We start from the raw sequence: 56566 nt of genomic DNA on the forward strand, positions 1-56566 counted from the left end.
GGAGACATGGGTAACACTTTTGGCCCGAAGGGGTTTTGGAGTGGTTCGAGCCTGCATGTCTCATCATCGAAATATCCCAAATCATAGTCCATGAAGGAAGCCAGCCAGATATGGTCCTCGACCTGTTTGATGCCGACGGTCTGGCCGGCGAAGACGAGGCTGAGATTGATCTTCTTGCGGTCGAAGCAGATGCGTCCGCATGTGGTGACGGTGACGGCCTTGTCGTGAAACGGATAATCGAGGTCAGGCAGGCCAGTGTAGGGGCGCGGTGACGGCTGATAGCGCTCGGCCGGACAGGCCATGTCGAGCGCCTGGTGCGGGCGCTCCGAGTTGAACTCGTCGATGAAGTCATCGAACTTGGCCTGCTGCTGAAGGAAGTTGGCGCCTGCCGGTTTGGTGGCCTCCTTCTTCAAGGTGAGGTGCATGCGCTCATGGCGCCCGTTCTGCTGGGGGCAGCCCGGCTTGATGCGCTCGATGTCGATGCCCAGGCGCAGCCACCAGACCGACAGCTTGCTGAGGTTGAACAGNCTCATGGCGCCCGTTCTGCTGGGGGCAGCCCGGCTTGATGCGCTCGATGTCGATGCCCAGGCGCAGCCACCAGACCGACAGCTTGCTGAGGTTGAACAGCGCATTGGGGCTGGCAAAGGGAACGCCATTGTCGGTCCTGATCGCGTTGGGCAGGCCGAACTCCTTGAATACGCTCTCGAACACGGTGAAGGCATAGGCCTCCTTCGTGGTCGAGAGCGCTTCGCAGGCGATGAGATAACGGCTGGCGAAGTCGGTGATGGTCAGCGGATAGCAATAGCGCCGATCGGCGAGCATGAACTCGCCCTTGTAGTCGGCGCACCACAGNGGCGATGAGATAACGGCTGGCGAAGTCGGTGATGGTCAGCGGATAGCAATAGCGCCGATCGGCGAGCATGAACTCGCCCTTGTAGTCGGCGCACCACAGGGTCCGTTCCGGACACATAGGTTACGGTTCATACCGGAGACATGGTGTAGTGCACCCCTTGGGTGAGACACCAATCAGGGACAGTTCTGCGGCCAAGGGGGCCTGGCGCAATCGCGTTGGGCCGGCTTCGTATTCATCCGGCGCATGACTGACGTTTTGTGATGTCGGCGTTTTCGTGATGTCGGCTTTTGGCCGCGCCACGAGATGTCGCGGATGGAGGTTAGGCCACGCCCCAAAATAAGGCAGCCAGATTGATCATCTACCCAGCAAGTTCTTCTCGACTGTCTTTAGGTGACCAAGCATCGCCGTCTTCGCGCCTTCCGGATCGCGATGGAACAACGCCTCCAAAATCACCTGATGTTCCCGGCAATACACCTGACGTCGCTCTTCCGAAAATGAGCGCTTCTTCATTTCAAACCAGGGTGACTGGTTGCGAATGGCACGCATGAGATTGTGGATCTCTTTCAGGAAGTCATTGCGGCAGCAGGCAAACACTCGGTGATGGAATTCGGCATCCCAATGCTCGAACTCGGGCATCTCCATGGCATCGCATGCGGTCTGGTGTGCTTCGCGGACGGCATTCAGTTCGGTTGCGCTGGCATTGGTCGCGGCAAAGGCAGCCGCTGCCGGTTCGAGTAGCTGCCTGATCTCCATCATGTCGGCGGGGCTAGTGCCTTCCATCCGTGCGACCATCGATGCGATCGATGTCGGATTGGTTGCGGTCAGAAAGGTGCCGCGCCCGACATGCCGCACGACCGTTCCGTCGTTCTCAAGGAAGCCGACGGCCCGGCGCACGGTGTTGCGCGCGACGCCGAATTCGACCGCGAGGTCGCGCTCGGGCGGCATGCGGCCGTCCTCGAGCCACTCGCCGGAGGAAATCCGTTTCTTGAGCATTGTGGCGATATCGTTGGCGACGAGTTTCGGCATTCGTTGAGAACTTTTATCTGATCCAATGTTGAACCAATATTATCAAGCGATTGCCGGCTGGTCCAGTGTTCAGACGAGAAACAGGCGCCGTATGCGCATGTTTTGTTGGATTGTGAGCCGAACCCCACTTGAAGCGTGAACCAATCGGCGATAGCGTGTAGCGAAAGAGCCAGTATTGGTTCATAAAAGGTTCAGGGAGGAATCGGATGCGGGTCGCGACATTTTCGATCGCCGGCGAACGTCGCCTAGGTATTGTCGATCTCGATGCCCAGATCATCGCTCCTTTCGATTTTGCCGTCGATCAGGCCAAGGCCGGCATTCTGGCACTGATCGAGCGCAACGGCGCTGGCGTGCCGCGCACCCTGTCACCGATCCCGCTGGCGCAGGTGGAAATCGAGGCGCCGATTCCGCAGCCGCGCCGCAACATCTTCTGCGTCGGCAAGAACTATCATGAGCACGCGCACGAGTTTGCCCGCAGCGGCTTCGATTCCAGCGCCGGCGCCGGCGCGATCCCTAAACACCCGATTATCTTTTCCAAGGTGCCCGAATCGGTCGTCGCCAACCATGCCAGCGTGCTGATCGATTCCTCGGTCTCGACGGCCATCGACTACGAGGCGGAGCTTGCCGTCATCATCGGCAAGGGCGGGCGCGGCATCGCCAAGGAAAACGCGCTCGATCACGTCTGGGGCTACACGATTGTCAACGACGTCACCGCCCGCGACCTGCAAGGCAAATACAGCCAGTGGTTGATCGGCAAGTCACAGGATACGTTCTGCCCGATGGGCCCCTGGGCTGTGACCAAGGATGAACTCGATCTGGCGACCGCCGGCATCCGCTGTTTCGTCAACGAGGATCTGCGCCAGGACTCCAGGATCTCGCTGCTGATCTTCGACATCCCGACCATCATCGCGACGCTCTCGCAAGGCATCACGCTGAAGCCCGGCGACATCATCGCCACCGGTACGCCGGTCGGCGTCGGAATCGGCTTTGATCCGCCGAAATATCTCAAGGCCGGTGACGTCGTGCGCATCGAGATCGACGGCATTGGCACGCTGGAAAACCGCTTCGTGGAGTATGCGCAATGACGACCGTGACGGTTGGCCAGGTCGTCGCGGAGGTTGTCGGCGAGGGTGCGGCCGTGGTGATGATCCATGGCCTCGGCGGCACGTCCAACATGTTCCAGCCGCAGATGGCGGCACTTTCTAGCTATCGCGTCATCCGGCTCGACCTGCCGGGCTCCGGCCGGTCGCTGCGCCCGATCGAGCCGCTGACCATCGAAGGGATGAGTGAGGCAGTCATCCGCACCATGGCCGGCATGGGGGTCGCATCCGCGCATTTCGTCGGCCATTCGATGGGCACCATCATCTGTCAGCAGATTGCTTCAACGCAGCCCGCGCTGGTCACCTCGCTGACGCTGTTTGGCGCGCTGGCGGAACCGGCCGAGGCGACGAGGCAAGGCCTCGCCAACCGGGCGCGGCTGGCGCGCTCGGGCGGCATTGCCGATATCGCCGACCAGATCGTCGCCAACGCGATCTCGGCGCACACCAGGGAGACTTCGCCGGCCGCCGTCGCCTTCGTGCGGGAATCGATCACCCGCCAGGACCCGGAATCCTATGCCCGCACCTGCGAGGCGCTGGCCAAGGCGACCTCGGTCGATGCGCGGCGGATCTCGGCGCCGACATTGCTCGTCACCGGCGATGCCGACACGGTCAATCCGGCGGGTGTCGGCCAGGCGCTTGCCGACAGGATCAAGGGCGCCGTATTCTCCTCACTGGATCGGTGCGGGCACTGGGCCACGGTGGAAAGCCCGCGCGACAGCAGCCAGAAGCTCGCCGATTTTTTGAGACGGGTTGATAGGTGAGGATTTCAGATCGGGCGTAGAACTGCGCGCTCGGCAAGTTGGGAGGCTTGTGATGGCAGACGACAGCTGGAACGGCAACGGTTCGGGCAGCACGCTGTTCACCAATGTGCGCGTGCTCGACGCGTCAGGTGAATATCCATATACCGGTGAGGTGCTGGTGCAGGGCAACCGCATCAAGCAGATCACCAAGGGCTCGTCGCGCTTCGGCTCGTCTTCGTCCTCATCCTACAGCGGCGGTGCAGCAGGGGGTGTCACGACCATCGACGGCATGGGCGCGACGCTGATGCCGGGCATGATCGACGCGCATCTGCATTTGTCGTGGAACAACGCACCCGGCATCGACCCCATCCAGATGATGGAGATCGAAGAACATATGCTGGTCACCATGGAGATGGCCAAGCTGGTGCTCGACGCCGGCTTCACCGCCGGCCGCGGTGCCGCCGCCGCCAAGCCGCGTCTCGACGTCGTCGCGAAAAAATTCATCAACCAGGGCCGCTTCCCAGGGCCGCGCTATCTTGCGGCGGGGCCGGAAATCACCACGGTCGGCGGTCTCGGCGATTCCTCGCCCTCCCATATCCCGCATGAAGGCCTCAATCTCGGCATCGTCGTCTCCGGCCCCGAGGAAATTCGCCGCACCGTGCGCCAACTGATCAAATACGGCGTCGATTCCATCAAGCTCAACCTGTCAGGCGAGAGCATCACCGGCATGGGCGCCGAGGAAACGCCGATGTCGGAAGAGGAGGTCGCCATGGCGGCTTCCGAGGCGCGCTGCCGCAACAAGGTGCTGTCGGCGCATGCGCGCTCGTCCGGCTCGGTCAAACAGTGCATCCGCCACGGCATCCAGAACATCTACCACGCCTCCTTCGCCGACGAGGAAGCGCTCGATATGCTCGAGGCCGTCAAGGACAAGCATTTCGTCGCCCCCGGCATCGCCTGGCTGATCAACACCGCGCGCCATGCCGAGCAGTGGGGCATCAAGCCCGGCTCGCCGCTTTCGCTCGAATATGAGCGCGAGCTGGAAATGTGCATCGAGACGATGAAGAAGATGCATAGGCGCGGCATCCGCGTCTGCATCGGCGGCGACTACGGCTTTGCATGGACGCCGCAAGGCACCAACGCCAAGGACATCCAGACCTTCGTCGAGATGCTCGGCTTCTCGCCGATGGAGGCCATCCAGGCCGGCACCAAATATGGCGGTCAGATCATGAACATGGGCGACGAGCTCGGCATGATCAAGGAAGGTTACCTCGCCGACCTCCTGCTGATCGACGGCGATCCGATTTCCGACGTGCGCATCCTGCAGGACAAGAACCGCATCCTCGCCATCATGAAGGACGGCAAGTTCCACAAGGCGCCGCGCATGAACGAGCAGCGTCGGCGGCTGACTGCATGAGCCTGCTCGAGCAGCCTTCCTCGTCGTCGCTTTCGGCCGGCGGCATGACACGCCGGCAGGCCTGGGGCCTCGTCGGCCTGGTTGCCGCCGCCGTCATGGTGTGGCTGGTCTTCGCCGTCTGGCCGGATTGGCTGAACGCGATCTTGATCTCGAAGAAGGCCTTCGTCAGCGCAATCCTCAATGGCATCACGCTGGCCGGCCTGTATTTCCTCGTCGCCAGCGGCTTCACGCTGATCTTCGGCCTGATGCGCAACGTCAATCTGGCGCATGGCTCGCTCTATCTGCTCGGCGCCTATATCGGCTACGAGGTCACCAACCACACCGGCTACTGGCTGCTCGGTGTCGCCGCCGGCTTCGCCGTGCTGGCGATCATCGGCGTCGTCATGCAGGTTTTCGTGTTCCGCCGCCTCGAAGGCGATGACCTGCGCCAGACCTTGGTCAGCATCGGTATCTCGATCGTCGCCGCCGACCTGATGTTGGCTGTGTGGGCCGGCGGCACCTACCAGATCACCACGCCGGAATGGCTCGACGGCGCCTTGACCTTGCCAATCATCACCGCGGTGCGCTCAAACGGTGTATCGGTCTTCCTTACCTATCCGCTCTATCGCGTGGTCGTGCTGGCGGCGGCGATCGTCATCGGCGTCGGGCTTTGGCTGATGCTGAACCGGACCCGCGTCGGCATGATGATCCGCGCCGGCGTCGACGATCGCGCCATGCTGCAGGCTTCCGGCGTCAACGTGCATGCGGTGTTCGCCGTCGTCTTTGCTGTCGGCGCCGGCCTTGCCGGCTTCGCCGGTGTCGTCGGCGGTTCGGCGCTGTCCGTCGCACCCGGCGAGGATGTCCGCTACCTCCTGGCGTCGCTGGTCGTGGTCATCGTCGGCGGCATGGGCTCGATCACGGGTGCCGCCATCGGCGCGCTGCTGATTGGCCTCGCCGAGCAGATCGGCCTCGTCTATTTCCCGACCTACGGCATCGTGCTGACCTTCGTCATCATGGTGGTCACGCTGGCGGTCCGGCCACAAGGCATCATGGGGAAGGCCCGATGAGCCTTGCTACTACCGCCAACGTGACGCCGCAGCAGAACTGGCTGGAGAGGCTGGGGGCCGGTCACATCATCCTGGCCATCGCGTTGGTCCTCTATCCATTGGTGGCCTCGGATTTCTTCCTGACGCAGATCGGCGGCTATTCCCTGATCTTCGGCATGTTGGGTCTGTCATTGATGCTGCTCGCCGGCTACGGCGGCATGGTCAGCCTGGCGCAGATCACGGTCGCTGGCATCGCAGCCTATGCCATCGCCATCCTCGGAAACAACAATTCCAACATCCTCGGCTTCGGCTGGCCGTGGTGGCTCGCGGTGCCGTTCGCGGTTCTTGCGGCGGCACTGGCCTCGGCGCTGATCGGCTGGATCTCGGTGCGCACCGAGGGCATCTACACAATCATGATCACGCTGGCGATCGCCACCGCGACCTATTATTTCGCCCAGCAGAACTACGCCATCTTCAACGGGCATTCCGGCTATACGGGCATTCGCGCTCCGGCATTCTGGGGCATCGGCTGGCGTGACGCCCGGCCTTTCTACTACCTTTGCCTTGGTCTGGCGGTGTTGTCCTACGCAGCCGTGCTCTACGGCTCGCGCTCGACCTTCGGCATGACCTTGCAGGCGATCCGCGACAACCCGCGCCGCATGCGTGCGCTCGGATATCACGTCACCGCGCACAAGGTCTTCGCCTGGCTGCTGGCGGGCGTTATCGCCGGACTGGCAGGCGTGCTGCTGGTCTGGTTCAACGGCCGCGTCTCGCCCGGCACCATCGGTGTCGACGCCGCGATCGACGTGCTGATCATTGCCGTCATCGGCGGCCTGCGCCATCCGATCGGGCCATTCCTCGGCGCGGTCGTCGTCGTCCTGATGCAGACTTTCGCCATCGACATCGTCGGCGCCGAGCGTTTCAACACGCTGATCGGCATGGTGTTCCTGGTGATCGTCTTCGTCTCACCGGATGGAATTCTTGGGTTGTGGGGGAGGATCAAGCCACATCTTGCCCAGGAGTCCTTGCGTCCCGGCCAATAGCAACCGGGATGGAATGAACCACTGCAAAACGAAATCAACGGGAGGAAAATCATGAGGATGCATAGACGCACATTGCTGGCCCTGGCGGTGTTCACCGGGCTGACCGCACCGTCGATGGCGCTGGCTGCCGACGACACCATCAAGATCGGCCTGCTTGCGACCTTCGAGGGACCGTTCACGGTGCTCGGCGAGGACGGCGAGCGCGGCGCCATGACCGCGGTTGCCGAGATGAACGGAACGGTCGCCGGCAAGAAGGTCGAGATCGTCAAGGGCTCGTCCGATGCCTCGCCCGACAGCGCCGTTCGCGCCGCGCGCAAGCTGGTCGAACAGGACGGCGTCAAGGTGTTGGTCGGCCCGCTTTCGGGGGACGAAGGCATCGCCGTCAAGGACTACGCCAAGACGCAGCCGAACGTGACCTTCATCAATGGCACCTCGGCCGCGCAGGATACCACGTTGCGCGATCCGGCGGAGAATTTCTTCCGCTTCTCAACTGATGGCGCGCAGTGGATGGCCGGCCTCGGCACCTATGCCTTCAACGACAAGGGCTACAAGAAGGTCGCCACCGTCGCCGAAGACTATTCCTTTCCCTACACGCAGGTGTTCGGCTTCATGGCCGAGTTCTGCAAGGCCGGCGGCCATGTTCCGTCGAAGTCCTGGGTGCCGATCGGCAACAAGGACTTTTCTTCGGTCATCGCTGCCATCCCGGAAGACGTCGATGCGATCTACGTCGCGCTCGGCGGCGCCGACGCCGTCAACTTCCTGACCCAGTACCAGCAGGGTGGCGGCTCCGCACCGCTGATCGGCGGCTCGATCACCGTCGACCAGACGGTGCTGACCTCGAAGGGCAAGCTGCGCGATGTGCTGAAAGGCACGCCGTCGGCCGGGCCGACCGCAGACACCAATGACGCGCCGGCATGGAAGACGTTTGTCGAGGCCTACAAAAAGCAACCGGGGGCCTTTCCCTCGCCGTCACTCTTCGCCCACGGCTACTATGTCGACATGAAGGCGACGCTGCTCGGTCTCGATCAGGTCGGCGGGGATGTCTCCGACGGCGGCAAGAAGCTGCGCGATGCGCTGTCGAAGCTGTCCTTCGACACGCCGACCGGCAAGGTGTCGCTCGACAAGAACCGCAACGCGATTGCCGACATCTTCCTGACTGAGGTCACCGAAGGTGCCGACGGCAATCTCATGAACAAGCTGGTCAAGGTGGTGCCGCAGGTCAACCAGACGCTCGGCATTCCCGAAGACGAGTTCATGAAGCTCGGCGCGGTCAACCGCGACAATCCGAGCTGCCCGTAACAAACGGACTTCGAGTGCAGTCGCCAGTGACCGAAAGCTTCGCAGCAACCCGTCTCCAGAGTTCCGGCGCCTATGCGCTGGAGCTCGATGGCGTGGCGCGGCATTTCGGAGCACTGGTGGCCCTCTCGGGCATCAATATGAGGATCGCGGCCGGGGAACGGCGCGCGGTCCTCGGCTCCAATGGCGCCGGCAAGACGACGCTGTTCAACGCCGTGACCGGCGATTTCCTGCCGACGGCAGGACGCATCCGCTTCTTCGGCGAGGACATCACCGACCTGCCACCGCATGAACGCATCCGGCGCGGGCTGCGGCGCACCTATCAGATTTCGCAATTGTTCAAGGGCCTGTCGGTCCTCGATTCGATCTTTCTCGCTTGCCGCGGCGTCTCGCGCCGCCGGTTTTCGCTGCTGCGTCCCGCCACATCAGACGTCAACATGGTGCAGGCGGAATCGATCCTGAACGCCGTGCATCTCGAAGCCTACCGCGACACGCTGGTGGCGACGCTGAGCCACGGCCAGCAACGCCAACTGGAAATCGCACTCGCATTGGCTGGAGCGCCGCGCTTCATCCTGTTCGACGAGCCGGCGGCCGGTCTTTCGCCGACAGAGCGCCGCGACCTCGTCGCCATCCTCAACGCGCTGCCGAAACACATCGGCTACATCATCATCGAGCATGATCTCGATGTCGCGCTGCGTGTTTCGGAATATGTCTCGATGATGCACAATGGCCGCCTGTTCAAGGAAGGCACCCCGCAAGAGATCGAGGCCGATCCCGAGGTCCAGGAAATCTATCTCGGGGGCAAGCATGGCTGAGCGCCCAATTTCTTCGCGCCAAAGTTCTGGCAAGATAGCCAAGGCAATCCTGCGGATAGAAGACCTGCAGGTCTTCTACGGCGAGAGCCATGCGCTGCAGGGCGTTTCGCTGACGCTGGAAAGCGGCGTGCTTTCCGTGGTCGGCCGCAACGGCATGGGCAAGTCGACGCTGTGCAACACCATCGTCGGGCTGAAGCGCGCGCGTTCCGGTTCCATTCGTATCGACGGCCGCGAGATCTCGGCGCTCGAACCGCACGAGATCCATCGCCTCGGCGTTGGCTATGTGCCGCAGGGCCGTCGCGTCTGGCCGAGCCTGACGGTCGACGAGCATCTGCGGCTTGCCGCCGGCAACAGGCGCGATGCCAGTTGGACCGTCGAGCGTGTCTATCAGACCTTTCCGCGCCTGGCCGAGCGCCGCGGCAATGGCGGCTCGCAGTTGTCGGGTGGCGAACAGCAGATGCTGGCGATCTCGCGCGCGCTGCTCAGCGACCCGAAGCTGCTGGTCATGGACGAACCGACCGAAGGCCTGGCGCCGATCATAGTCGAGCAAGTCGAGCAGATGCTGATCAACCTCGCCGCCGAAGGCGAGATGGCGGTGCTTGTCATCGAGCAGAATATCGGCGTGGCGACCGCGGTGTCGAACCAGGTCGCCATCATGGTCAATGGCCGCATCAACCGACTGATGGATGCAAAGGCGCTCGCCGCCGACCGCGAGTTACAGCAGCGTCTCCTTGGCGTCGGCCGCCATGCCGAGGAAGCGCCGATCACGCCGGCGGACGCGGCGCAGGCCAGGGAACAACTGGCGGAGGTCTATCGCGTTGATCGCACTGGCGCCGGCTCGACCGAGCCAATGCCGCAGAACGGCATGTATCGCCCGGTTACCAACTTGCCCAACCGCTGGAACGTGCCGGTCACTGAGATGCGGCAGGCGGCGGTCGACAAGGCAGCACCTCAGGACGATCTGAAGAAGGTTTTCGCCATCCCCTTTGCCGAGCGCATCGGCCGGACCGTGCTTGTCGCCGGCACCTTCGACACCAAGGGCAAGGAACTGCGCTTCGTCGCCGACCGGCTGAAGTCGCTGGGCATTCCGGTGCGCACCGTTGATCTCTCGACATCGGGAAAACCGACCAGCGCCGATGTGCCCGCCATGCAGGTGGCCGGCATGCACGCGCGCGGTTCGTCCGCCGTCTTCACCAATGATCGCGGCGGCTCGGTCAGTGCCATGGCGGAAGCCTTCGCGCGCTGGATCGAGCGCGAGCCGCGTATCGGCGGCGTCATCTCGGCCGGTGGCTCCGGCGGCACCACGCTGGCAACGGCGGGCATGCGTGTGCTGCCTGTCGGCATACCCAAGCTGATGGTGTCGACGGTGGCGGCCGGCGATGTCGCCAAATATGTCGGCGGCGCCGACATCATGATGTTCCATTCGGTCGCCGATGTGCAGGGGCTGAACTCGATCACCGAACAGGTGCTATCCAACGCCGCGCACGCCATGGCCGGCATGGTCGCGCAACTGCCCAATGCCGAGGCGTGGGAAGCAAGACGCAAGCTGGCGCGGCCGGCTCTGGGCATCACCATGTTCGGCGTCACCACACCGGCGGTGCAGGCGGTGACCAGACGTCTTGAAGCCGACTATGACTGCCTCGTCTTCCATGCCACGGGCATCGGCGGACGGGCCATGGAAAATCTCGGCGACTCTCGCCTGCTGTCGGCCTTCCTCGACCTGACCACCACGGAAGTGGCCGACATGATCGTCGGCGGCATCTTCCCGGCGACCGAGGATCGTTTCGGCGCGGCGATCCGCACCGGGCTGCCTTATGTGGGCTCGACCGGCGCGCTGGACATGGTCAATTTCGGCCCGCGCGACAGCGTGCCGGAGAAATTCCGCAGCCGCAAATTCGTCATCCACAATCCGAACGTCACCCTGATGCGCACCACGCGCGACGAGAACCGCGCCTTTGGCGAATGGATCGGCGCGCGGCTCAACGCCATGAATGGCCCGGTGCGGTTCCTGCTGCCCGAAGGCGGAGTGTCAATGCTCGATGCGCCCGGTCAAGCCTTTCACGATCCTGAAGCTGACAACGTCCTGTTCGAGGCGATCGAGAAAACCGTTCGCCAGACTCCGTTGCGCCATGTCGAGCGGGTGCGGGCGAACATCAACGATACGCCTTTCGTCGATGCGGTAATCAATGCGTTCCACGCGATCACGCCGAAACTGCAGAGGCGGGCATGAAGAATTGGACTTCGCCACCGTGCGGGTGGATGTTTGAAAATACTGCCGGTCGCCCCGTGCCGACCGTATTGTCTTGGGGAGGATAGATCATGGACGCGCAAACCTTTGGCGCATTCCTGTTGTGGCTGATCATTGCCGCGGTCGTCGTGGTGATCGCCGTCTATATCTTGCGCTGGCTCTATCGCCGCTCGACCAAGGAGACGGCGTTTGTCCGCACCGGCTTCATGGGGGAGAAGGTGGTGGTGAATGGCGGCGCCTTCGTCATTCCGGTGCTGCACGAGATCACCCCGGTCAATATGAATGTGTTGCGCATCGAAGTGCGCCGCGAGGACGGTTTTGCGCTGATCACCAAAAACCGCATGCGCGTCGATCTGATCGCCGAGTTCTTCGTCCGCGTCGGCGCCAGCCGCGAGCTGGTCGCCGCTGCCGCGCAGACGCTAGGCCGCCGCACGCTGCAGCCCGACAGTTTGCGCGAACTGCTGGAAGGCAAGTTTGCCGGCGCCCTGCGCACGGTCGCGGCCCAGATGACGCTGGAAGAGATGCACGAACTGCGCGGCGACTACGCCGCCAAAGTGCGCAGCCTTGCTTCGGAATCGCTCGCCGCCAACGGGCTCGAGTTGGAAAGCGTCGCCATCGTCGATCTTGACCAGACCAGCCTCGAATATTTCGACCCGTCCAACGCCTTCGACGCGGAGGGCCTGACGCAGCTGACGGAATCGATCGAGACAAGGCGACGGATGCGCAACGAGATCGAGCAGCGCACGCTGGTCGATATCCGTAACCAGAACCTCGACACCCAGCGCAAGGTGCTGGAGATCGACCGCGACAGCGAATATGCCCGCCTCGAACAGGAACGCGAGGTCGAGATCCGCCGTGCCGCGCAACGTTCGGAGCTCGCCATCGAGCGCGCGCTGCGCGACCAGGAATCCGAACAGGCACAGCTTTCGTCGCGCGAAGCCGTAGAGAAGTCGCGCCTCAACCAGGAGCGCAACATCACCGAGGAGCGCATCAAGAGCGAGGAAGACACGCAGCGTCGCGAGATCGCGCGGCGCCGTTCGCTCGACGAGACCGAGATGAAGATGCGTGAAATGACCGAGCGCGAGCAGATTGCGCTTGAACTGTCGCTGGAAAAGGCTCGCATCGAGCGGGAGGGCACGCAGAGCCAGCTCGAGATCGAGCGCAGGAAACTGCTCGAGGTCGCTGAACTGGAGCGCCAGATCGCTCTGGCTGAAAAGGCGCTGGAAGTGACGAAGGCAGAGGCGGAAAAGCGCCGCGCCGAGATCGTCGAGAACCAGGCAACCGAGACGGCGCGGATCGCGCAGGATCGCGCCATCGACGAGGTCAGGATCGCAAGGGAGCGTCACCTCGAAGCGCTGCAGATCGCCAAGCGTCAGGCTTTCGAGGAAGCCGAGATCTCGGCCGGCGAGGAGGTCGAACGCGCCCGTATCACCACCGAGCGCGGCATCGAGGAGGCCCGGCTGATCAAGGATCGCGATATCAGGCAGCTTGGCGTCGACCGAGACCAGAAGATCGAGATCGCCGAAATCCAGAAGGCAATCGACATCGCCAAGAAGACGCAAGAGCGTTCCTCGGCGATCGCGGCCTCGGAGGCGGTTCGCGCCAAGGCTATCCAGGCCGAAGAACAGGCCTTCACTGCCCGCGAGCGTGAGATTGCCGAACGCCGCAAGCTGACCGACCTGATCGGCGCGCAGCGCGAGGCTGAGCGTGACGCCTTGCGCATCGTCTCAGCCGCCGATGCCGAGATGAAGGCGGCGAAGAGCCTCGCAGAAGCACAGAAGATCGCCGCTGTCGCCTCGGCGGAATCGGAGAAGATCCACGCCCTTGCCGCCGCCCAGCGCTACGAAGTCGACGCCGCCGGCCATCGCCAGCTCAACGAGGCCGAGAACCTGCTCTCGAACGAGGCGCGGGCAGGGCGCTTGCGCGGCAAATTGCTCGACCACATGGAAGGCATCATCCGCGAAAGCGTCAAGCCGATGGAGAAGATCGAGGGCATCAAGATCCTGCATGTCGACGGCATCAATGGTGGCAACGGCGGCAACCGCAATGTCACCGACGAAGTCATTGACTCGGCGCTGCGCTACCGGGTGCAGGCGCCGATGATCGACAATCTGATGAAGGAGATCGGCATTGAGGGCGGCTCGCTCGGCCGCATGACCGATGTGCTGCGCGATGCCAAGGACATTTCGAGCCTGACCCGCGACAAGAAGGGCAAGGGAAAGGCCGCCAAGGACGACGATGACGACCGCGATCATTGAGGTGAGGCCGGTATTTCGTCGCGCTTGGTTGGGCCGTGCGAGACGATGTCTTGCGCCTGATCGCGATGCTGCGTCGGTTCGCGATGGTTGCCAAGTGGTTCCCCCACTCCGTCGCTGCTTCGCAGCGCCACCTCTCCCCCCTCCGGAGGGAGAGGAAGGGAGCCCGCCGTGGATGGTTCGCACCCTTCCTCTCCCCCGTCGATCGGGGGAGCTCGACGGAGTGGGGGTCGATCTGGCGCGGCGCGAGACAATGCATACGCGGACTGCCATGCCCATAGCCGGCCCGCAAGCATGACCAAGGTCTATGTATCCTCGGTCATTCCCGCTCCAGCGGCGGAAGTCTGGAAGCTGGTCCGCAACTTCAATGGCTTGCCGGCTTGGGCGCCTTTCGTTGCCGAAAGCCGCATCGAGCAGAACGCGCAGGCCGATCAGATCGGTTGCATCAGAAGTTTCACGCTGAAGGACGGCGGGCGGATTCGTGAAAGGCTGCTGGCCCTGTCGGACTACGATCTGTCCTGCAGCTACGCGATCCTCGAAAGCCCGATGGCGGTGGAGAACTATGTCGCCACCCTGTCATTGACGCCTATCACCGACGGCAACCTGACGCTTGCCGAATGGCAGGCGGAATTCGACTGTGCGCCGGATCGCGAAGCAGCCCTGATGCACCAGATCGGCACCGGCGTGTTCCAGATCGCCTTGACCGCACTGAAAAACCGGTTCGGGCGCTGACGCGGCGCGATGGTCCAGGTTCGCCAGAGCACGATCATCGATGCACCGATCGACGAGGTCTGGGAAATCCTGCGCGACTTCAACGGCCACGATCGTTGGCACCCGGCAATTTCCTTCAGCGAGATCGAGGGTGGTGAGCCGGTCGACGCGGTCGGCTCGGTCCGCCACTTCAGGCTGAACGACGGCGGCGAGTTGCGTGAACAATTGCTGGCGCTGTCCGACAAGGACCGGCGGCTCAGCTATTGCCTGCTCGAAGCGCCGCTTCCCTTGATGGGCTATGTCGCCTCGGTGCGGCTGAAACCGGTGACCGACGGCAATGCGACCTTCTGGGAATGGCGCTCGGAGTTCAATCCGCCGGCGCATCGGCGCGACGAACTGGTCAAGCTGGTCGCCGAAGGCATCTATCAGGCCGGCTTCGCGGCCGTGCGCAATCTTCTGCGAGGCCGAAGCGCAGGCTCGCCGATCGATGTGAGGCCTTCCCGGGCGGTTGCCGCTCCTGCCCCATCGGCAAGCGTGCCGCGCGTCGCGCCGACGGTCACACCAGGTCAGGCCGCGACAACCAGGGCGATCGTTGTCGAGCGCTATGGCGGACCGGAAGAGCTGCAGCTCAGGGAAATCGGACTGCCGAAGCCGGCGCCGAACGAAGTGCAGATCCGCCATACGGTGATCGGCGTCAATTTCATCGATGTCTATTGCCGCACCGGCTATTTCGACCTTCTGCAGCCGCCTGGCGTGCCGGGCATGGAGGCGGCCGGCGTCATCGAGGCGGTTGGGTCCGCGGTGTCGGGCTTCTCTGTCGGCGGCCGTGTCGCCTATGCGTGTCCGCCGGTCGGCGCCTATTGCGAGCGGCGCAACATGGTGCCTGATCTTTTGGTCCATCTTCCTGATGATATCTCCGATGACATTGCCGCCGCTGGGCTGCTCAAAGGCATCGCCGCGAGTTTTCTGCTGCACGAAGTTCATGTTGTCCGTCCTGGCGAGGTCGTCCTGATCCATGCCGCCGCTGGCGGCGTCGGCCAATTGTTGGTGCAGTGGGCCCGCCATCTCGGAGCGACGGTCATTGCGACGGTGTCGAGCGACGATAAGGCGCGGATCGTCGAACGGCTCGGCGCTGATCACGTCATCGTCTATTCGCGAGAGAATTTCGCCGAGGCCGTCATGCGATTGACTGGCGGCGCCGGCGCGGATGTCGCCTATGACGCTGTCGGCAACGATACCTTCGGTGGGTCGCTGGCGGCGCTCGGAGTACGAGGCCATCTCGTCAGTTTCGGCCAGGCTTCCGGCCCAGTCGGCAATTGGGATATCGGTCGGCTCTCTTCGAAGTCCGTCACGATTTCCCGGCCGAACTACGCCCACTATACCGACACACCGCAGAAGCTTGCTCCGCAATTGAACCGGTTCTTTGCCGCGCTGCGACAGGGGACTATCAAGGTCGAGCCTCCGAGGCACTACGATCTGGCAGCGGCGTCGGAGGCCCATCGCGATCTGGAGTCGCGACGAACGACCGGCGCGCTGGTGCTAAAGGTGTGAGACGAGTTGCCACAATCGAAGCCGCCTGGCGGCGTCAGACGAAGCTTTCGGTCGCTATGGTCACTATCCATTTCGAGACCTTTGGGAATGGCCGCTGTCGGCGTACCCTCGACCTGCCGCTTGCGCTCGCAAGGTCCGCCCCCACGTTCCTTGACATCGGGTATTTATCCGAAATTATGTAGGAAAGAAGGATCGCAAAGCATGACGGGAATCGCGCTGTCGGGCGTATCAAAGCACTTTGGCGCAGTCGAAGTGATCCGCGACGTGAGCCTGGACATTAAGCCAGGAGAGCTGGTCGTGTTTCTCGGCCCGTCCGGTTCTGGCAAGACGACGCTGCTCCGGATGATCGCCGGCCTCGAAAGCATTGACGAGGGCACGCTGACGATCGACGGGGTGCGCTCGGAGAACCTTGCGCCGGGCAGGCGCAACGTTGCGATGGTCTTCCAGAACTATGCGCTTTACCCACATATGACAGTCGCGGAGAACATGGCCTTTGGGCTGAGGAACATTCGGGTCGCGCCGGATGTTATACGCCAACGGATCGCTGAGGCTGCGCGCATCTTGGAGATTGAAGCGCTGCTCCACCGGCGGCCGTCGCAGCTCTCCGGCGGGCAGCGCCAGCGCGTGGCTATCGGGCGTGCGATCGTCAAGGAGCCCAAGGCATTCCTGTTCGACGAGCCACTCTCCAATCTGGACGCGGCGCTTCGAGCCCGTACACGCGTCGAGCTTGCCGAGCTGCATCAGCGTTTGAAGTCGACGATGATCTACGTCACCCACGACCAGGTGGAAGCGATGACCCTCGCCGACCGTATTGTGATCCTCAATGATTGCCGGATAGAGCAGATGGGAAGACCCGACGAGGTCTATGCACGTCCGGCATCGCGATTCGTCGCGACCTTCGTCGGATCTCCGGCGATGAACATTCTGCCTGTTACGGTTTCGGGCTCAGGCGACAGGCTCAATGCGCGCTTGACGGATGGATCGCTCGTCGGGCTTCCTGGCGCGCCGGCCAACATGGATTGGCGCGAACTGGGAGTGCGGCCGGAATCGCTGATTGTCGTCTCCGAGGGCAATGAAGCATCCGCCACGGCCACCGTTGTCGAGCGCCTTGGTGAGCGAACGCTCGTCTATGCGCGGCTCGCCGATGGGACGCAGGTTACGGCACAAGATCGCGGGCTCTCGAGCGTCAAACCGGGCGATGCCGTTCGGCTGATGTTCGACACCGCCGCCCTGCATCTCTTCGCCGCGGACGGATCGACCTGGCACGCGCGCTGACGGGCCTGAATCCGCCGAGCGGGGTCCTGCCCTCTGGCATCGCGGTTCGCTCGCGGGCCGAGGCTAGCCCTTGATACCTGCCGAGAGCGTTATCGCTTCGGTCACTCGTCGTTGGAAAAAGAGGTAGGCTAGCGCCACCGGAAGGCCGGCCAGTACAGCTGCCGACAGCTGGCGCGCGTAGTAGACACCGAAGGCGTCATTGACCTGCGTGATGCCGACGGTGATCGTCATCATCTCGGTGCGGGTCACCGAGAGGAACGGCCACAAAAACGCGTTCCACGTCCAGATGAAGCAGACGATCGACAGCGCCGTCGTCACCCCCCAGTTCATCGGCATGTAGATCTTGAAGAGGATCCCGAATTCAGATGCATTGTCCATGACCGCGGCCTCGCGGAAGTCCTTCGGGACCTGATCGAAGAACTGCTTGTACACGATGATGATGACGGGGTGGATAAGCTGCGGCAACATGATTCCAGCCCAGCTGTTGAGCAGGCCAAGGTTGGCCACCAGCACGAAATGATTGATGATCAGCGCCGAAGTTGGCACCATGAAGGAGGCGAGTATCAGCCACCATAGCGCGATCCGCCCCGGGAACCGCAACTGCGAAATCGCGTAGCCGCACAGCATCGAGGTGAAGATGGTGATGACCGTTACGCCGACCGCGACCGCCACCGAATTGACGTACCAGGTGCCGATCTGTGTGGTGGTCAGGGCGTCAATGTAGTTCTCCAGCGTCGGCGTCTCGGGCCAGAGTTCGATGTATGGCCGGACGACTTCGTCGTCCGGTTTGAGCGATGAGATCACACCCCAATAGAGCGGGAACGCCCATAGGATGGCCCAGACGAGCGTCAGTGCCGTGATGATCCCGCCCCAAAAGTTCCAGCGCTGCGCAGCCATGGCGTTCATCGGCGCCGCCTTTCGGCGAACCGGAGCAGTTGGAATTGCAGGACCGAGACGACGACCACAAGCACGAAGAGGGTGACGGCGACAGCCGCCGCCCTACCTCCCTGGTTCTGCTGGAAAGCCTTCTGGAAGACGTAGTAGACGAGCACCATATTGTCGTTCGGCCGGCCGCCGATCGAGAACAGATAGACCTGATCGAAGATCTTGAGCTGCAGGATGAGTTGGATGGTTAATACCAGCGAAGTGACCGGCCATAGCAGTGGCCAGGTGATACGCCGGAACGTGGTCCATCGCGTCGAGTTGTCGAGCGCCGCGGCTTCATGGATCTCCGCGGGTATGGACCGCAGTCCGGCGAGGAAGAGGAGGATCGAGAAACCCGCGGTCCACCAGATCGTCACCCCGGCCACCGCCGGCAAGAACCAGACGCGCGACTTAAAGACCGGTACGCGCGGGATTCCCAGCCAGTCCAGCACATGCATCGCGATCCCGAACTGGAAATTCAGCGTCCAGTCCCAGATCAGATAGACCACGGACACCGGCAGGATGTACGGCAGGAAGAACAACGCCAGCACGATCGCCTGGAACCGGCCCTTGAGGCGTGACACGCCAAGCGCGATCAACAGGGCGATGAGTGTCCCGGGGACGACCGTCATCAGCACGAAGTAAGCGGTGTTCCAGACCGCGCGCCGGAACATCGGGTCGTTGTCGAGCCGCAGGTAGTTGTCGAGGCCAACCCACCGACCCTCGCCGATCAGCGGCGCATCGGTGAAAGAGATGCGGAACATCTGAACCGTCGGATAGACGAACGCCAGCAAGTAGATCGCCAGGAAGGGAGCGACCAGCACCAGTGCGACAAGACGTTCAGTGCGGGAGTTGCGAAGCATGGCTCTTCCTCAAATATGGTTGGGACCGTCCCGGGCAGGGCGGTCCCAGCCTTTGAGCCCTACATGCTGTTCAGCTCTTCCTTGATGGATTTCACCGCCTCGCCCGGGTCCATCTCTCCGTTGAGGGTCGGCACGAAATAATTCGACATGATGTCGAAGATCGGCCCGGCGACACCAGCCTTGGGCGACTTCGGATCGAAGATCATGTTGGCCGTCAGGGTCGAGTAGGTCGCATTGGGCTCCATTGCCTTGTATTCCGCCGTCTCGGTGACTGGCTTGTAGGCAGGGATGTGGCCTGCCGTGGCCCAGAAAAGCGAGTGCTTGTCCATCCATGAGATCACCTCGAGAACGGTGGCACGCTTTTCCGGGGTGATCTCCTTGCCCTTGTTCTTCGGGATCGCGAACGAGTGGCTGTCCGCATAGGTGCATGGCTTGTCGAAGATCACCGGGATCTCGACGGCGCCCCAGTCGAACAGCTTGCCTTGCTTGGCGAGGTCCGTCATCGTGGGAACTTCCCAGACGCCGTTGATCATCATTGCTGCCTTGCCCGAGGTGAATAGGGCGACGGTTGCGGGATAGTCCGTATAGGTCGACTGCAGCCCGGCTTTCGTCCACCCTTGCAGAACCGCCAACGCTTTCGCCAGCTTTTCAGCATTGTCGCCGGCGAGGAACTCGTTGCCCGTCAGAAGCTCGCCGCCTTGCTGGCACACCAGCGAGTAAATGGTGCGGTACATGAAGTTGCCGTCGGCGGTCACGCTGCCCAGCGGGAACTCGATGCCGGCATCCTTCAACTTCTGCAGTGTCGCGGTGAATTCCTCCCTGTTACCCATGCCCACGGGACGGCCGTCGTCGCCGAGCACGCCTGCCTTCTTCAGAAGGACGCGGTTGTAGTACAGGACGATTGGATGGGTATCGAGCGGCACTGCGTATTGCTTGCCGTCGACAGTCACGGCGCCCATCGTCGTCTGGGCGAAGTCCGAGGCCGAGAGGCCCATCTTGCTCATGTCGTCGGCGGTGATTTCTTCGAGAATATCCTGGCTCACCGCCAAGGGGATGCGGCTGGCATGATAGGTCATGACGTCTGGCGCCTCTCCGACCGCGGCCGAGGTCTGCACCTTCGCGTAGAAGGGCGTGCCCCACTCCAGCGTCGTGGCGTCGATCTTGATCTTGCCGGCGTGGGCGGTGTTGAAGTCGGTGATCATCTGCTTCATGCGCACACCGTCACCGCCGCCGAGGAAATCCCACCATATGACGGTTTCTTCGGCCTGGGCCGCGACGGCCCAAAATCCTCCGGCCGCAACCACCGCTATGGCCATCATCCTGCGAAAGTTCATCTCAGCTTCCTCCCGAGTACGGCGATTAGATCCGCCTTGAACGTTTCAATGCTACACCAAACCAAACCGCCTGCAACGGATTTCAGGGTATATATCTGATGGTCGGATATTAACTCAGAGCGTCACACGCACCATCGAGTAAGAGTGCGGCGGCAAGTTCAGCGTCATTCCCTTGCTGCTGAGCGCTGCCCCGTTGCCTTTGACCGGTGATACGTTGTCCGGCGCGTCCTTCGTGTTGCAGGCCTCGAGATCGTCATGACGGATGATCGTATGCTCGATAGACTTGGCTGCGAACCGCTCGAGGGCGACGTCTGCCTCTATCGTCTCGGATCCATGCCGGTTGATTGCGAAGAAGGTCAGCGTGCCGGCTTTCGAATCATGTACGCCTGCAATGTCGAGCCATGGCACCTTGTCGGCCGCGGCCGCGTCATAGGTAGGCACCTCGACCGCGAGCTGCAGCGCGGTGCCGCGGCCATGCTTGGAGGCCAGCATAAAAGGCCAGTAGATCGTCTGCCGCCAGGCGCCGCCGCCGGGATCGGTCATGATCGGCGCGATAACGTTCACCAGCTGCGCAATGCAGGCGATGCGAACAATATCCGACCGGCGGATGAAGGTGTTGATGATGCAACCGACTTGCAGCACGTCCTCGAAATTGTAGATGTCTTCCAAAAGCCTGGGCGCTTCCGGCCAGTCCCAGCCGCGCATGCGCTCGGCGTCCCGCTTGCGCTGATGGTACCAGACGTTCCACTCGTCGAAGGAGATCTTCACGTCCCGTTTCGAGCGGGTCTTGGCCTTCACGTAGTCGATGATGCCCGCGACCGTGCCAATGTAGCGGTCGAGCTTGGCCGGAAGAGCGAGATATTCGGCCGTATTCTTCTCGTAGTTCTCGAAATACATGTGGAGAGAGATGTAGTCGACCTGCTCGTAGGTCGCTTCCAACACGGTCGCTTCCCACTGCGGATAGGTCGGCATATTGGAGTGCGACGAACCGCAGACGACCAGTTCCACCGTTGGGTCGAGGCCGCGCAGCGCCTTGGCGGTCTCGTTGGCGAGATGGCCGTATTCGCTCGCCGACTTGTGGCCGACCTGCCAGGGACCGTCCATTTCATTGCCGAGACACCAGAGGCGGCAGTTCCAGGGTTGCGTGCGTCCGTTCTTGGCCCTGAGGTCGGACCAGTAGCTGCCGCTCGGGTGGTTGACGTATTCAACGAAGGCCCGCGCCTCGTCGAGGCCGCGGGAGCCGAGATTGACCGCAAGCATCATCTCGGTGCCGGCCTTTTCAGCCCAGTCGGCGAATTCGTGGATTCCAACCAGGTTCGGCTCCGTGGTGCGCCACGCAAGATCGAGCCGCCGCGGGCGATTCTCCTTTGGGCCTATGCCGTCTTCCCAATTGTAGGCGGACACGAAGTTGCCACCTGGGTAACGGCAGATCGGAGTGTCGAGCGCACGCACCAGCTCGATCACATCCTTGCGCATCCCCTCTGCGTCCGCTTGCGGATGTCCGGGCTCGTAGATGCCCGTATAGACCGCTCGGCCAAGATGCTCGAGAAACGAGCCGTAAAGACGTTTGTCGATATCCGCGACGGTATAGGCCGCGTTCGCGGTGACTCTGGCCTTCATGATCCCTCCCACTGCGGACTATCAATCCGACTTTCCGGTCTATATCCGGGTTGCGGGTCAATTAAGGGCGGAGGTCGTTCGCCCGTCAAGGGCCTAGTATGCTCTCAAGCCTTCAGCAGGCGCAGAACGATGTCGTTGCTGTAATTGCCGAAGCCGCTGCCGAAGATGTTTATGCCGCCGGGGTGACGCGCATCTTCCTTCACGCCGATTCGTATCCGGATCGAGCGGTGCCGCTCGAGCTCCAGATCAGCCAGCGAGCATTTGGAAACCTTGTCATTGTTGCGATAGGTACCGTTATTCGTGACGCGCCAGTGTGCGAGATCGCCATACTGCGATCCGGCCAACTTCCACCAGCCGGGCGTATGCTTGCCGCGCTTGTCGCCATAGTCGGCCGGCGCCGTCCAGGTATCTATCTCGTGTCCGTTGATCGCGATCGTGATGTCCGATGGCCAATCCTTCGATGTGCCCGGCACCTCGGACGAAAGCTCCATCGCCAGCTCCAACCCGCCGACTTTGGCATTGGCAAGCGTCGCATTGTTGGGAAACTGGTATTCGACGAAGCCGCGTGTGAACCACAGCAGCCCGGCCCGCATGCGGTCAGGATCGAGGAAAGTGTCTGGCACATCGAGAAGTCCGATGACGCCGTCCTTTGAACACAGGCCGCAGGGGGCGGAAACTTCGCATCTTGTGTAGAGTCCAAGCGGCATCGCCACTTCTATGACGCCGAGATCCTGCGCCGGGGTGCGGTCCTTGAAGACGACAACCAACTCGGAGAAAGTCGAATAGCAGACCTTCTGGCTTCCCTTGCGCGCCTTCTGTGATTTCGTCTCGATCAAACCGACATCGGCAAGAACCTGGATGTTTGCGGAAATTGTCGATTGCGGAAGACCCAGTTCTTCGGCCACTTGATTGACGTTTTTCGGCCCCTTGCGGTGCAGCAGATCGAGAATCCGGACCCGGACCTCGCTCGCGAGGCTCTTCAACAAGTCGAGCCGCTCAAGCGGATCGACAACCATGATTTCATTCGACATATGGCCCGCACTCGTCACACGGGTTATGTATCAGCAGATCAGATACAAATAAAGCCGGTGGCGTTATAAATTGAACCGCCTAGCCAGCCAGATATGATCCTCGGCTTGTTTGATGCCGACGGTCTGGCTCGTCGATGAAGTCATCGAACCTGGTTGCTGAAGAAAGTTGGCGCCTGCGGGTTTGGTGGTCTCCTTCTTCAAGGTGAGATGCATGCGCTCATGCCGCCCGTTCTGCTGCGGGCAGCCCGGCTTGATGCGTTCGATGTCAATCCCAGCCGCAGCCACCAGACCGACAGCTTGCTGAGGTTGAACAGCGCGTTGGGGCTGGCGAACGGAACGCCATTGTCGGTCTTGATCGCGGCAGGCAGGCAGGCAGGCAGGCTGGCGAAAGCGATCGGCGACAAGGTGCGGGTGGAGGAAGTCATGCCAAAGGCGAAGCACCAGGGATTAGTGGCACCTACCGGGTCGGCCATTTGGTTATCCGCAATGTCGCGTGTTGTGACGTCTTAGAAACGATCGTTCACCGCCGTGAACCGGGCATGTACGAACAGGGGGGATGGGTTGCGTTCCAGCCGTACGAGCGTGGGAGGCTTTATGTGAGTCCTCTGGCCTTCCGCGAAGGCTAAGGCAAAAGATTCCAGCGCGAACGAGTAAGTGCGCTCTTCATCATGTTCGATAACGCGCACCAACCACTCGCCGTCGGCTTCAAGGACTTCAACTCGGGTTACCAAGAGCCCGCCGTAGCCGGTCAGATATCCGCGAACATTGCGCTGTGGACCACCCACCATTTTGCTCCCATTTAGCGAAAATATGCAACTATGCTAATGAAGATACCTGCGTGGCTGCCATAAACTATGAGATAGCTCACACAGCTATCCCATGGACGTTGATGCATGCCCACAACGCCGGGCAGGTGGCGCGCATTCAGTGCGGCTAAGATGCGGATCGAAGAGGTCACGCCGAAGTGAAGCGCTGACGGAGCGGATTTTACCGGGGCGGCCCAGCGACTTAAGGTCGTAGTGGGGACTAACAGCGGCGGCCGCTGGGCCTGACCAGTATGGCTCGAGGAAGCGCTGTGCTGGCTGACCGGAAGCATGCGCTCACTCCAATGTAAGAGCCAGAGCGCATCCGCAGGAAGGGCCACCGCCGAAAGTTGTACCCACAGCGACAATGGGAGGTAGACGCGAACCTTCCCAACGCGGCGCGGCGTGCGGATGAGCAGCGCACTACCGGTGTCCACCAGATCGATCCGCGCATCTCTGGCCGACATTCCGTTTAAGCCGAGGCAGACGCCAGGGCATCGACCGTCGCCTCCGGTCCGGCGGGCCAGCAGCATGTGACTCGCAGACCTTCGCGGGAAGATGGCCGGCGCCCGTTGGGTGGGGGGCGTTGGGGAAAGGCGCCGGCCTTTGGCGGGTTGGGGTCCGCCATCAACATTAATAGCAGAGTCAGAGACGGGTTCGTATAGCGTTTTCGCGGTAGCCTAACCGTCATCTGCTTGCGCCATTCCCACGGCCTGTCGAACGATCCGGCCCACGTACCGCGCTTTGCTGCCTTGGCCTCATTTCTGAGTCCGAGAGCAAACCCGTCGCTATATTTCGATTTCGGGAAGTCAAGCGCATAGTCATGCCTGACCATCCATTCTCCAACATCGACGTCCCCGGCATTGCCAAGCCGAAGCAGAAATCTCAAACAACCCGGTATTGTGTTGCTTGCCGGCAACCATCGGCTCATCTGCCCCTGTCGGCGCCGATTGCATCGTATTAATTCGTGACTCATCCATTTCGGAACCTTTCCCGCGCACGGCGCGTTTCGGCGCCTGTATTCGCAAAGCCTCATACAAAAAGCGGATCGGTGGGAGGCAAACACGGGTGGGGAGGAGTGTTGCAATGTCGAACCGAGAAATAGGAATATCCTCCGCCCTGGATCGGCGCATCGCCGATCTCAAGGCCAGGATGCAGGACGCCCGGATCACGGAATTCGAAATGAAGACCTTTCAGAAAGTGGCTTCCATCATGGGAGGCGGCGAAGGCTCCCTCCGCCTTGATGCCGACGACCTGATCGCGGCCTCCTTTGTCATCGACGCGCTGGGTGAACCAACGCTAAACTGACGGCGGGCGGTCTGGCTTCGAGCACCGCTTGCTCTGCCAGCTGCTTGGTCCAAGCCTTCAAGCCGGGAACCAGGATGGCCGCTTTTTCGGCGGCCGTCCTGCGGCGTCCGTACGCAAGCATCTGTCGCGGGCGGCGGTGCCTGCGCTCCGCGCTATGCCGATATCGAATTGGAGGGAAAGTCTTATCAATTTGTTTGCGTTGGTGCGTCATAGTAGCGGCGGCTAACGGAGTTGAACGCGATGAAGCTCGATCTGTCACCGACGAGCTGGGGCAGGGTGATCGCTGTCACCATAGTCGGTACGGCATTCTTCATTGCCGTGGCGTTCTTCGTCGATTCCTTCAACTTCCCCTATCTCTCGCCCGAAGCAGTGTGGCGGGCGCAGATGACCGACCTGATGCTGCCTTTGGTGCTGGGCGGCTCGTTTCTGTTTTTCCTCATGTGGAAGATCAGGCAGCTGGCCATCGCCCAGCGCGACCTCAGCGTCATAGCCGCGACCGACAGCCTGACAGCGGTGCTGAACCGTGGTGCCTTCTCGATGCTGGTCGAGGCCTATCTCGAGCAGACCCGCAAGCAGGAGCAGACCCGTTCGGGGGCGCTGCTGATCATCGACGCCGACCACTTCAAATCGATCAATGACCGCCTGGGCCATGACTGCGGCGACCAGGCGCTCAAGCTGATCGCGCAGGCGATCAAAGGGCAACTGCGTGGCGGCGATCTTGTCGGCCGCATCGGCGGCGAAGAATTCGGCGTGTTTCTTCCCGGCGTGGATCCGTCGCAATCCTGGGTGGTTGCCGAAAGCATCCGCCGGCGTATCAGGGAGATGGACTTTTCGCCCGGTGGCAGGCCTTGCCCGCTTTCCGTCAGCATCGGCGGCACGAGCTTTACCGGCCCGATCACCTATGAGGAGATCTTCTCCGCCGCCGACAGACGGCTTTACACGGCCAAGTCGAACGGACGCGATCAAGTCAGCTTCGATCCGGCGGGCGTCTCGCCGCCTCTGCCCAGCGTCGCCACCGTGCATTGAAAGCAGTCTGATCAAGGGCGGCCATGGCAACCTTGAACCGTCGCTGCCTGCCTTGGATAATCGGACAGCACGCCGATCTGTGCAGGCTGTCGCGCTGACGGCGCTTTCGCTTTGCCGACATCACGCTAAGGAGATAGTCTTCTCCCGCCTGAGACGGCAGATGTCGAAAATCTGCCGACCTATGCGCCTCGTTTCGACTACGATCTTTTCGGTCGGGCTCCTCTTTGGAGCAGAATTTGCCCTAGGTTTCATCAGCCGCTCCTCGTTAAGAAGGCTGTTCAACCGGAACGCCTTCTCGCACACAAGATCATTTTGCACGCACAGCGCTGGCAAGAGCTGGTATATGGTTTTGCTTGACGACGACGGAAGCGACGGATCGAAGACAACGTGATCTGCGGGCGCATCGAGACTTCGACTGATCAGATCGCGCGCTGCTTGCTTCGAAAGGATATAGCCGGCCGTTCCGATGTGGAGCCCATATAGTCTAGCTACCGAAAACGCACGGCCCACGGAAGTGCGCTTCATCGCGATGACCGTCTTCTTTAGGTATGTTTCCAGCTTGACGATATCTGCGTCGGCCGGAATCCATCCATAGTGGGAAAGCATCGGGCCAGCCGCTTCGGAGAACAGGATGTCATCTTCGAAGATCGCACCAAAGGCATCATCGCCATTCGCGATGATTTTCCAGCAAACCTTGTGGCTCATGAGGCAGGCCACTTCCGTGGGGGTTAGACCGGACGAAGTCTCGGCAAATTCCGAGCGGTGCAACGCGTCTATGGCAGGAACCCGGTCGAACAAAACGCCAATCCTAGCGAATTCAGCCGTGACGTGGGCAAGTCGATCGGGAGACCGATCAAGGTTGATGACCATACATTTCATTGATGCCCCCAAAGGCTATGCAGATCAACAATCGAAGTCTGTCGCAAAATATCGACCACTTTCTTTATAACTATATTGGCAATTCCGACTTCCCCGCCCGCTCAGGGAAGAATTTTTGCTGTAGGTAGTGTCACCCATACTGAGCCTATAGCGTTGCCGATTTCCCATGGCAAGTGGAGCCATGTCTACCCTTCCCGATCACTGATGCACGGCTCCGCAAATTTGAGGCAGAGCTTGCCTTTCGGCGAGCGCGATCGACGAGGAAGCGAGACAGAACGCGCAGGAAAGCGGCTTGTGCTGCCGGTGATGTATTTGAGCAACAGATTGATTACTTGGCAATCATCAAATGCTCCCTAGTTGACTCGATTCGCGCAATAGACGACCAACAGTTCTTGGGCGGCTAGTGTTGTTTGAAGGGGGTGTTTGTCGCAGCAGCGTTAGCTCTGCTCTGCGTCAAATACCGCCCTCGATCACCCGGGTGGGCAGTACGACAACGGCCAGGTTTCGCCAACGGCAAGAAACCGGCCAGGCAGGCCCAGCGATCATGCTCCATCTGTTCAATGGTTTTCAGGATCCTTTTGGCGGCAGTGACCTCGAAGCCCTGGAACTATACCGGCTGTTGAGCGTCGACTCCGAGGTGCGTCTGTGGGCAACCTCCTCCAGAGTGTCCGGCGAGTTGATGCGGCATTTCCCGATTCGCCGCATCTCACTGCCAAAGTGGCATGTGCCGGACGGCGGTATTTACGTCTTCCTTGGCGCGCATTGGCGCAACAAAATATGGCCTTACCTGATCCCGCGGCCGCGCCGGCTGATCTACGTCTTCAATACCTTTCACCCGAAAGTCATCGCGCTGACGACACGCATGCCACGCATGCTGAACTGGCCCAACACCGAACTGGTGCTGATTTCCGATTTTCAAAAACGCATGCTGGGGGTCGATGGCATCGTGCATCCGTCGCCAATCGACATCGAACGTTTCTCGCAACGGCGGGCGAGGCCGGATGGTCCGTTCACGGTGGGTCGGCTGAGCCGCGATGCGCCAGACAAGCATCATGCTGACGATGTGCCGCTCTACGAGGCATTGCTGGCGGACGGCGCCGCGGTGCGGATTCAGGGCGGGATGCCGCTCAAGGACAGGCTCGCGCCGCATTCGCGACTGGAACTCCTGCCGCAGGGGCAGTTTGCGGCTGAAGAGTTCCTGCAGACGCTCGACGCGTTCTACTATCGCACCGGCTCGAATGTGGTGGAGACGTTCGGCCGGGTGGTGTTCGAGGCGATGGCCTGCGGCTTGCCCGTGGTCTGCCATTCGCAGGGCGGCTATGCCGACCATATCAGGCATGGCGAAAACGGTTTCCTGTTCGAAACGACTGACCAAGCGGCACGGATTCTGGCCGCACTCAAAGCCGACCCAGCGTTAAGGGCGACGGTTGGCCTCAAGGCACGGCAGACGGTCGAGCAACTGTATTCGCCGCAGGCGCTACGACAGCGGCTGGATTTCTATCTGCGTTAGCGGCACATCATCCCCTGGGCCGAGCGGACACCCGCGGCGCAACAACATGCCAGGCGTGTTTGTCATCGATCCCGACATCGCGCTAGAGCTGGCATGCAAACGAACCAACGGGGCGGACGGGCAGCGGCGCGCCACGGACCGAGCAGGACTCCTTGACGATGACATTGATGGGCGCGGCGGCACTGCTGATCCTGATCCTGACTTACGCCGGTGTCGCCATTGGCCGCATACCGGGCCTGCGCCTCGACCGGGCGGGGATCGCACTGCTCGGGGGCGCCGCCATGATCGCCGTCGGCGCGCTCAGCATGGAGGATGCCTACCGGGCAATCAATTTCGATACCATCACGCTGCTGCTCGGCATGATGATCGTGGTGGCGCATCTGAAAGTGTCAGGCGCCTTTCGCGGCCTGGGCGCCATGGCCATCGAGCACGCGCACGCGCCCTTCATGCTTTTGGTGATGGTGACGCTGCTGACCGGCGTGCTGTCGGCCTTCCTCGTCAATGACGCCATCTGCCTTGTCATGGCGCCGATCGTCGTCCACGTCACCCGAATCATCAAGCGCAACCCGATCCCTTATCTGATCGCCACCGCCACCGCGTCGAATTGCGGCAGCGTCGCCACCATCACCGGCAATCCGCAAAACATGGTCATCGGCGCGCTGTCGGGCATTTCCTATCCGGCCTTTTCGGCGGCGCTCGCTCCGGTCGCTCTGTTCGGCCTCGTCGCGGTCGTTGTCATCATCCGCGTCGTCTACCGGGCCGAATTCGCCCGCACGGTCCAACTGACGCCCGAGGTCTCGCGTGGCCGCATGCATAAGGGGCAGGTGCTGAAGGCGGTGGTGGTCTGCATCGGACTGGCAATCGCCTTCTTCGCCGGCGTGCCCGTTGCCAAGGCCGCACTCATCGGCGGCGCCATCCTCCTGCTCACCCGCGCCATCAAGCCGGAGCGCATCTACCGCGAGATCGACGGCCCACTGCTGTTCATGTTCGCCGGTCTGTTCGTGGTCGTCGCCGGCGCCGAAAAGACGCTGCTGACATCAGACATGATCGCCTCGGCAAAGAACCTCGGGCTGGACGATGTCTGGCGGCTGTCCGGCTTCACCGCGGTGCTCTCCAACATCATGAGCAATGTCCCAGCCGTGCTGGCGCTCCGGCCTTTCATACCCGGCCTTGAAAACCCCGAGCGCGCCTGGCTGGTCGTCGCCATGAGCTCGACGCTGGCCGGCAATTTCACGCTGCTGGGTTCGGTCGCCAACCTGATCGTCGCCGAACAGGCACGGGCCGCCGGCACGCCGCTGTCATTCGGCGCCTTCTTCAAGGTCGGCCTGCCGTTGACGCTGATAACGCTGGCGGCCGGCACGGCATGGCTGGCGTTTGGGTTCTAGGACGCGGACTCAATAAGGCGCAGCCATAGCCTGATTGACGCGAGCTGAACGAAGGCAAGGTAGTTGGCGGCGAGCCTGTCGTAGCGCGTCGCCACCCGACGACATTGTTTAATCCTGTTGAAGAACCGCTCGACCTGGTTGCGAGCGCGGTAGAGATAGGGGCTGAAGCAGATCGGATCGCTGCGATTGCTTTTCGGCGGGATGTTGGCCCAAGCGCCTTTCTTCATGGCAAGCTCTCTGATCCAGTCGGCGTCATAGCCACGGTCGGCAGCAGCATTGAACCGACTTTCAGACGAGACAGCAGTTTTCCCGCTAGCCGCACGTCGTGGGCCTCACCGGGGCTCAGCGCCAGCCGCACCGGCAGACCATTGCTATCGACCACCGCATGAATTTTGCTCGTCAAGCCGCCGCGTGACCTTCCCATCGATTGGCGCTGGTTTCGTGTGATGCAGGCTCCATGCTGATGCACGCGGACAATGGATGTGTCGATCATCTGGACAGCGGCATCGTGGGTGGCAGCAAGTGCGTCGACGATGCGGCCCCAGACACCAGCCCGCCGCCAGCGGACGAAACGGTTATAGCAGGTCGTGTAAGGGCCAAAGTGATCCGGCAGATCACGCCAGGGTGCTCCTGATCGCAGGACCCAGAAGATACCATTGAGGACTCGTCGGTCGTTTACCCGAGGAACGCCACGCGGCTTGTTCGGCAGCATCGGCTTGATGGCAAGCCATTCATAGTCGGCGAGTTCGTAGCGCATGATTCGACCCCCAGTTTTGGGAATTTGAATCATGGGGGTCGGTCCAAGCGCAACGCTTCTGGCCCGCCTCCGGTCGGCGCTTTCGGGGCAAAGCGGACGTCAACCAGCCGACAACCCCCGCTGAATCCGTCGAAAATGACCCGCAACGGGCATCAATGGCCTTGACCCGGTGCGGCCTACCTCTGGTTTGATAGGGTTCTCTCAGGGGCGAGTCATTTGCGTCCAGCAACGACCTCTGGCGGTCGATCCGACGCGAGGCTAAAAATGGTGACGGTCCTATTGGAACTCCCCCCTTCGCGATAGGCAAGGCATCAGGCAACAAAAGAGAGGACCGAACCGTATGATCAGCCTAATAAATGTCTTCACGGTAGATCCCGCCAACCAGGACCGGCTCCTCGATTTGCTTGCGCGCGCGACCGATGAATTCGTCAGCCGGGCACCTGGCTTTGTTTCCTCGACCCTTCATCGGAGCCTCGACGGCACGAAAGTGACCATGTATGCGCAGTGGCGCAGCGTGGAAGACTATGAGTCCATGCGCCAGGATCCTGGACCGCTACCCTTTCTCGAAGAGGCGCTCACGATCGCGAAATTTGAGCCGGGCATGTATGAGGTCGTGTGCACATTCTCGCCTATTGATAGGTAGGCCTCGCCCCCGCGCGCGAATCCGGACTTCCGCTGTTGGCCCATCGCGACATATTGCGCTGCCGCACGAACTCGGCCGCTATAGGGGTAAAGCGGACATTGCGTTCGTCGCATCACGTCGCTGGGTTTATGGGTACACGGCCTAATGCATGTCGCCCAAAAGTGGCCCCGGTTTTGGGGCGACGACATGCATAAAAACCAAAGACTTTTAGACTTGGCTGCCTGAGGTCCGCGCCCGCACAAGCGTTGCGGCGGCGTGTCCTGCCGCCCCGATATAGTCGGGGTTGTGGTGGATCAGCATGCTCGAGAAGGCGCCGTCCATGAGCAGCACGATCTCGCGCGCCAGCATATGCGGCGCCGTGACGCCGCGGGCCGACAGTTCGGCGGCGAGCCATTTTTCGAAATTTGTCTTGTGCCGCGATCCGGCCATGACTGCCGGGTGTCCAGGCATCGAGGCAAGCTCCGCAGCCGTGCGCAGAAACCCGCATCCTTTCCATTTGGGATGGCGGGCGACACGCGCCAGATTGGTGAAAATCGCTTCGACCTTGCGGTCGGCACCACCTTCAGCGGCATCGAACCAGCCGGCCATCTGCTTCAGATTGGGCTGGTCACGGCCATCGAGATAGGCAGCGATCAGATCGTCCTTGCTCTTGAAGTGATAGTACAGCGTCCGCTTGGTCAGCCCGGCTTTTTCGGCGATGGCATCGACGCTGACGCGGCCAATCCCTTCGGCATAGAAGAGCTTCGTCGCGGCATCGACGATGCGTTTGCGGGTGGGGCTGGATGCTTCAGGCATGGCACCAAGTATACCGACTAGTGAATATACAAGCAATCGAAAACCTGATCCTTTCCGGTCAATGCACGTTGGAAAGGAAGCCAAATGACCGATCTTGTCCTTAACGAGACCAGCGATGGGATTGCCATTCTCACCCTCAACCGGCCGGAGAAACTCAATGCGCTGAACTATGCCCTGATCGATCGCCTGCTTTCGGCCCTCGACGACATCGAAGTCGATGGAAGCGTCCGGGCGGTCATTCTTACCGGAGCAGGGGAGCGGGCGTTTTCGGCCGGTGGCGACATCCATGAATTCTCAGCCAGCGTGGCGCTTGGCGTCGATGTCGCGATGCGTGACTTCGTCATGCGCGGGCAGCGGCTGACGGCGAGGCTGGAGGCGTTTCGCAAACCCGTCATCGCCGCCGTCAACGGCATTGCCTTTGGTGGCGGCTGCGAAATCACCGAGGCCGTGCCGCTGGCCATCGCCAGCGACCGTGCTTTGTTCGCCAAGCCGGAAATCAATCTTGCAATGCCGCCGACCTTTGGCGGAACGCAGCGCTTGCCCAGGCTGGCGGGGCGCAAGCGGGCGCTGGAACTGCTTTTGACCGGCGACTGGTTTCCGCCGCCGCGGGCACTTGAGCTGGGTCTGGTCAACCAGGTGGTGCCGCATGGCGATTTGATGCCGGCCGCGATGGGCCTGGCCAGGCGTATCCTGCGGCACTCCGATCTGGCGATTGCCAGCATCCTCACGGCAGTGGCGCGCGGCCTCAACCAGAGCATCGCCGAAGGCTTGCTGGTCGAGGCCGAGCAGTTCGCCCGCATGGCCCCGACCGCCGATCTGCGCGAAGGGCTGGATGCCTGGATCGCACGCCGCGAGCCGGGCTATGACGGCTCATGGACGCATATCGCGCGTCCTGACGAGGCCAGGCGGGCCTCGTTGGCGCTGGATCAGGGCGCCACCACCAAACGGCCTTTCATGTTGGGGTGGAATCGGCAGAAATAGTCGACCGGTCCAGCGGCCTTCAATGTGAGGCTTGCGGATTGCTTCGGCGGGATCATTACCTCCCAGCCACCTTTCACGGTGGCCGTGTGGGCGAACACATCCTTGTTCACCCACTCGATCGTGTCTCCGACCTTCGCCTCGACGGTAACTGGCGAGAACACCAGCCTGTCGATGGTGACCTGGATGGTTTCGGCCTGCGCCGGAACGATGCCGACGGCCAGCATAAAGGCAATCCAAAGATGGCGTTTCGGCATGCTTCCGGTCCTTACTTCAGCATGCCGGCTACGTGTTCGGCATGCTGCTCATGGCCCTGGAATATCTTCAGGCCGGTTTCCAGCAGGCTCTTCAGTTCGGCATTCTGCGCCGACGGGATGAGCAGCGTCTCGAGCGCGCCGTTGACCTGCTTGTGGTAGGCCACCTCGTTGTCGACATAGGCCTTGTCGAAGGCAGCGCCGTCGAGCTTGGCAAGCTTGGCTCTCTCCCCGGCGGCGGCCTTGCTCAGCGCCTGGCTGGTGGCATTGTCTTCCGGTGTGACCTTGAGTTTCTTGACCAGGTCGAGCGCCTGCACGTTCACGGCCTCGTGGTCGCGCACCATGTCCTTGGCGAAATCCACGACCTCCTTGGTCTTCGATTTCTCGATCGCCAGCTTGGCCGTTTCAACGTCGATGACCCCGGCCGTATAGGCGATGTGGGCGATCTGCGGATCGGTCGGCTTGTCGGCGGCCTGTGCGAACGGGGCAGTGCCAAGCAGCAGCAGGGCGGCCAGGGCAGCAGTGTGTCGGATAGACATGGCATCTCCTTCGTCCGGACGCTGAAATCGTTCCGGACAGTGTTTTTCGGTTGACGGTCATTGGATGCTGGTCGGCGGCAAACGTTCCCGTCAAAATCAACTGAATCCGTTGAGGGTCAGCTTTCCAGCCCGAGCCGCCGCATCACGGCGCTGGTCAGCCTTTCGCAACGTCGGCCGGCGAAGGGGAAGGCATCGAGCAGAACCGGCCCGATCTGGTCGTCCAGTGCCTTGCGCACCAGGGCGCGGGCGCGGTGCAGCCTCGTCTTGACGGTTTGCGGCCGCACGCCGAGAAGATCGGCGGTCTCTTCGATGCTCAGCCCCTCGATCACCCGCGCCACGAACACCGTCCGGTAGACATCGGGAAGGCTGTCGGTGGCCCGTTCGACCAGCTGGAGGATCTGCCGTTGCGCCATCGTCCGCTCCGGATCGTCGCTGGGGTTGAGAGGGAACCGGATGATCTCGGCTTGCGGATTTTCCGGCAGTGCCACCGTTCTGCGCCTTTTGCGCAGCCGGCCGAGCGCCTCGTTGATGACGATGCGCGACAGCCACGTGGCGAGCGAGGAGTCGCCGCGAAACGCATCGAGATGGGCGAAGGCCTTGACATAGGCCTCCTGGACGATGTCTTCGGCCTCGCTGTCATTGCGCACGACGCCGCGCGCGATCCGGTAGAGTCGCTGATTGTGTGTCTTGATGATGGTGCGGAAGGCATCGCCGTCGCGCGCCAGCGCCCGCCGCACGAGCTGCGTGTCGTCTGACGCGGCAGAAGGCAGGACCGTCAACACAACAGGCATGGCCAGTTTCCTCAACCCGATCTGCGAATCGGAACCTCGATTGAGAGATTGGACGCCGTTGCCGGCAAAAGGTTCCCGAAGATTTTTCGCCGGTCCGGCGGCGGCTACCCTACCGCGCCGAGCGAGGCCCTGTCAGCAGCCTGCAGGCGCGCCGTGGCCGCCAGGAGATCGGTCTGGGTGATCAGCCCGAGAATCCGCTTGTCGTCGTCGACGATGATCACCGCATGGTTGCGGCCGTCGGTGAGCACGGGCAGCAGGCCCATGGCGGTGAAACCGGCGGCGGCTGTCGCCGCGGGCGATATCACGGATCCAACCGTGCCGAAGGCCTGGGTCAGTTCCCGCAATCCGACGGTACCTGCCAGCCTTGCCTCGGCGTTGACGACCGGCAAGGTACGGATGTTGTGGTCAAGCAGCAATTGGCGCGCCGCATCAGTGGAGGTGCGGGTGTCGACCGAGATCACATCGCGCGACATGATGTCCTCGCACAGAAGGGTCTTGTGCGCGCGCAACATCGCCTGCAATTCGACTTGCCGCAGCAGTCGGTCGAGATCGTTGCGATCGATATCGAATGTCTCATCGAGTGCGCCAAGTGCTGCATCGATGTCTTCGGACTGAAAGCCGACGCGCGACTGTGCCGGCGGATCGACGGTGCCGTGGCTGTTCGCCGGTGCTGCAACCGGCACATGCGGATAGTTGCGCCGGGCCAGTCTATGGAAACCGTAGCCAAGCGCCACCAGCAGGATCGAGTTCAGCGCCACCGGCACGAATGGAAACAGGAAGCCGGCGCTGATGACCGCAGGCCCACCCAACACCGCGGTCAAGGCGGCGGCCCCGCCCGGCGGATGCAGGCAGCGCGTGAACGACATGGCGGCGATGGCCAGTGCCACCGCGATGCCGGTGGCAAGCGCGGTTTCTTGTATGAAATGCGCGACGATCACCCCGACCAGTGCCGATATCGTGTTGCCGCCGATGATCGACCATGGCTGCGCCAGCGGGCTGGCCGGCACGGCGAACAGGAGCACCGCCGACGCCCCCATCGGCGCCACCAGCAACGGCACGTGCGGGCCGTTGCCGAGCACCAGACCGCCGATCACGCCGGTCAACGCGATGCCGATCGTCGCGCCGATGCAGGCGATGATGCGCTCGCGCAGCGTCGCGCCGGCAAGAATGGGAACAAAAAGGCGGAAAGCCATGACGTCGAAAACTCTGCCGGTAGTCAGGGGAAGTAGAAACCGCGATGATCGCACCGCAATGGCGCGACCTCGTGGAATTTGAAAGCCAAATTGATCCGCGAGGCCGCGGTTTGTGGGAATAGAATTCCGCTATGTTGCGGCTGCATCCTCGCGGCGGCATGCGGGTTCCGTATCGCGATGCACGTGTTTCACCAGTCTTTCGAGATGCTTGCGCCGGTCAGCTGAATCAGTTTGGCGGGTGGTCTGATCCTTCAGGCAGCCGCCGCGGCGGTCAGGCCGCGCGAAATGTCGGCCTTCAGGTCGTCGACATCCTCGAGGCCAATCTGCAGGCGGATCAACGGTCCCTCATAGGGCGCTTTTGCAACAACGCGGTCGCCAAGCCAGACGGGTACGGCAAGGCTCTCATAACCACCCCAGGAATAGCCGAGGCCGAAGATCCGCAGCGCGTCGAGGAAGGCGTGCTGCTGCTTCTGGCCGCCGCCGGCAAGCACGATTGAAAAGATGCCGCTCGAGCCGGAGAAGTCGCGCTTCCACAGATCGTGGTCCGGGTGGCTGGGAAGGGCAGGGTGGAGCACGCGCGCCACGCCTTTCTGGCCCTCGAGCCAGGAGGCGATGGCAAGCGTGCTGCGCTGGTGGTGCTCCAGGCGCACGCCCATGCTGCGCAAGCCGCGCAGCACCTGGTAGACGTCGTCTGGTCCGGCGCAGCAGCCAAGCGTGCAGAAGCTTTCGTAAAGATGCTTCCAGCAGCTCTCATTGGCCGACACCGTGCCAAGCAGCACGTCGGAATGGCCGGCCGGATACTTCGTCGCCGCATGGATCGAGATGTCGACACCGTGGTCGAGCGGACGGAAATAAAGCGGCGTCGCCCAGGTATTGTCCATCATGACGATGGCGCCCGCGGCGTGCGCCGCCTTGACGATGGCCGGGATGTCCTGCACCTCGAATGTGTTGGACGCTGGCGATTCCGTGAACACCACCTTGGTGTTGGGCTTGATCAACGCGGCAATACCGGCACCGAGATCGGGGGCGTAGTACTCGACCTCGACACCCAGCCGCTTCAGCATCGTGTCTGCGAAGTTGCGGGTCGGATGATAGACGGTATCGACGATCAGCAGATGGTCGCCGGCCGAGACGAAGGCGAGCAGCGGCACCGTCACCGCCGCAAGACCCGACGGCACCAGGATCGTGCCGGCCGAGCCTTCCAGCACGTCTATGGCGTCGGCAAGGGCATCGGTCGTCGGTGTGCCGCGCGTGCCGTAAGTGTATTTCTGGCTGCGTGCCGCCATCGACGCCGCGTCACGATAAAGCACGGTCGAGGCATGCACCACCGGCGGATTGACGAAGCCGAAATAGTCATGCGGATTGTTGCCCGAATGGGCGAGCCGCGTGTTGATGCCCATCCCGCCGCTAAAGTGCTCGCTGCCGTCTTTCGCCATTCTGCGTCGCCTTGTTTGACAAGCCGCTAGCCATAGTGCGGCGCCATGGACCGTGCAACAGCCACCGTCCGCCAGGAGATGGACTTCGAATATGCCAATTCGTCGCGGTAAAAGGCGGCCATGCGGCTGCGGCATGACCCCCGCGGTGCAGTGTCGGCGCTGCGCCAGTCTCCGCCGATCGGCCTATTGTAGGCGGCGGGGAAAGGTATATGGTTTATGGCTAATATTAATCGCCGGATTGCTTCGATCAGATGCTGCCGGATGGTTGTTGCCGGTTGACCTTCTGGTCCTCCACGATCCGGATGGCGCTCACGAAGCGTGAGCGCGGCAAGGGGAGGAATGCCATGCCCGACGTCAAATGGACAATGAAGGCGCGCGAATTCACCAACTGCAACTGCGCCTATGGCTGCCCGTGCCAGTTCAACGCCATGCCGACATACGGATTCTGCCAGGCGGTCGCTGGCATGGAAATCGAGAGCGGCCATCACGGCGACACCAAGCTCGACGGATTGCGGTTCGTCGGGATTTTCCGTTGGCCCGGCGCGATACACCAGGGCAAGGGCGAAGCCGCGGTGGTTATCGACGAGAGGGCGACCGAAGCCCAGCGTGGAGCACTGCTTCGCATATTGGGCGGTCTGGACACCGAACCAGGTGCAACGATATTCCAGGTCTTTTCGACCACGCTGGAGAAATTCCACGATCCGATCTTTGCCCCGATCGAATTGAAGGTCGACGTCGACGCGCGAACCGGGAGGCTGCACATCAAGGGCGTAACCGACGGCCATGGCGAGCCGATCAAGAATCCGGTCACCGGCGCCGAGCACCGGGCGCGCATCGACCTGCCGCACGGCTTCGAATACGCGATCGCCGAAGTCGGACGTGGCTGGACCAAGGCGACGGGCCCGATCAAGTTCGAGTTGGCCGATACGCACAGCCATTTCGCCAATCTGCATCTCACGCAGAGCGGCATCGTGCATTGACCTGATTCAATGGGCGACACGGCCCTCGAGGCGTTGCTGCGGCGCGACCGCGCGGTCGTAACGGCCGCGCTCGTCGTGATTGCCGCGCTCGCCTGGGCCTATGTGCTGTGGCTCACCGCCGACATGGTCATGCCTGGTTCTCCCGTACCGGACAGCACAGGCGGCGACATGGCCGGAATGGACATGGGCGCCACCGTGGCGCCTGGTTTCCGGTCCTGGTCATCGGCCGATTTCGCTTTCATCTTCACAATGTGGACGGTGATGATGGTCGGGATGATGACGCCCTCGGTCGCGCCGATGTTGCTGCTCTATGCCGGCGTCGGTCGCAAGGCGCGGGCGGATGGCCGGCCCATCGCTTCGACGGGATGGTTTTTTGCCGGCTATCTCGCCGTCTGGGTCGTCTTCAGCGTCCTGGCGACCGGTGCTCAATGGCTGCTCGCCCGTCTCGCCTTGCTCGATCCTTCGATGGCGACCGGAAGCGCGATCCTCGGTGGCCTCGTCCTGATCGCCGCCGGTCTCTATCAATGGACGCCGATGAAGGGAGTCTGCCTGCGCCAATGTCAGTCGCCGATCGCGTTCCTGGTGAGCCATGGCGGGTTCCGCTCCGCTCCGCTCGGCGCGCTTCGGCTCGGCATCGATCACGGCGCCTATTGTCTGGGTTGCTGCTGGGCGCTGATGGCTCTGCTGTTCGTCGGCGGCGTCATGAACGTGCTGTGGATCGCCGGCATCGCCATCCTTGTTCTCCTGGAGAAGACAGTCCCGACCGGACAGTTGATTCCGCGCGTCTCCGGCGCGTTGATGGCTGCGATCGGCGCCTGGCTCGTCCTTCGAGCTCTTTGAGAACAGTCCTTGTCTCCGGGCGGTATTGGCCTGCAACCACCCGGCAACCAACAGATGACAGTCTTTGGACATGGCAATTCATTGCCCATTGAGGTCAATAACGCCGAGGTGTTGCCTGGGATGGATTTCGCTGCCGCGGCCCTCATTTGTGTTGAACGAGCATTGCCGCCTTTATTTGCGCTCCTGACCAAATCGCGGGCGCGTTTGTCTGTAAATCAGGCATTTACGGCAATCGGTTTTCAAACTCTTTCGGTTTCGGTCATTTCCCTTGACCTCACGGGAATTATCGCCTTCGATGACATTTGTGAATGGGAGGCAGCGCGTCGGTTACGATGCGGGGGTTCCGGGAATGGGCCGGAATGGGAGCTGCGTTCACATGGGAAAAAGATCGGGGTTTGCCCTGAAAAACAGAGAAAAGGGTCTGTGGGTCATGAAACATATTGCTATCGGCATTCTTGGCGCCGCCACGCTTGGGTTGGTGGCGTCGGCCGCGTCGGCAGGCACGCTTGACACCGTCAAGGCGAAGGGCTTCATCCAGTGCGGCGTCTCGACCGGCCTGGCCGGCTTCTCGGCGCCGGACGACAAGGGTGACTGGCAAGGCATCGATGCGGATTTCTGCCGCGCTGTCGCGGCCGCCGTCTTTGGCGACGGTACCAAGGTCAAGTTCACGCCGCTCAGCGCCAAGGAGCGTTTCACCGCGCTGCAGTCCGGCGAGGTCGACATCCTGTCGCGCAACACCACCTGGACGATCAACCGCGACACGGCACTTGGCCTGAACTTCATCGGCGTCACCTACTATGACGGCCAGGGTTTCATGATCAACGCCAAGAAGCTGCCGGGCGTCAATTCCGCGCTGCAGCTTTCCGGCGCCGCCGTCTGCGTGCAGAGCGGCACGACGACCGAGCTAAACCTCGCCGACTACTTCAAGGCCAACAAGATGGAGTACAATCCGGTCGTCTTCGAAAAGCTGGAAGAGGTCAACGCCGCCTATGACGCCGGCCGCTGCGACGTCTACACCACCGATCAGTCGGGTCTCTACGGCATCCGCCTGACGCTGGGATCGCCGGCCGACCACGTCGTGCTGCCCGAGATCATCTCCAAGGAGCCGCTCGGACCGGCCGTTCGCCAGGGCGACGACCAGTGGTACCACATCGTCAAGTGGACCTATTTCGCGCTGCTCGACGCTGAGGAACTCGGCATCACCAAGGCCAATGTCGACGAAATGAAGAACTCCGCCAGCCCGGAAATCAAGCGCGTGCTCGGCCAGGAAGCCGATACCAAGATCGGCACCGATCTCGGCGTCTCCAATGACTGGGTGGTCAACATCGTCAAGGCCGTCGGCAATTACGGAGAAATGTTCGAGCGCAATGTCGGTTCGGGCAGCCCCCTGAAGATCGCGCGTGGCATCAACGCGCTGTGGACCAAGGGCGGCCTGCAATACGGTGCGCCGATCCGCTGATCGAAATGTGATCCGGGAGGCAGATCGTCTGCCTCCCGGTTTCTCTTTCCAGGGGACGGTCGAATGGCATCGCAGGAAGTTCTTCGCGAGGAGCCCAGCCGCGGTTCCTTCATCAACGATCCGAAGGTCCGGGGTATATTTTTCCAGGCGTTGGTCGTCGTCGTGCTGGTGGCGGGCGTCTGGTGGATTGCCCACAACGTCATTGCCAACCTGACGCGCCTGCACATCGCTTCGGGCTTCGGCTTCCTCAAGGGCCGCGCTGGCTTCGACATCAGCGAGAGCGCCATCGCCTATTCGTCGGATTCGACCTATGGCCGCGCCATCTTGGTCGGCTTCCTCAATACTGTCATCGTCGCCATCGTCGGCATCATCACCGCGACAATCATCGGCTTCATTGTCGGCATTGGCCGGCTTTCGCAGAACTGGCTGATCAGGAAGATCTGCACGGTCTATGTCGAGGTGTTCCGCAACATCCCGCCGCTGCTGGTCATCTTCTTCTGGTATTCCGGCGTGCTGGCCGTGCTGCCGGCGCCACGCGACAGCATCAACCTGCCGTTCGGCTCCTTCCTCAACCAGCGCGGCTTCTATTTTCCACGCGCCGTGTGGGGCGACGGCTCCTGGCTGATCTTCGTCGCTCTGCTTGTCGGCATCGCCATGGCGTGGTTCGTCGCGCGCAAAGCGCGGCAACGGCAGATGGCGACCGGCCAGCAATTTCCCGTGTTCTGGACGTCCGCCGCGCTGATCGTCGGGCTGCCGTTGCTCGCCTATGCGCTGAGCGGCTTTCCCCTGACTTTCGACTACCCGAAGCAATCGACGTTCAATCTGACCGGCGGCTTCCAGGTCAGGCCGGAGTTCCTGTCGCTGTATCTGGCGCTGTCCTGCTATACCGCCGCCTTCATTGCCGAGATCGTACGCGCCGGCATCAGGGGCGTCAGCAAGGGCCAGACGGAAGCTGCCGGTGCGTTGGGGTTGCGGCCCGGATCGATCCTGCGGCTGGTCGTCGTGCCGCAGGCCATGCGCATCGTCATTCCGCCGCTGACCAGCCAATATCTCAACCTGACCAAGAACTCGTCGCTCGCCATCGCCATCGGCTATCCGGACCTTACGGCGACCGCCGGTACGGTGCTGAACCAGACCGGTCAGGCTGTCGAGGGCGTGGTGATCATGATGGTGATTTATCTGGCCATCAGCCTGCTGACCTCGCTTGTGATGAACTGGTTCAACGCCAAAATGGCGCTGGTGGAGAGGTAAGGACATGCAAGAACATGATATGTCCTGGGTGCGTACCGAAATGGCGCTGGCGCAGCCGGCGCCAGCCGGCGTCACGGGTCTCGGTGCGTGGGTGCGCAAGAACCTGATCGCTTCCGCCGGCGACACCATTTTGACCATCGCCGGCATCGCGCTGGTGGCGATGATCCTGCCGCAAATCATCAACTGGGCGTTCATCAACGCTGTGTGGACGGGAGCGGACCGGACCGTATGCGCCACCGTGGCGCAAGGCGGAATCCAGCCGGATGGCTGGACCGGTGCCTGCTGGGCCTTCGTCAACGCCAAATTCGGTCAGTTCATGGTCGGGCGCTATCCGATCGAGGAGCGCTGGCGGCCGATCCTGGTCGCCATCCTGTTCGTGGCGCTGCTGGTGCCGATGCTCATCCCGAAGGTGCCGCGCAAAGGGCTGAATGCCGTTCTGCTGTTCTTTGCGCTGCCGATCGTCGCCTTCGTCCTCTTGGTCGGCGGCATGTTCGGCCTGCCACATGTCGAGACCTCGCTGTGGGGCGGGCTGCTGGTAACGCTCAGCCTGTCCTTCGTCGGTATTGCCGTGTCGCTGCCGCTGGGCATAGTGCTGGCGCTTGGCCGGCGTTCCAAGATGCCGATCATCAAGACGCTGTGCGTCGTTTTCATCGAGACGGTGCGCGGCATCCCGCTGATCACCGTGTTGTTCTTTGCCAGCGTCATGCTGCCGCTGTTCCTGCCCGAGGGAGTAAGCTTCGACAAGTTCCTGCGCGCGCTGATCGGCGTGTCGCTGTTTTCCGCCGCCTACATGGCTGAAGTGGTGCGCGGCGGCCTGCAGGCGATCCCCAAGGGCCAGTATGAAGGTGCCGATTCGCTCGGTCTCGGCTATTGGCAGAAGATGTATTTCATCGTCATGCCGCAGGCACTGAAATTGGTCATTCCGGGCATCGTCAACACCTTCATCGGCATGTTCAAGGACACCAGCCTGGTCATCATCATTTCGATGTTCGACCTGCTCGGCATCGTGAAGCAGAACTTCTCCGACCCAAACTGGGCAACAGCGCAGACGGCCAGATCCGGCCTGATCTTCGCGGCCTTCGTCTTCTGGCTGTTCTGTTTCGGCATGTCGCGCTATTCAATGTTCACCGAACGCCGGCTCGACACCGGCCACAAACGCTAAACAAAAGAACAAGGGGATCCCGTCATGGCCACCGAAAACGCCGTCAGCGCGGAAGAGATCAAGGTCAACGCCGCCAAGATGCAGATTTCCACCACCGATGTCGCCATCGACATCATCGCCATGCACAAATGGTATGGCGAATTCCATGTGCTCAAGGACATCAATCTGAAAGTGATGCGCGGCGAGCGGATCGTCATCTGCGGCCCGTCAGGCTCCGGCAAATCGACAATGATCCGCTGCATCAATCGCCTGGAAGAGCACCAGAAGGGCAAGATCATTGTCGACGGCAAGGAGCTGACCAACGATCTCAAGAAGATCGACGAGGTGCGCCGCGAGGTGGGCATGGTGTTCCAGCACTTCAACCTGTTCCCGCATCTGACCATCCTGGAGAATTGCACGCTGGCGCCGATCTGGGTGCGCAAGACGCCGAAGAAGCAGGCCGAGGAAATCGCCATGCATTTCCTCAAGCGCGTCAAGATCCCGGAACAGGCCCACAAATATCCCGGTCAGCTGTCCGGCGGCCAGCAGCAGCGCGTGGCGATCGCCCGTTCGCTGTGCATGAACCCGCGCATCATGCTGTTCGACGAGCCGACCTCGGCGCTCGATCCGGAAATGATCAAGGAAGTGCTGGAGACGATGGTTGGCCTTGCCGAAGAAGGCATGACCATGCTGTGCGTCACCCACGAGATGGGCTTTGCCCGCAAGGTCGCCAACCGCGTGATCTTCATGGATCAGGGCCAGATCGTCGAGCAGAACACGCCGGCCGAGTTCTTCGACCACCCGCGCCACGAGCGCACAAAGCTGTTCCTGTCGCAGATCCTGCACTAGGCCTTCGACGGCCACGGGGAGCCCGGCTGAAACAGTGCCGGGCTCTTTTGCGTATGGATGAGCAGGAGGGGGGCGGTTTGTGTTGCGCCGGGGCGCGTTTGCAGGGCCGTCATTCATGAAAAAGCTGGGACGTTTTCTTGGCCTGCTGTTGATCGTCGTTGCGCTCGCTGCGACGATGGGCGCTCTCGTGCCGCGGCCGCTGTGGCGGTCGGCCGCCGCCACGCCCGCCGCGGCGCGCCACATCCTGGTGCTGAAGAACCCGATCCACACGGACATCGCCATTCCGGTCGACGATGCCGTGCGCCAGCGCTTCCGCTTCCTGGTCGACGCCGGCATACCAGCCGACAGTCCGGAGGTGCGCTACATCGTCTTCGGCTGGGGCGGCCGCGCTTTCTACCTGGAGACGCCGACATGGTCTGAGTTGAAGGCGGTGCCGGTGATGAAGGCGCTGACCATCGATGCTTCGGTCATGCATGTCGATGTCGCCGGTGATATCGCAGAATCGCGCCCGGACGTCGCGGGTTTCGACATCGGCGAGGAGCATTTTACGGCGCTGCTCGATTTTATCGATGCGAGTTTCCAGCAGGGGCCGAAGGGTCCGATCCTTGTTCCGGATGCGGCCTATTCCAGGTTCGACGGCTTCTACGAAGCCAAGGGCCATTTCAACGCGCTGGTCGGCTGCAACATCTGGACGGCGGCCGCCTTGCGCACCGCCGGCCTGCGCACCGGCTGGTGGAACCCGCTGCCTGTATCGCTTGGCCTGTCGATGCGGCTGTATAACTAGCCGTGTTCAATGTGCTGGTATTCAAGCTTCAGCGTCGGATGATTTTCTGCGGCTGCCAGCCATAAAGCCAATCCAGATCGGCGGCGAGCCTGTCCGACGAACGCATTCTCAGGAACAGATTGCGCGCGATAGCCACTGGGCCTGTGGCATGCCAGGCAAGGCGGTTGACGGCGCCGCGACGCGCGACCCTGGCGACGCGCGGCCGCCGCAGGTTCTCCCAGATTTGAAGACTTTGTGCCGGATCGGCGGGGAAGTCGGCGATGATATCGGCAAGCATCGCCGCATCCTCGATCGCCATGGCCGCACCTTGCGCCGCGAACGGGGTCATCGCATGCGCGGCGTCGCCGATCAGCGCGATGCCGTCCGGCCTCGTCCAAGGCTGGTTCTGTTCGACAGTATGAAGCGGCCAGGTCAGCCACGCACCAACCATTTCCACCAGTTCTGTAAGACCAGGCGCGGTGCCGCGCATTGCGCTGGCGAGGATCCCGGGATCGGCATGGCCGGACCAGCCCTCGGCAATACGCTCGCCTCTGGTGAAGGCGACGAGGTTGAAGGCGTCGCCCTTGCTGACGGGGTAGGCCACCATATGGAAGCCCGGATACAGGAAGGTGGTGACGCAGTCCGGAGTGCCGATCGCCGCGAAAGCCTGCCCTGCGGCACTCTGCGCGGCAATGGTCGCGCGCCAAGCCAGTTCGCCGGAAAACCGGCTTCTTGGCGAGGTCGCCCTTTTGGCCGAATCGACAAGGGCGCGCACTGACGACCAGACGCCATCGGCGCCAACCAGCAGGAAGCCCTCGGCCGCGATGGTCTTGCCGTCGAACTCCGCCGTCGCGGTGATGCCATGCGTGCCGGTGGCAACGCTGCCGATACGGACGCCGGTGGTGAGACGGATATCCGGCATCTCGGCGACGCGCGCGGTCAGTGCGCTCTGCAGATCGGCCCTGTGAGCGACGAGATAGGGCGCTTGCCAGCGTGTTTCAGCGGCTTGTCCCAGCGGCACCCGCGCCAGTTCGCGCAACGTCGCTGCGTCCTTCAAGACCACCGCTTCCGGCCGCACCGCTGCCGGCAGCAGCCGGTCGAGCACGCCAAGCTGGCGAAGGATGCGTGTCGCGTTAGGAGAAAGCTGGAGGCCAGCACCGGCTGCTTCCAGACGCCGCGCCTGTTCGAACACCCGTACCGAGTAGCCGCGTTCGGCGAACGCAAGGGCTGCGGTCAGCCCGGCGACGCCCGCCCCGGCGATGACGACTTGCCGGGAACGCGTGTCATTCATCGGGCTTGTCGCGACTCAGGCGGCCTGGTCGATATAGATGCAGCCGGCCGGCAGCGTTTCCGTCGCCTTCAGCTTTGGCGAATAGCGGTAAAGCGTCGAGCAATAGGGGCAGACTTTTTCATCGTCGCTACCCATGTCGAGAAACACATGCGGGTGGTCGAAAGGCGGATTGGCACCAGTGCACATGAATTCCTTGACGCCGATGTCGATTGCCGGGTGGCCCGCATCGTTCTGAAAATGGGGAATGGAACCGCCTGCCATCGTCGTCTCCTTAACGCAGTCTCCTCTGCATCTGGATCATAACAGGCCTCTTTGCAAGATCGATGAAATCAAACTGTCGCAAAAGCCTGTCAGAGGATAAGTTAAGCCGGTTAACCGGCTGACGGTGTGGGAAGAGCAGGAACCATGAACGAACTGAAGCCGGTCCAGAGCGAATTCGTGAACGTCGAGGTGGCTCGTCCGGAGGGCGGCAACCCGGATCGCTTCGTCAACCGGGAGTTTTCCTGGCTGCAGTTCAACCGGCGCGTTCTCGAGGAATCGCTGAACCTCAATCATCCGCTGCTGGAGCGCGTCCGTTTCCTGTCGATCTCGGCCGCCAATCTCGACGAATTCTTCATGGTCCGCGTCGCCGGCCTCGCCGGCCAGGTGCGCGAGGGCATCACGCTGAAGAGCCCTGACGGCCGCACCCCCGAACAGCAGCTCGAACAGCTGCTGCGTGAGGTCGAGCGGCTGCAGGAAGACCAGCAGAAGAGCCTTTCGGCGCTCACCGTGCTGCTCAACAAGGAAGGCATCGAGAGCATCACCCGCGATGCGCTGACCAAGGAGGAAAAGGTCTGGCTGGAAGACCATTTCCAGGGGCAGGTGTTCCCGGTGCTCACCCCGCTGTCGATCGACCCGGCGCATCCGTTCCCGTTCATTCCCAATCTCGGCTTCTCGATGGCGCTGCAACTGCGCCACCGCAAGAACGGCGAAGAGATGAGCGCGCTGCTGCGTCTGCCGGTTGCGCTGAAGCGCTTCATCCGCCTGCCGGACCGCAAGCATCATGTCCGCTTCATCCCGCTGGAAGAGGCTGTCGGCCTGTACATCGGCAAGCTGTTTCCCGGCTACGAGGTCAAGGGCTCCGGCACGTTCCGCATCATTCGTGACAGCGATATCGAGGTCGAGGAGGAGTCCGAGGATCTGGTGCGTCTGTTCGAAACGGCGCTGAAGCGGCGGCGGCGCGGGTCGGTGATCCGCATCGAATTCGACAGACTGATGCCTTCCGAATTGCGCGACTTCGTGGCAGGCGAGCTTGGAGTGTCGTCGAGCCGCATCAGCGTCCTGACCGGACCGCTGGCGCTCAGCCAGATCTCCGAGATCGTCGCCGTCCCACGTGACGATCTGAAATTCACGCCCTACAATCCGCGTTTTCCCGAGCGCATCCGCGAGCATGGCGGCGACTGTTTCGCCGCCATCCGCGAGAAGGACATCGTCGTCCATCACCCCTACGAATCCTTCGACGTCGTCGTGCAGTTCCTGCGCCAGGCGATGGCCGACCCGGAAGTGGTGGCAATCAAGCAGACGCTTTACCGCACCTCCAATGACAGCCCGATCGTGCGCGCGCTGGTCGACGCGGCCGAGGCCGGCAAGTCGGTGACAGCGCTGGTCGAGCTCAAGGCGCGCTTCGACGAAGAAGCCAATATCCGCTGGGCGCGCGATCTGGAGCGTGCCGGCGTGCAGGTCGTGTTCGGCTTCCTCGAACTGAAAACGCATGCGAAAATGTCGCTGGTGGTGCGGCGCGAGGACGGCAAGCTGCGCAACTATGTGCATCTTGGCACCGGCAACTACCATCCGGTCACAGCGCGCATCTATACCGACCTGTCCTTCTTCACCACCGATCCGACGATCGCCCGCGATGTCGCCCAGCTCTTCAATTTCATCACCGGCTACGCCGAGCCGACGGATGAAATGCGGTTGGCGATCTCGCCGTTCACGCTGAGAAGCCGTATCCTGAAGCACATTGCGGACGAGATCGCCTATGCGGTGGAGGGGAAACCGGCGCGCATCTGGATGAAGATGAACGCGCTCGTCGATCCGATCATCATCGACGCGCTCTATGATGCCAGCCGAGCCGGCGTCGAGATCGACCTTGTCGTGCGCGGCATCTGCTGCTTGCGGCCACAGGTTCCAGGCCTGTCGGAAAACATCCGTGTAAAATCCATTGTCGGCCGTTTTCTCGAGCACAGCCGCATCTATTGCTTCGGCAACGGTCACGGCCTGCCGTCGGACGAGGCTATCGTCTACATCTCTTCGGCCGATCTCATGCCGCGCAATCTCGACCGCCGCGTCGAGACCATGGTGCCGATCACCAATCCAACTGTGCATGAACAGATCCTTGGCCAGATCATGCTGGGCAACATCATGGACAATCAGCAAAGTTTCGACGTATTGGCTGATGGAACCTCCCGGCGCGTGGTGCTGGAGGAGGGCGAGGAACCGTTCAACGCGCAGGAATATTTCATGACCAATCCGAGCCTGTCGGGACGGGGTGACGCGCTGAAGTCGCATGCGCCCAAGCGCATTGCGCAGTTCAAGCGTCGCAAGAAGAACGCCGCAGCGTCCGGCTGATGCTGTCTTATTCCCAGGGCCGGCTGCAGGACCGCCGACCGCTGTCCATCATCGACATCGGATCGAACTCGATCCGTCTCGTCGTCTATGAGGGGCTGGCGCGCTCGCCGACCATGCTGTTCAATGAAAAGATGCTGGCCGGTCTCGGCCGTGGCATTGTTTCGACAGGCAAGCTCGATCCCGAGGCGGTGACCCGCTCGATGGAAGAGTTCCGCCGCTTTCGCGCGCTCTCCGACCAAGCCGGCGCCGAGCATATGTATGTGCTGGCGACCGCCGCCGCCCGCGAGGCGGTCAACGGTCCCGATTTCATCCACCGCGCCGAGGACGTGCTGAAGACGGAGATCCGTGTCATCAGCGGCCGTCAGGAAGCCTATTATTCGGCGCTCGGCGTCATTTCCGGCTTTCACCCGGCCGATGGCATCGCCGGCGATCTGGGCGGCGGCAGCCTCGAGCTGGTCGACGTCAACGGCGAAGCGATCGGTGACGGCATAACGCTGCCGCTGGGTGGCCTGCGCCTGCAGGACATGGCGAAAAACTCGCTGACCCAGGCAGCCAAGATCACGCGCGACGAACTGGCGAAGGCGAAGCTGTTGAAGGGCGGGCAGGGCAGGCCCTTCTATGCCGTCGGCGGCACCTGGCGAAATCTCGCCCGGCTGCACATGGAAATGACCAACTATCCGCTCGGCGTCATGCACCATTACGAGATATCGGCTGAAAGCGCGGCGAACTTCCTCAAGCAGGTGGCCAAAGCGGAGATCGAGAAGGTCAAGGGGATCGAAGGCGTTTCCAAGAACCGCCGTTCGCTGCTGCCTTATGGCGCTATCGTGCTGCAGGAGATCATGGCGGCGATGCAGCCGTCGAAGATCATCGTTTCGGCGCTCGGCGTGCGCGAAGGCTTCCTCTATTCGCTGCTCGACGCGGCCGAGCAGAAGGCCGATCCGCTGATTTCGGCCTCGGAAGAACTCGCACGCCTGCGCTCACGCTCCGTCACCCATGCGCATGAACTTGTCGACTGGACCGCCAGGACCTTTGCCGCCTTCGGCATCGACGAGACCGAGGACGAGGCGCGCTACCGCCATGCGGCCGCGTTGCTGGCCGACATCGGCTGGCGCGCGCACCCCGAATATCGCGGCAAGCAATCGCTCAACATCATCGCGCACGCATCCTTCTTCGGCGTCGACCATCCCGGCCGCGCCTTTCTGGCGCTGGCCAACGCCTATCGTCACGACGGCATCTTCAACGAAGCCATCGCACCCGAGATCAAGGCGCTGGCGACGCCACGCTATCTGGAGCGGGCACGGGTGCTGGCGGCGATGATGCGCGTCGTCTACCTGCTGACGGCGTCGATGCCCGGCATCATGCCCAGGCTGAAATGGGAACAGCGCGGCAATGGCGTGCTGGCGCTGGTCTTGCCGGCATCGCTGGCCGATCTCTATGGCGAACGGCCGGCCGGGCGCCTGGCGCAACTGGCTAGGATAACCAACCGCCGGCTGGTGCTGGCCGTCGAGGGCGGCCCGAGCGTGTCGGTGAAATAGGGCGTCTCGGTCAAATAAAGCGTGTCGGTGAAGTAGGCCTTACGCCAAACCACGCCCGTCGACCGACCATGCGCCGGCACCGGCCATCGCCAATGCCAGGAAGCCGCCCGATATGGCGATGTCCTTCATCAGCATCTGCTGGTGCAGGAAGGCGAGCATCGCGTCGCCGCCACCTTGGCCGTAATGGCCGATGAAACCGGCGGCGATGCAGAAGGCGGCAAGCAGCAGCCCTGTGATCCGGGTCTGGAAACCGACCAGGATGAGCAGCCCGGCGATCAGTTCGAACAGTCCCGTGCCCCAGGCGGCAAGCGTCGGCAGCGGCAGGCCGAGGCCGGCGAAATAGCCTGTGGTGCCGGCAATATCGCTCAACGCTTGGAAACCGGAGGGCACGAACAGGGCGGCGAGCAGCAGCCGGGAAAGCAGGAGCAGCACGTTGCGGGGCATGCGTTCACCTCCGTTGTCGGCCGCGGGTGGCCTCGTCCCCGATCCTAGCAGAAATTCCGGCTGATCGGCGGGCATACACGGACAACGAAAAAGCGGCGCGGAAAATTCCGCACCGCTTTCATCTCAAGTCTGGGGAGGGAAACTTAGCCGCGCTTGGCGTCGACCGAGTAGGCGCCGGCGCCGAGCACTGCCAAGAGTAGGAAGCCACCGGTGAGGCCGAGATTCTTCTGCAGCATCAGAAGCTGCATCTGGTCGGCGAAGTTGAGGTGCGCGACAGCCGTGGCGCCCAGCGTGAAGATTGCGAGCGCGATCGCCACAAGGCGGGTCTGGAAGCCGACGAATATGGCGAGGCCGCCGAAGAATTCGAGCAGGCCCGAACCGACCGCGGCGACCGTCGGCAGCGGCAGGCCGATGCTGCCGAACCACTGCGCGGTGGCGGAAATCGCTGTTAGCTTGGCAAAGCCCGACAGGATGAACAGGATCGACAACAGGATGCGGCCGACGAGGATCACGGTTGATGCATTGGATGTCGTGCCGGTGCTGGCGACGGAAGTGTTGGTGGACATGGCTGGTCTCCGAATGGGTTGAATGGCCATCAGATAGACGATATCGACTGTTCACCAAAGCTTCCGATCTGGCAACACATTGTTCACGGATAGTGCATTTCCGTCGGACAAACCGTGCAAAATTCGGGTCGGGTCAGGTCGCGACGGGAGTAAATTCTCCTGTCGCGAGATGTCTTACCCCGGATGCGTCATATCCTCCGGCCGCACCAGCCGGTCATAATCGGCTTCGCTGATCAGCCCGGTGGCGAGCGCTTCCTCGCGCAGCGTGGTGCCGTTCTTGTGCGCGGACTTGGCGATCTTGGCGGCATTGTCGTAGCCGATGGTCGGCGCCAGCGCCGTCACCAGCATCAGTGAGCGGTCGAGTGCCGCCTTGATGTTGTCTTCCCGCGCCTCGATGCCGACGACGCAATTGTCGGTGAAGGAGACCGAGGCGTCGGAGAGCAGTTGCACCGACTGCAGGAAGTTGTAAGCCATCAGCGGGTTGTAGACGTTGAGCTCGAAATGGCCCTGGCTGCCGGCGAAGGTGAGGGCAGCATTGTTGCCGAACACCTGCACGCAGACCTGGGTCATCGCCTCGCACTGGGTCGGGTTGACCTTGCCCGGCATGATCGACGAGCCCGGCTCGTTTTCCGGCAGCGACAGTTCGCCGAGGCCCGAACGCGGGCCGGAACCGAGGAAGCGGATGTCGTTGGCGATCTTGAACAGTGCGGCGGCCGCCGCGTTGATGGCGCCGTGCGAAAACACCATGGAATCATGGGCTGCCAGCGCCTCGAACTTGTTCGGCGCCGTGACGAAGGCGATGCCGGTGATGGCGGCGATGCGATCCGCCACCCGTTCGGCAAAGCCGACCGGCGCGTTGAGGCCGGTGCCGACGGCGGTGCCGCCCTGCGCCAGTTCCTGCAGGCCGGGCAGCGTCAGCGCGATGCGCTTGATAGATGAGGCGACCTGCGCGGCATAGCCCGAAAATTCCTGGCCAAGCGTGAGGGGGGTGGCATCCTGCGTGTGCGTGCGGCCGATCTTGATGATGTGATTGAAGGCCCGGCTCTTGGCGTCCAGCGCCTTGTGCAGGTGCTTCAGCGCTGGCAAGAGATCGTGCACGATGCGCTCGGCGCAGGCGATGTGCATGGCCGTCGGATAGGTATCGTTCGACGACTGGCTCATATTGACGTGGTCGTTGGGATGCACCGGCTTCTTGGAACCCATGACGCCGCCCAGCATCTCGATCGCCCGGTTGGAGATCACCTCATTGGCGTTCATGTTGGACTGCGTGCCCGAGCCGGTCTGCCAGACCACCAGCGGGAAATGGTCGTTGAGCTTGCCGTCGATGACCTCTTGCGCCGCCTCGACAATCGTCTTGCCGATCGCCGGGTCGAGCCGCTTCAATTCCATGTTCGCTTCGGCCGCCGCGCGCTTGACGATGCCCAGCGCGCGCACGATCGATGCCGGCTGCTTCTCCCAGCCGATTTTGAAATTGCCAAGGGAACGCTGCGCCTGCGCGCCCCAATAGCGATCGGCGGCGACTTCGATCGGGCCGAACGTGTCGGTTTCGGTTCTGGTCTTTGCAGCGGTCACGGGTCTCTCCTTGTCGAAGTCGGCAACGGCGTATCGCGTTGCACAAACGGCTTCAAGCAGAGAATGCGGGCGGCAAGGATGCAAATCGGTTGAAGGCGCGGCGCTTCTCTCCTTCTCCCACAAGGGAAGAAGGAAGGGCTGCGCAGTTTCGGCCTCTCACCCCAGCGGCGGGCCGACAATGTCGATGCCGTTCTTTGCACAGAGCTGCACCAGTGCCGCGATGATTTCCGGTGTCGGTTCCATCTGCGGCGGCAGTTCGGGCTGCTCGGCGGGACGGCTCGCCTGACGCAGCATCGTCTCAAAATCCGAACCTCGCGTGACGGTGAGGGTGCGCGCACCTTGCGGGGATTCGACCCGGTAGGTGTGCGGCAGGCCTTTCGGCGCGATGATGGTTTCGCCGGCGTCCGCAATGCGTTCGTAGCCGTCGATCTGAAAGCGCAATCTCCCCTCCAGTATGTGAAACACTTCGTCTTCCCTGCGATGCACATGCAGCGGCGGAGAGTCGCCATAGGGCATGCGATGCTCGACGACGCAGGTACCGTCCTCTCCTGCCGCCGACGAGACGTGGATCGCGACGAGCGTGTTGTTGAACCAGAAGAGTTCCTTGCCTGTGATCGTGCCGGGGGTCATTGTCATGGCTGTCTGATCCTTCTGTTGCCTGTGCCTGCTTCGCCTATGACGACCTAGCCAGGGATATGCCGACAACGGAAATCGAATGATCGTATGGGGCGAATTGATGCGATGAATTTGAATGCGCTCGACCTCAATCTCGTCAGGGTGTTCGACGCCCTTCTTCAGGAGAGAAGCGTTACGCGTGCCGGCGAGCAGATCGGCCTCAGCCAGCCTGCCGTCAGCGCAGCGCTCAACCGCTTGCGGCATCTCCTCAACGACCAGCTGTTCGTGCGACGGGGCAATGACATGATGCCGACGCCGCGCGCCGAGAGCATGGCCGAGCCGTTGCGCCTGGCGCTTCGCGAGATCGAACGCGTCTTCCATTCGGCCAAGGCGTTCGATCCGGCGGAGCTGGAGCGAACCTTCACGTTCATGGGGGCGGATTTCTTTTCCATGATGCTGATGCCAACCTTGGCGGCACGCATCGCGGGTGCCGCGTCGCGCGCGTCGCTAAGGTTTCTCGACAGTGCGCGCGGCGACGTCTCGCGGCTGCTCCAGGACGATGAAATCGACGTAGCGCTCGAGCGTCCGCTGGAGGTCTCCGACCGGGTCTCAAGCACGCCTCTGTTCCATTCACCTTTCGCCATCATCGCCGCGCACGACAACGCTGCGATCAGGCAGGCGGGGGTCACGCAAGGCGAGCCCCTGCCGATCGGGCTTTTCTGCGAACTGCCCCATGTTCTTCGCTCTATCGACGGCTCGATGTCGGGCTCCACCGACGAGGCGCTCCGCAAGATCGGACGAACGCGCCGTGTGAGTCTGACACTGCCGCACTTTCAGGCTGTCGCATTGGCAGTGGCAAACGGAAACCACCTCGCGGCGGTTCCCAGGCAGTTCGCGGTTTGGGCGGCCAAGACCCTGCCGCTCGTCATCTTCGAACCGCCACTTCCCATTGCGGTTCCTGAAGTCAGGATGTACTGGCACGCGCGCCACGACGACGAGCCACCTCATCGCTGGGTTCGCGATCAGATCATGGAGGCGGTAGGCGCACTCGGATTTGTGGAAAGCGGTGCCGCGGAAAATGCCGGCGCCTGGTCTGGCGGCCGGACGGATCAGCCAGCCGTATAGCCACCGTCGACGGAGAAGATGCCGCCGCTGGTCCAGGCGGCCTCTTCGCAGGCCAGATAGACCGCGATGCCGGCCAGATCGCCGGGGCGGCCGATTCTGCCGAGCGGATAGCTGCGCTCGACATAGGCCTTCAGCTCCGCTTTTGCCTCGGCCGGCAAATTGTCGACGGTCTTGCGCCGCATGGCGGTGTCGACCGTACCGGGCGCGATGGCGTTGACACGGATGCCGCGCGGGCCGAGTTCGAAGGCCAGCGATTTGGTCAGCGAGTTCAACGCGCCCTTCGACAGGGAATAGAGGCTCGACGGCCGCTTCGGGATCATCTTGTTGGCGAAGTAGGACGAGATGTTGATCACCGATGCGCCGGCCGAGAGATGCGGCAGCAGGCCCTGGGTGAGGAAGAACACCGCCGTCACATTGAGCGCGAAGGACTGCTGGACTGCTCCTCGCTGACGATCTCGAACGGCACCAGGAAAGCCACCCCGGCATTGTTGACCAGGGTATCGAGCGGCCTGCCGGATTTTTTCACATGCTCGACGACGGCTGCGATGCCTGCCGATGTGGCAAGATCGGCCGACAGCGTCTCGATAGTACCGCCAAGGTGCTTGCGGGCGGCGTCGAGCTTTTTGGTGTCGCGGCCGACGATCAGCACGTCCGCGCCCTCGCGCGAAAAAGCCTCGGCGATCGCCAGACCGATACCGTCCGAGCCACCAGTGACCAGCGCGCGCCTGTTGTGAAGTCTCATTCGACGCTCCGAGATTTCTGCCTCGTCGAGAGCACCGTACATTGGCGGCCGCGGTCAAGCCGCCGGCCTATCCCCGGGTATGAACTTCGACCGCTGCCGGCGCAGGCCAGCCGAGGCCGGTTTACGCGTCGCCGGTCGCAAGCTCCCGCAGGGCCAGCCGGCCCGCGACATAATTCTTGACCTGGCGGACCGCCTGTTCGCGCGAGACGCTGCCCGGCTGCAGGCCGAGCCGCAGCCAAAGCCCGTCGATCAGCGCGGTAACGCCAAGTGCGATGTCGTCGGCATCCGCCGGCGAGGCGAGGCCGCGCAGGCCCGACAACAGGTTCGAGCGCATGCGCGCATGGATCACTCTCTGGATACGGGCCATCTTCTCGTCGCGCGGCACCTCGGCGCAGAGCGACAGCCAGGCATGGCACAGGGGAGGCTGGAACAGATGCTCCTCGAAATTGCCCTCGATCACCGCATCCATGCGCTCCATCGGGGTATGCGCCCGGCGAAGCCGCGCGATCACGGCCTGGCACAGGACGGCGTTGGCCTCGCGCATCGCGTGCTCGAACAATTCCTGCTTGTTGCGGAAATAGTGCAGCACGATGCCCTTGGAGGCGCCGGCCTGGGCCGCCACCTTCTCCAGTGTCGCGCCGGCAATGCCCTCGCGCTCCAGCACCGCGAAGGCCGCCTGCCGCAGTTCCTTGCGGCGAATCTCACTGAGACGCTTGAGTTTCACGGGCTCGGTCCATGCATTGCGAATCCACGTTGACATTTTCGCCCGCTCAGATCAAGAATTGACCCATGGGACAATAAAACGACCAATAGGTCAATCTGATTACAATGAGGAGAACCGAATGTTCCGCATCCTTGCAAACGGCGTCTGTCTTGCTGCCCTCATGTTGGCCTCTCATGCGGCACAGGCGGCCGAGGCCGAGCAATGCAGGGCTGTGCGCATGGCCGAGCCCGGCTGGAACGACCTTGCCTTCACCACGGGCGTCGCCAATGTGCTGTTGCAGGCGCTCGGCTATCAGCCGCAGAGCCAGGTTCTTGGCATCAACGTCATCTACGAGGGCATGAAGAATAGGGATCTCGACCTGTTCCTGGGCTACTGGGATCCGGCCATGGTCACCTATTACGAGCCGTACAAGAAGGACGGCTCTGTCGAGAATGTGCGCGTCAATCTCGAAGGCGCCAAATACACCTTCGCCGTGCCGACCTATGTCTGGGAGGCTGGCGTCAAGGACATCGCCGACCTGCACAAACTCGCCGACAGGTTCGGCAAGAAAATGTACGGCATCGAGCCCGGCTCCAACCAATTGATGATGGACGCGATCGCCGATCCCGCCTTTGGCCTGGACGGCTGGCAGGTGGTCGAGT

The 56566-nt window shown here is 62.2% G+C and carries 53 protein-coding genes and 2 pseudogenes (1 of these 55 cut by a window edge); 29 read left to right on the plus strand and 26 right to left on the minus strand.

The window, feature by feature from the left end:
- The 3 genes and pseudogenes from ASD12_RS34450 to ASD12_RS26295 all read right to left on the minus strand — a co-directional run.
- A partial coding sequence (locus tag ASD12_RS34450) for an integrase core domain-containing protein (protein WP_156398669.1) occupies positions 1–527 on the minus strand: 527 nt, incomplete at both ends.
- A 1-nt stretch (position 528) separates the two neighbouring features.
- Positions 529–852: pseudogene (locus ASD12_RS34455) on the minus strand (DDE-type integrase/transposase/recombinase); the annotation flags it as partial.
- Positions 853–1207: 355 nt separating this feature from the next.
- Positions 1208–1879 (minus strand): FCD domain-containing protein, encoded by a 672-nt coding sequence (locus ASD12_RS26295; RefSeq protein ID WP_056593484.1) that lies wholly within the window; start codon positions 1877–1879, stop codon positions 1208–1210.
- A gap of 206 nt (positions 1880–2085) precedes the next feature.
- Between ASD12_RS26295 and ASD12_RS26300 the strand changes: the two genes are divergently transcribed.
- The 12 genes from ASD12_RS26300 to ASD12_RS26355 all read left to right on the plus strand — a co-directional run bounded on the left by ASD12_RS26300 (position 2086) and on the right by ASD12_RS26355 (position 17352).
- Positions 2086–2964, plus strand: a complete 879-nt coding sequence (locus ASD12_RS26300; protein WP_056593486.1) for a fumarylacetoacetate hydrolase family protein — start codon at positions 2086–2088, stop codon at positions 2962–2964.
- A complete protein-coding gene (locus ASD12_RS26305; RefSeq protein WP_056593488.1) occupies positions 2961–3740 on the plus strand; it encodes an alpha/beta fold hydrolase in 780 nt (259 codons plus the stop codon). Before ASD12_RS26300 ends, ASD12_RS26305 begins: the two co-directional genes overlap by 4 nt.
- 52 nt (positions 3741–3792) lie before the next feature.
- Positions 3793–5133, plus strand: coding sequence for an amidohydrolase family protein (locus ASD12_RS26310; RefSeq protein WP_056593490.1), 1341 nt, complete (start codon positions 3793–3795; stop codon positions 5131–5133).
- Between the two features lie 44 nt (positions 5134–5177).
- Entirely contained in the window at positions 5178–6179 is a 1002-nt protein-coding gene (locus ASD12_RS26315) for a branched-chain amino acid ABC transporter permease (RefSeq protein WP_056594477.1), read from the plus strand.
- A complete protein-coding gene (locus ASD12_RS26320) occupies positions 6176–7201 on the plus strand; it encodes a branched-chain amino acid ABC transporter permease (RefSeq protein ID WP_056593492.1) in 1026 nt (341 codons plus the stop codon). The genes ASD12_RS26315 and ASD12_RS26320 overlap by 4 nt, the downstream gene beginning before the upstream one ends.
- A gap of 51 nt (positions 7202–7252) precedes the next feature.
- Positions 7253–8500 (plus strand): ABC transporter substrate-binding protein, encoded by a 1248-nt coding sequence (locus ASD12_RS26325; RefSeq protein WP_056593494.1) that lies wholly within the window; start codon positions 7253–7255, stop codon positions 8498–8500.
- A 26-nt stretch (positions 8501–8526) separates the two neighbouring features.
- Positions 8527–9312, plus strand: coding sequence for an ABC transporter ATP-binding protein (locus ASD12_RS26330; protein ID WP_056593495.1), 786 nt, complete (start codon positions 8527–8529; stop codon positions 9310–9312).
- Entirely contained in the window at positions 9305–11542 is a 2238-nt protein-coding gene (locus ASD12_RS26335) for an ABC transporter permease (protein ID WP_056593496.1), read from the plus strand. The genes ASD12_RS26330 and ASD12_RS26335 overlap by 8 nt, the downstream gene beginning before the upstream one ends.
- An 89-nt stretch (positions 11543–11631) precedes the next feature.
- On the plus strand, positions 11632–13818 hold the full coding sequence (locus ASD12_RS26340) for a flotillin family protein (RefSeq protein WP_056593497.1): 2187 nt from the start codon (positions 11632–11634) through the stop codon (positions 13816–13818).
- A gap of 291 nt (positions 13819–14109) precedes the next feature.
- Positions 14110–14547 (plus strand): SRPBCC family protein, encoded by a 438-nt coding sequence (locus ASD12_RS26345; protein WP_056593498.1) that lies wholly within the window; start codon positions 14110–14112, stop codon positions 14545–14547.
- A gap of 9 nt (positions 14548–14556) precedes the next feature.
- Positions 14557–16077 (plus strand): zinc-binding dehydrogenase, encoded by a 1521-nt coding sequence (locus ASD12_RS26350; protein ID WP_082525699.1) that lies wholly within the window; start codon positions 14557–14559, stop codon positions 16075–16077.
- 201 nt (positions 16078–16278) lie between these two features.
- Positions 16279–17352, plus strand: coding sequence for an ABC transporter ATP-binding protein (locus ASD12_RS26355; protein WP_056593500.1), 1074 nt, complete (start codon positions 16279–16281; stop codon positions 17350–17352).
- Between the two features lie 63 nt (positions 17353–17415).
- On the opposite strand, the gene ASD12_RS26360 is transcribed toward ASD12_RS26355, so the two are convergent.
- The 6 genes and pseudogenes from ASD12_RS26360 to ASD12_RS26385 all read right to left on the minus strand — a co-directional run.
- Positions 17416–18258 carry a carbohydrate ABC transporter permease gene (locus tag ASD12_RS26360; protein ID WP_056593504.1) on the minus strand — a complete coding sequence of 281 codons (843 nt, stop codon included), beginning with the start codon at positions 18256–18258 and terminating at the stop codon, positions 17416–17418.
- Entirely contained in the window at positions 18255–19139 is an 885-nt protein-coding gene (locus ASD12_RS26365) for a sugar ABC transporter permease (protein ID WP_056593507.1), read from the minus strand. The genes ASD12_RS26360 and ASD12_RS26365 overlap by 4 nt, the downstream gene beginning before the upstream one ends.
- A gap of 59 nt (positions 19140–19198) precedes the next feature.
- Positions 19199–20473 (minus strand): extracellular solute-binding protein, encoded by a 1275-nt coding sequence (locus tag ASD12_RS26370; protein ID WP_056593510.1) that lies wholly within the window; start codon positions 20471–20473, stop codon positions 19199–19201.
- A 114-nt stretch (positions 20474–20587) separates the two neighbouring features.
- On the minus strand, positions 20588–22093 hold the full coding sequence (locus ASD12_RS26375; RefSeq protein ID WP_056593513.1) for an alpha-N-arabinofuranosidase: 1506 nt from the start codon (positions 22091–22093) through the stop codon (positions 20588–20590).
- Positions 22094–22197: 104 nt separating this feature from the next.
- Entirely contained in the window at positions 22198–23124 is a 927-nt protein-coding gene (locus tag ASD12_RS26380) for a transcriptional regulator (protein WP_056593516.1), read from the minus strand.
- Positions 23125–23233: 109 nt separating this feature from the next.
- Positions 23234–23492 (minus strand): annotated as a pseudogene (locus ASD12_RS26385) (integrase core domain-containing protein); the annotation flags it as partial.
- A 1521-nt stretch (positions 23493–25013) separates the two neighbouring features.
- On the opposite strand from ASD12_RS26385, the gene ASD12_RS26395 reads away from it, so the two are divergent.
- Positions 25014–25235 (plus strand): hypothetical protein, encoded by a 222-nt coding sequence (locus ASD12_RS26395; RefSeq protein ID WP_056593524.1) that lies wholly within the window; start codon positions 25014–25016, stop codon positions 25233–25235.
- Positions 25236–25475: 240 nt separating this feature from the next.
- Positions 25476–26261 carry a GGDEF domain-containing protein gene (locus ASD12_RS26400; RefSeq protein ID WP_056593526.1) on the plus strand — a complete coding sequence of 262 codons (786 nt, stop codon included), beginning with the start codon at positions 25476–25478 and terminating at the stop codon, positions 26259–26261.
- A 120-nt stretch (positions 26262–26381) separates the two neighbouring features.
- Here ASD12_RS26400 and ASD12_RS26405 read toward each other — a convergent pair whose 3' ends face one another.
- Positions 26382–27140 carry a glycosyltransferase family 25 protein gene (locus tag ASD12_RS26405; protein WP_056593529.1) on the minus strand — a complete coding sequence of 253 codons (759 nt, stop codon included), beginning with the start codon at positions 27138–27140 and terminating at the stop codon, positions 26382–26384.
- A 406-nt stretch (positions 27141–27546) separates the two neighbouring features.
- On the opposite strand from ASD12_RS26405, the gene ASD12_RS26410 reads away from it, so the two are divergent.
- Together ASD12_RS26410 and ASD12_RS26415 are read left to right on the plus strand one after the other, a co-directional pair.
- Complete coding sequence (locus ASD12_RS26410; protein WP_244482987.1) at positions 27547–28650, plus strand: glycosyltransferase; 1104 nt, start codon at positions 27547–27549, stop codon at positions 28648–28650.
- Positions 28651–28808: 158 nt separating this feature from the next.
- Positions 28809–30035: an anion transporter gene (locus ASD12_RS26415; protein WP_056593535.1), complete on the plus strand. Its 1227-nt coding sequence runs from the start codon at positions 28809–28811 to the stop codon at positions 30033–30035.
- On the opposite strand, the gene ASD12_RS33665 is transcribed toward ASD12_RS26415, so the two are convergent.
- Positions 30032–30792 (minus strand): IS5 family transposase gene (locus ASD12_RS33665; protein WP_162252292.1). Its coding sequence is split into 2 segments (ribosomal slippage): positions 30032–30306 and positions 30306–30792, totalling 762 coding nucleotides; the frame shifts between segments, so codons are not numbered across the junction. The two genes, ASD12_RS26415 and ASD12_RS33665, sit on opposite strands and share 4 nt — an antisense overlap.
- A gap of 340 nt (positions 30793–31132) precedes the next feature.
- Between ASD12_RS33665 and ASD12_RS26430 the strand changes: the two genes are divergently transcribed.
- Positions 31133–31435 (plus strand): antibiotic biosynthesis monooxygenase family protein, encoded by a 303-nt coding sequence (locus ASD12_RS26430; RefSeq protein WP_056593542.1) that lies wholly within the window; start codon positions 31133–31135, stop codon positions 31433–31435.
- A 207-nt stretch (positions 31436–31642) separates the two neighbouring features.
- Here ASD12_RS26430 and ASD12_RS26435 read toward each other — a convergent pair whose 3' ends face one another.
- Positions 31643–32230, minus strand: a complete 588-nt coding sequence (locus tag ASD12_RS26435; protein ID WP_056594484.1) for a TetR/AcrR family transcriptional regulator — start codon at positions 32228–32230, stop codon at positions 31643–31645.
- A gap of 84 nt (positions 32231–32314) precedes the next feature.
- Between ASD12_RS26435 and ASD12_RS26440 the strand changes: the two genes are divergently transcribed.
- A complete protein-coding gene (locus ASD12_RS26440) occupies positions 32315–33211 on the plus strand; it encodes a crotonase/enoyl-CoA hydratase family protein (RefSeq protein ID WP_056593545.1) in 897 nt (298 codons plus the stop codon).
- On the opposite strand, the gene ASD12_RS26445 is transcribed toward ASD12_RS26440, so the two are convergent.
- The 5 genes from ASD12_RS26445 to ASD12_RS26465 all read right to left on the minus strand — a co-directional run bounded on the left by ASD12_RS26445 (position 33157) and on the right by ASD12_RS26465 (position 37421).
- Complete coding sequence (locus tag ASD12_RS26445; RefSeq protein ID WP_056593548.1) at positions 33157–33465, minus strand: cupredoxin family copper-binding protein; 309 nt, start codon at positions 33463–33465, stop codon at positions 33157–33159. The genes ASD12_RS26440 and ASD12_RS26445 overlap by 55 nt on opposite strands.
- An 11-nt stretch (positions 33466–33476) precedes the next feature.
- Entirely contained in the window at positions 33477–34001 is a 525-nt protein-coding gene (locus ASD12_RS26450) for a DUF4142 domain-containing protein (protein ID WP_056593550.1), read from the minus strand.
- 116 nt (positions 34002–34117) lie between these two features.
- Complete coding sequence (locus tag ASD12_RS26455; RefSeq protein WP_056593553.1) at positions 34118–34792, minus strand: RNA polymerase sigma factor; 675 nt, start codon at positions 34790–34792, stop codon at positions 34118–34120.
- Positions 34793–34896: 104 nt separating this feature from the next.
- Positions 34897–35985, minus strand: coding sequence for an HPP family protein (locus ASD12_RS26460; RefSeq protein WP_056593557.1), 1089 nt, complete (start codon positions 35983–35985; stop codon positions 34897–34899).
- Between the two features lie 251 nt (positions 35986–36236).
- On the minus strand, positions 36237–37421 hold the full coding sequence (locus ASD12_RS26465) for a cystathionine beta-lyase (protein WP_056593560.1): 1185 nt from the start codon (positions 37419–37421) through the stop codon (positions 36237–36239).
- Between the two features lie 344 nt (positions 37422–37765).
- Here ASD12_RS26465 and ASD12_RS26470 point away from each other — a divergent pair, with 344 nt between their 5' ends.
- The 7 genes from ASD12_RS26470 to ASD12_RS26500 all read left to right on the plus strand — a co-directional run bounded on the left by ASD12_RS26470 (position 37766) and on the right by ASD12_RS26500 (position 44725).
- Positions 37766–38401, plus strand: a complete 636-nt coding sequence (locus ASD12_RS26470) for a DUF1326 domain-containing protein (protein ID WP_056593564.1) — start codon at positions 37766–37768, stop codon at positions 38399–38401.
- Between the two features lie 9 nt (positions 38402–38410).
- The gene (locus ASD12_RS26475) at positions 38411–39241 is read left to right on the plus strand and encodes a DUF2182 domain-containing protein (RefSeq protein ID WP_056593566.1); all 831 of its coding nucleotides are present in this window, start codon (positions 38411–38413) and stop codon (positions 39239–39241) included.
- Positions 39242–39671: 430 nt separating this feature from the next.
- Positions 39672–40700 carry an amino acid ABC transporter substrate-binding protein gene (locus ASD12_RS26480; protein ID WP_056593570.1) on the plus strand — a complete coding sequence of 343 codons (1029 nt, stop codon included), beginning with the start codon at positions 39672–39674 and terminating at the stop codon, positions 40698–40700.
- A gap of 63 nt (positions 40701–40763) precedes the next feature.
- Positions 40764–41951, plus strand: coding sequence for an amino acid ABC transporter permease (locus tag ASD12_RS26485; protein WP_056593573.1), 1188 nt, complete (start codon positions 40764–40766; stop codon positions 41949–41951).
- A 4-nt stretch (positions 41952–41955) separates the two neighbouring features.
- Positions 41956–43113: an amino acid ABC transporter permease gene (locus ASD12_RS26490; RefSeq protein ID WP_056593576.1), complete on the plus strand. Its 1158-nt coding sequence runs from the start codon at positions 41956–41958 to the stop codon at positions 43111–43113.
- 24 nt (positions 43114–43137) lie between these two features.
- Positions 43138–43941, plus strand: coding sequence for an amino acid ABC transporter ATP-binding protein (locus tag ASD12_RS26495; protein WP_023761950.1), 804 nt, complete (start codon positions 43138–43140; stop codon positions 43939–43941).
- Positions 43942–44056: 115 nt separating this feature from the next.
- The gene (locus ASD12_RS26500; protein WP_056593579.1) at positions 44057–44725 is read left to right on the plus strand and encodes a TIGR02117 family protein; all 669 of its coding nucleotides are present in this window, start codon (positions 44057–44059) and stop codon (positions 44723–44725) included.
- Positions 44726–44753: 28 nt separating this feature from the next.
- Here the strand turns inward: ASD12_RS26500 and ASD12_RS26505 are convergent, their stop codons facing one another.
- A complete protein-coding gene (locus tag ASD12_RS26505; RefSeq protein ID WP_056593582.1) occupies positions 44754–45995 on the minus strand; it encodes an FAD-dependent monooxygenase in 1242 nt (413 codons plus the stop codon).
- A 15-nt stretch (positions 45996–46010) separates the two neighbouring features.
- On the minus strand, positions 46011–46256 hold the full coding sequence (locus tag ASD12_RS26510) for a zinc-finger domain-containing protein (protein ID WP_056593585.1): 246 nt from the start codon (positions 46254–46256) through the stop codon (positions 46011–46013).
- A 144-nt stretch (positions 46257–46400) separates the two neighbouring features.
- On the opposite strand from ASD12_RS26510, the gene ASD12_RS26515 reads away from it, so the two are divergent.
- Together ASD12_RS26515 and ppx are read left to right on the plus strand one after the other, a co-directional pair.
- Positions 46401–48602 (plus strand): RNA degradosome polyphosphate kinase, encoded by a 2202-nt coding sequence (locus ASD12_RS26515; RefSeq protein WP_056593589.1) that lies wholly within the window; start codon positions 46401–46403, stop codon positions 48600–48602.
- Positions 48602–50137 carry an exopolyphosphatase gene (ppx, locus tag ASD12_RS26520; protein WP_056593593.1) on the plus strand — a complete coding sequence of 512 codons (1536 nt, stop codon included), beginning with the start codon at positions 48602–48604 and terminating at the stop codon, positions 50135–50137. Before ASD12_RS26515 ends, ppx begins: the two co-directional genes overlap by 1 nt.
- Positions 50138–50176: 39 nt before the next feature.
- On the opposite strand, the gene ASD12_RS26525 is transcribed toward ppx, so the two are convergent.
- The 4 genes from ASD12_RS26525 to ASD12_RS26540 form a co-directional block, all read right to left on the minus strand.
- Entirely contained in the window at positions 50177–50581 is a 405-nt protein-coding gene (locus ASD12_RS26525) for a DoxX family protein (protein WP_056593596.1), read from the minus strand.
- A gap of 143 nt (positions 50582–50724) precedes the next feature.
- Positions 50725–51147 carry a DoxX family protein gene (locus ASD12_RS26530; protein ID WP_056593599.1) on the minus strand — a complete coding sequence of 141 codons (423 nt, stop codon included), beginning with the start codon at positions 51145–51147 and terminating at the stop codon, positions 50725–50727.
- Between the two features lie 174 nt (positions 51148–51321).
- Positions 51322–52719 (minus strand): class II fumarate hydratase, encoded by a 1398-nt coding sequence (fumC, locus tag ASD12_RS26535; RefSeq protein WP_056593602.1) that lies wholly within the window; start codon positions 52717–52719, stop codon positions 51322–51324.
- A gap of 156 nt (positions 52720–52875) precedes the next feature.
- Complete coding sequence (locus tag ASD12_RS26540; RefSeq protein WP_056593605.1) at positions 52876–53355, minus strand: cupin domain-containing protein; 480 nt, start codon at positions 53353–53355, stop codon at positions 52876–52878.
- Positions 53356–53460: 105 nt separating this feature from the next.
- On the opposite strand from ASD12_RS26540, the gene ASD12_RS26545 reads away from it, so the two are divergent.
- Positions 53461–54459: a LysR family transcriptional regulator gene (locus ASD12_RS26545; protein ID WP_056593608.1), complete on the plus strand. Its 999-nt coding sequence runs from the start codon at positions 53461–53463 to the stop codon at positions 54457–54459.
- Here the strand turns inward: ASD12_RS26545 and ASD12_RS35610 are convergent.
- The 3 genes from ASD12_RS35610 to betI all read right to left on the minus strand — a co-directional run bounded on the left by ASD12_RS35610 (position 54444) and on the right by betI (position 55961).
- A complete protein-coding gene (locus ASD12_RS35610; protein WP_244482988.1) occupies positions 54444–54863 on the minus strand; it encodes an SDR family oxidoreductase in 420 nt (139 codons plus the stop codon). The genes ASD12_RS26545 and ASD12_RS35610 overlap by 16 nt on opposite strands.
- A 5-nt stretch (positions 54864–54868) precedes the next feature.
- Entirely contained in the window at positions 54869–55201 is a 333-nt protein-coding gene (locus tag ASD12_RS35615) for an SDR family oxidoreductase (RefSeq protein WP_244482989.1), read from the minus strand.
- A gap of 121 nt (positions 55202–55322) precedes the next feature.
- Complete coding sequence (gene betI / locus ASD12_RS26555) at positions 55323–55961, minus strand: transcriptional regulator BetI (RefSeq protein ID WP_056593611.1); 639 nt, start codon at positions 55959–55961, stop codon at positions 55323–55325.
- Positions 55962–56043: 82 nt separating this feature from the next.
- Here betI and choX point away from each other — a divergent pair, with 82 nt between their 5' ends.
- On the plus strand, positions 56044–56566 hold the 5' portion of the coding sequence (gene choX, locus ASD12_RS26560; RefSeq protein ID WP_056593614.1) for a choline ABC transporter substrate-binding protein. It continues 416 nt past the right edge of the window; only the first 523 of its 939 coding nucleotides appear in the window; it begins with the start codon at positions 56044–56046; its stop codon lies off the right edge, out of view.

Origin of the sequence: Mesorhizobium sp. Root102, from assembly GCF_001425625.1 — a bacterium.
Taxonomy (GTDB): domain Bacteria; phylum Pseudomonadota; class Alphaproteobacteria; order Rhizobiales; family Rhizobiaceae; genus Mesorhizobium.

Excerpts from the sequence above, each read along its gene's own strand:
- ASD12_RS26430 (WP_056593542.1), top strand. The coding sequence starts at position 31,133 with ATGATCAGCCTAATAAATGTCTTCACGGTAGATCCCGCCAACCAGGAC.
- ASD12_RS26465 (WP_056593560.1), bottom strand. The coding sequence starts at position 37,421 with ATGGCGAAAGACGGCAGCGAGCACTTTAGCGGCGGGATGGGCATCAAC.
- ASD12_RS26360 (WP_056593504.1), bottom strand. The coding sequence starts at position 18,258 with ATGAACGCCATGGCTGCGCAGCGCTGGAACTTTTGGGGCGGGATCATC.
- ASD12_RS26365 (WP_056593507.1), bottom strand. The coding sequence starts at position 19,139 with ATGCTTCGCAACTCCCGCACTGAACGTCTTGTCGCACTGGTGCTGGTC.
- ASD12_RS35615 (WP_244482989.1), bottom strand. The coding sequence starts at position 55,201 with ATGAGACTTCACAACAGGCGCGCGCTGGTCACTGGTGGCTCGGACGGT.
- ASD12_RS26445 (WP_056593548.1), bottom strand. The coding sequence starts at position 33,465 with ATGCCGAAACGCCATCTTTGGATTGCCTTTATGCTGGCCGTCGGCATC.
- ASD12_RS26310 (WP_056593490.1), top strand. The coding sequence starts at position 3,793 with ATGGCAGACGACAGCTGGAACGGCAACGGTTCGGGCAGCACGCTGTTC.
- ASD12_RS26340 (WP_056593497.1), top strand. The coding sequence starts at position 11,632 with ATGGACGCGCAAACCTTTGGCGCATTCCTGTTGTGGCTGATCATTGCC.
- ASD12_RS26400 (WP_056593526.1), top strand. The coding sequence starts at position 25,476 with ATGAAGCTCGATCTGTCACCGACGAGCTGGGGCAGGGTGATCGCTGTC.
- ppx (WP_056593593.1), top strand. The coding sequence starts at position 48,602 with ATGCTGTCTTATTCCCAGGGCCGGCTGCAGGACCGCCGACCGCTGTCC.
- ASD12_RS26395 (WP_056593524.1), top strand. The coding sequence starts at position 25,014 with ATGTCGAACCGAGAAATAGGAATATCCTCCGCCCTGGATCGGCGCATC.
- ASD12_RS26515 (WP_056593589.1), top strand. The coding sequence starts at position 46,401 with ATGAACGAACTGAAGCCGGTCCAGAGCGAATTCGTGAACGTCGAGGTG.
- ASD12_RS26540 (WP_056593605.1), bottom strand. The coding sequence starts at position 53,355 with ATGACAATGACCCCCGGCACGATCACAGGCAAGGAACTCTTCTGGTTC.
- ASD12_RS26460 (WP_056593557.1), bottom strand. The coding sequence starts at position 35,985 with ATGGCTTTCCGCCTTTTTGTTCCCATTCTTGCCGGCGCGACGCTGCGC.
- ASD12_RS26355 (WP_056593500.1), top strand. The coding sequence starts at position 16,279 with ATGACGGGAATCGCGCTGTCGGGCGTATCAAAGCACTTTGGCGCAGTC.
- ASD12_RS26485 (WP_056593573.1), top strand. The coding sequence starts at position 40,764 with ATGGCATCGCAGGAAGTTCTTCGCGAGGAGCCCAGCCGCGGTTCCTTC.
- ASD12_RS26320 (WP_056593492.1), top strand. The coding sequence starts at position 6,176 with ATGAGCCTTGCTACTACCGCCAACGTGACGCCGCAGCAGAACTGGCTG.
- ASD12_RS26505 (WP_056593582.1), bottom strand. The coding sequence starts at position 45,995 with ATGAATGACACGCGTTCCCGGCAAGTCGTCATCGCCGGGGCGGGCGTC.
- ASD12_RS26435 (WP_056594484.1), bottom strand. The coding sequence starts at position 32,230 with ATGCCTGAAGCATCCAGCCCCACCCGCAAACGCATCGTCGATGCCGCG.
- ASD12_RS26545 (WP_056593608.1), top strand. The coding sequence starts at position 53,461 with ATGAATTTGAATGCGCTCGACCTCAATCTCGTCAGGGTGTTCGACGCC.
- ASD12_RS26490 (WP_056593576.1), top strand. The coding sequence starts at position 41,956 with ATGCAAGAACATGATATGTCCTGGGTGCGTACCGAAATGGCGCTGGCG.
- ASD12_RS26475 (WP_056593566.1), top strand. The coding sequence starts at position 38,411 with ATGGGCGACACGGCCCTCGAGGCGTTGCTGCGGCGCGACCGCGCGGTC.
- ASD12_RS26450 (WP_056593550.1), bottom strand. The coding sequence starts at position 34,001 with ATGTCTATCCGACACACTGCTGCCCTGGCCGCCCTGCTGCTGCTTGGC.
- ASD12_RS26305 (WP_056593488.1), top strand. The coding sequence starts at position 2,961 with ATGACGACCGTGACGGTTGGCCAGGTCGTCGCGGAGGTTGTCGGCGAG.
- ASD12_RS26350 (WP_082525699.1), top strand. The coding sequence starts at position 14,557 with ATGGTCCAGGTTCGCCAGAGCACGATCATCGATGCACCGATCGACGAG.
- ASD12_RS26325 (WP_056593494.1), top strand. The coding sequence starts at position 7,253 with ATGAGGATGCATAGACGCACATTGCTGGCCCTGGCGGTGTTCACCGGG.
- ASD12_RS26315 (WP_056594477.1), top strand. The coding sequence starts at position 5,178 with ATGACACGCCGGCAGGCCTGGGGCCTCGTCGGCCTGGTTGCCGCCGCC.
- ASD12_RS26295 (WP_056593484.1), bottom strand. The coding sequence starts at position 1,879 with ATGCCGAAACTCGTCGCCAACGATATCGCCACAATGCTCAAGAAACGG.
- ASD12_RS26345 (WP_056593498.1), top strand. The coding sequence starts at position 14,110 with ATGACCAAGGTCTATGTATCCTCGGTCATTCCCGCTCCAGCGGCGGAA.
- ASD12_RS26525 (WP_056593596.1), bottom strand. The coding sequence starts at position 50,581 with ATGCCCCGCAACGTGCTGCTCCTGCTTTCCCGGCTGCTGCTCGCCGCC.
- ASD12_RS26510 (WP_056593585.1), bottom strand. The coding sequence starts at position 46,256 with ATGGCAGGCGGTTCCATTCCCCATTTTCAGAACGATGCGGGCCACCCG.
- ASD12_RS26370 (WP_056593510.1), bottom strand. The coding sequence starts at position 20,473 with ATGAACTTTCGCAGGATGATGGCCATAGCGGTGGTTGCGGCCGGAGGA.
- ASD12_RS26335 (WP_056593496.1), top strand. The coding sequence starts at position 9,305 with ATGGCTGAGCGCCCAATTTCTTCGCGCCAAAGTTCTGGCAAGATAGCC.
- ASD12_RS26470 (WP_056593564.1), top strand. The coding sequence starts at position 37,766 with ATGCCCGACGTCAAATGGACAATGAAGGCGCGCGAATTCACCAACTGC.
- ASD12_RS26480 (WP_056593570.1), top strand. The coding sequence starts at position 39,672 with ATGAAACATATTGCTATCGGCATTCTTGGCGCCGCCACGCTTGGGTTG.
- ASD12_RS26300 (WP_056593486.1), top strand. The coding sequence starts at position 2,086 with ATGCGGGTCGCGACATTTTCGATCGCCGGCGAACGTCGCCTAGGTATT.
- ASD12_RS26415 (WP_056593535.1), top strand. The coding sequence starts at position 28,809 with ATGACATTGATGGGCGCGGCGGCACTGCTGATCCTGATCCTGACTTAC.
- ASD12_RS26455 (WP_056593553.1), bottom strand. The coding sequence starts at position 34,792 with ATGCCTGTTGTGTTGACGGTCCTGCCTTCTGCCGCGTCAGACGACACG.
- ASD12_RS26530 (WP_056593599.1), bottom strand. The coding sequence starts at position 51,147 with ATGTCCACCAACACTTCCGTCGCCAGCACCGGCACGACATCCAATGCA.
- ASD12_RS26440 (WP_056593545.1), top strand. The coding sequence starts at position 32,315 with ATGACCGATCTTGTCCTTAACGAGACCAGCGATGGGATTGCCATTCTC.
- ASD12_RS26405 (WP_056593529.1), bottom strand. The coding sequence starts at position 27,140 with ATGAAATGTATGGTCATCAACCTTGATCGGTCTCCCGATCGACTTGCC.
- betI (WP_056593611.1), bottom strand. The coding sequence starts at position 55,961 with ATGTCAACGTGGATTCGCAATGCATGGACCGAGCCCGTGAAACTCAAG.
- ASD12_RS26375 (WP_056593513.1), bottom strand. The coding sequence starts at position 22,093 with ATGAAGGCCAGAGTCACCGCGAACGCGGCCTATACCGTCGCGGATATC.
- ASD12_RS26500 (WP_056593579.1), top strand. The coding sequence starts at position 44,057 with ATGAAAAAGCTGGGACGTTTTCTTGGCCTGCTGTTGATCGTCGTTGCG.
- ASD12_RS26380 (WP_056593516.1), bottom strand. The coding sequence starts at position 23,124 with ATGTCGAATGAAATCATGGTTGTCGATCCGCTTGAGCGGCTCGACTTG.
- ASD12_RS26495 (WP_023761950.1), top strand. The coding sequence starts at position 43,138 with ATGGCCACCGAAAACGCCGTCAGCGCGGAAGAGATCAAGGTCAACGCC.